Here is a 57,671-nt window from a genome sequence, read left to right on the forward strand (position 1 = left end):
GATAGTCACACTCCCGCCTGCCGGGACTGGATTGAGGGCCATGAGTCGGTTATCGGTCACGGCCCTAGCTGCTTAAAATGCCTGCCGTGATGAACCCTCCCTGTTCAACGGCTTGTTCCCCTGGAGCTGTTTCCTTTACTCATCCTGAGCAACCTAACCGAAACGCCCGTCGCCCCGTATCGTGTGTCAGCGTCGGCCGGGAAACGCGAAAGGGCCGTCATACGAAGGATAGACTTGCTGACACTCGCCATCGTGCAGACCCAGGCGCGCCAGATCTGATCTGCGCTACTTTGTTTGATACTGGCTCTTGGTGCTGATTGTCGAGGACTTTCTCGGTTGCTGGATAACGGTAACCGCCGCAGGGCACCAAGATCCCCTCTAACCCCTAACGAGTTAAATCAAGGACTAAGATCTGGAGGGTTAGCCGGCACTCAAATTCCGGGGCCCCAATAAACTTGATACATAACGACGTCGATCGTTAAGCCATTTATCAGCATGATTTATAAGGCCATACACTCCCCGTCTTTCCATGACAGAGCGTTGTGTGATGATCGAAAATGGCTAAATGGCGCATGCTCTGGATTAGAATCTCGCACTCCATAGAGCATGAGGGCAGAACTGCAGGTAAGAGCACTTATATCCAAGCCTATCGGCCATCTAGCCAATGGCATATAAACGCGGCGATAGCGGGAGGATGGTTCAGATCTAGTTGAGGCGTGGGGGTGTTTAAGGGCACATCGCTGGCGATCGCCAGAGTGTCGTCATCGATCAACGTAGCTATCTCATGGCCGGTTTCCTGACGGTACAGGACGATCTTGGGGATCTTCTCGTGGCGAAAGCCTTCTACCAACACCAGATCGAGCTTTGTATGATCCATTCTGCTAGCCAGCCATGCGAGTTCGGGGTTTGACTGATCCGGCGTTTCCGTCATTAATGCCCAGCGATTGTCGCTGGCGACCAGCGTCTGCTCGGCACCCGCTTTGCGAAGACGATAGCTATCTTTCCCCGGTGTATCGATATCCATCTCGTGGTGCGTATGTTTGATCATGCCGACACGGATGCCGGATGCTTTTAGCAAAGGGATCAACTGCGTTAACAACGTTGTTTTTCCGGTACCGCTGTATGCGGCGATCGCCAGAAGCGGCACGGGACTAGTCATGTTTTTGGCCCCCTTGCCATTCAGCCAGTTCTTCAGGCGTGTTCAGATTACGAAATGCCTGAGGCTGGTCGCTGAAAGATACGGGCTGAGCATGGATGTAATTGAGAAATAGCATCAGTTTGCGATCGCCCCTGGAGAGGAACTCTTCAAGCGCCGCAGTTTGGCTTTTATTAATGAGAAGCAATGTAGGATGGTGGTGTTCGTCATCGGTGGCATAAGCGGCGGGGTGGTGACCGATGTGTTGTTGTAAACGAGAGACGAGATTTAACGGTAACGCCGGCACGTCGCAGGGAGCGAAGAGCGCCCATTCGGTCTCCGTGGTGACCAACCCCGTATACATCCCCGCTAACGGACCCGCAAACTGGCGGTTGATATCACCGATCACCGGATACCCGCTTTGCTGGTAACGTTCATGATGACGGTTGGCATTGATCAGTACGCTATCTACCTGGCTCGCCAGCCGTGTTAAAACGTGTTGATACAGCGGTATGCCGTCCAATAGGAGGAGGCCTTTATCTTGGCCGCCCATCCGTGAGGATTGTCCGCCAGCCAGAATGATTCCCGTGATCATAATTGTTTGACCTGAAAATAAATGATGCCGACAGAGGGAAAACGATGGCGTAACGCCAAGCGCTTTCCTCATACTAAGTACATGACTATTTAAGCTGAGTATGGAGAACCGACCATGAAATGTCATCGCGTGAATGAGTTAGTTGAACTGTTGCATCCGGCCTGGCAGCAGGAGCCCGATTTGAATTTGATGGAATTTTTACAAAAACTTGCAAAGGAAGCTGGGTTCGAGGGTGCGCTTGGCGATCTGACAGATGATATCCTTATCTACCATTTAAAAATGCGTGGTTCCGAACAAGAGCAACCGATCCCAGGGTTGCAGAAAGATTATGAAGTTGACTTCAAAACGGCCCTCCTGCGGGCCCGTGGCGTCATCAAAGATTAATGAAAAGCTCGTTTTCCGCGTCGATGCGGGCGTACGCCTTTTGCTACAGGAACGTTAAACGCAATGCATGATGCTGTTTTCAATTTTCACACGCTCTCGCCAGACGTCATTATGGATGCGCTATGGTCTGCTGGCGTACGCGTAGACTCCGGATTAATCGCGCTTAATAGCTACGAAAACCGGGTATACCAACTCAGTGATGAAGATCGTCGGCGTTACGTGGTCAAATTTTATCGTCCACGGCGTTGGAGCAAGGATCAAATCGTCGAAGAGCATCTGTTTGCCGCTGAACTGGCGCAGGATGAAGTGCCGGTTGTCGCGCCTTTGGCTTTGCAGGGAAAGACCTTGCATGAGTATGACGGCTTTTTCTTTACCGTGTTTCCCAGCGTAGGGGGAAGGCAGTATGAAATGGATAACGATGATCAGCTGGAAGGCGTCGGTCGTTATTTAGGGCGCATTCATCAAACGGGCCGCAAACGCGATTTCGATGCCCGGCCGACTATCGGCCTGCAAGAGTATCTGTATGAACCATTTAATGCGTTATCCCAATGCGCTTTAATCCCCGCCTCGCTGCGGGAAACCTTCCTGAACGCGACCGATCGCCTGATTCAGGAAGTGAAGCGCTGCTGGCATGACGACTGGGCGTCAGCCCGCCTGCACGGGGATTGCCACCCCGGCAACATCCTGTGGCGTGACGGCCCCTTGTTCGTCGATCTGGATGATGCCCGTAACGGCCCCGCCATTCAGGATTTGTGGATGCTTTTGCATGGCGAGCGACGCGAGCAACGAATCCAACTGGATATTTTGTTGGAAGCTTACAGCGAGTTTTCTTCTTTCGATGAGAAGGAGCTGGCGCTCATCGAGCCGCTGCGGGCGATGAGAATGATTCACTATCTGGCCTGGGTTGCCCGACGTTGGCAGGACCCTGCGTTTCCAAGGAGTTTTCCCTGGATGCAGGATGCCGATTTTTGGGCGAAACAAGCCTCCACCTTTGTCGAGCAGGTTAAGCTGTTGCAGGAACCGCCTTTGCAGCTGACGCCGATGTACTAAAGTTAACGGAGAAAAGAGTGATATGAAGAAAGTATGGCTAACACTGATTGGTGTGATCATGGCGTTCAGTGCCTCTGCGGCTGATTTCAGCGAGGGGAAACAATTTGTCACGGTGGATAAGCCCGCAACGCAGGAGCCGCAGGTGCTGGAGTTTTTCTCTTTCTACTGCCCGCACTGCTATCAATTTTCCCAGATTTATCACATTCCCGACGCGATACAGAAGGCGTTGCCGGCTGGTACCAAAATGGTGAAGTATCACGTGGACTTCCTGGGACCTTTGGGCAAAAATTTGACGGAAGCGTGGGCCGTCGCTATTGCTCTGGGGATTGAAGATAAAATCAGTCCGCTGCTGTTTGATGCGGTACAGAAAACCCAGACGGTCCAGAAACCGGAAGATATTCGTAACGTCTTTATCTCCGCGGGCGTGAAAGGCGAAGACTACGACAGCGCTCTCAACAGCTTCGTTGTAAAATCACTGGTAGTGCAGCAGGAAAAAGCGGCGGCGGACTTGCAGCTGCGCGGTGTTCCATCCCTGTTTGTGAACGGCAAATATATGGTTAAGAATGACGGTCTCGATACCAGCTCCATGGACGCTTACGTCCAGCAATATGCTGATGTAGTGAAATTCCTGATTTCTAAAAAGTAATTTAAGGCAACGTCATGCGGTGTGAGCCGCGTGGCGTTGGTTTTCCCTCAAGCCATTCTTTCAGCGAAAATAACCTAGTGAAATTGAATGACATTTTCATAGGTATCCACAAATCTTATATTTTCCGTTAACGATAAGTGAATGTGTTTTTTTATTTTAGTTAACTGATTTTGCTTGATAATTTAATTACCCCTCGCGACATTTATTCCCCTGTTAATTATTTAAGTATTTCTATGCACAAAGTTATCCACAGGGGGTTCTGCGGTTCGTCAAGAAAGCATGGCCGTATTGGCGCGTTATTATTCGTCTCTTCCTGCCACCTATGGCATGCTTATACGATGGCTGGAAATAACAATTGAAACAGATTATGGCTCAAATAGCAGACAACCCTTTAATTCTCGTCGACGGTTCCTCTTACTTGTACCGTGCCTATCACGCTTTTCCTCCGCTGACGAACAGTGCGGGCGAACCTACCGGAGCGATGTACGGCGTACTGAACATGCTGCGCAGCCTGTTGCTTCAATATCATCCCAGCCACGTTGCGGTTGTGTTTGATGCAAAAGGAAAAACCTTCCGCGATGAGTTGTTTGAACATTACAAATCTCACCGACCGCCGATGCCGGAAGATCTGCGAGCTCAAATCGAGCCGTTGCATAAAATGGTCAGGGCGATGGGCCTGCCGTTGTTAGCGGTTACCGGCGTGGAAGCGGACGATGTCATCGGCACGCTGGCTCAACAGGCGGAGTTGAACTCGACGCCGGTGCTGATCAGCACCGGGGATAAAGATATGGCGCAGCTGGTGACGCCGAACGTCACCCTTATCAATACCATGAACAACGCTATCCTGGGTCCTCAGGAGGTATGCGACAAATATGGTATCCCACCGGAGCTGATCATCGACTTCCTCGCGCTGATGGGCGACGCCTCCGACAATATTCCCGGCGTGCCGGGCATTGGCGAGAAAACGGCACAGGCGCTGCTACAGGGATTGGGCGGTTTGGATACGCTGTACGCCAATCTGGATAAAATCGCCGATCTTTCCTTCCGTGGCGCGAAAACCATGGCGGCTAAACTGGAACAGCATAAAGAGGTCGCTTATCTCTCTTACCAGTTGGCTACCATCAAAACTGATGTCGAACTGGCGCTGAGCTGTGAACAGCTGGCGGTCACCGAGCCGCAGGTGGACGAGCTGAGTGAGCTGTTCAAGCATTATGAGTTCCGGCGTTGGCAGATTGAACTGGAATCGGGCGTCTGGTTGTCGGGTAAAAAGAGCCCGGTCGTGGCGAAAAGCAAACCCGCGGAGGAAGAAAAGAGCGCGCCTGCGGCTGAGCGCGCGCTATCGCAGGAAGGCTATGTCACCATACTGGATGAAAAGACGCTTGAGACGTGGATCGACCGTCTAAAGTCGGCCGACGTTTTCGCCTTCGATACGGAAACCGACAGTCTGGATACGTTGAGCGCTAATCTGGTCGGTATCTCGTTTTCCGATAAGCCGGGTGAGGCCGCCTATCTGCCGCTGGGCCACGACTATTTGGATGCCCCGGAACAGATGACGCGCGAAAGAGCGTTGGAACTGCTCAAGCCGCTGCTGGAAGATCCCGCCGTACTGAAAGTCGGTCAAAATCTGAAGTATGACCGCGGGGTGCTGGCCCGCTACCATATCGAGCTGCAAGGCATGGCGTTCGACACAATGCTGGAATCTTACGTGCTGGATAGCGTGGGCGGCCGTCATGATATGGACAGCATGGCATCACGCTACCTGCAGCATAAAACCATCTCGTTTGAAGAGATCGCCGGCAAAGGCAAAAAACAGCTTACCTTTAATCAAATCCCGCTGGAACAGGCGGCGGTGTATGCGGCGGAAGACGCCGATGTCACGCTGCATCTGCATCAGAAGCTATGGGAAAAGCTGGAAAAAGAGCCTGAGCTAAGAAACGTCTTCGACAATATAGATATGCCGCTGGTGCCAATTCTGTCGCGTATGGAACGCAATGGCGTATTGATTGACGCGGGCATTCTCGCCGAGCACTCCAAGGAGTTGACGACGCGGCTGGCGGAGCTTGAGATTGAAGTGCATGAACTGGCTGGCGAGCCTTTCAACCTCTCTTCTACCAAGCAGTTGCAGCACATTCTGTATGAAAAGCTGCAGCTCCCTGTCAGGAAAAAAACCCCGAAAGGGGCGCCGTCCACTAACGAAGAAGTGCTGGCGGAACTGGCGTTAGACTATCCGTTGCCGAAGTTGATTCTGGAATATCGTGGCTTGGCAAAGCTGAAATCCACCTATACGGATAAACTGCCGTTGATGATCAATCCGCTGACGGGAAGGGTGCATACGTCCTATCATCAGGCGGTGACGGCGACAGGTCGGTTGTCTTCCAGCGATCCTAACCTGCAAAACATACCGGTGCGTAACGAGGAAGGGCGGCGTATCCGCCAGGCGTTTATCGCTCGCGAAGGCTACAGCATCGTTGCGGCGGATTATTCACAAATTGAACTGCGCATTATGGCTCATCTTTCTCGAGATGCCGGGTTGTTGCGGGCTTTCTCCGAGGGATTGGATATTCACCGCGCCACGGCGGCGGAAGTCTTTGGTTCACCACTGGATAAGGTGACGTCTGAGCAGCGTCGCAGCGCCAAAGCGATCAACTTTGGTCTCATCTATGGCATGAGCGCATTTGGTTTGTCTCGGCAGCTCAATATTCCGCGCAATGAATCTCAGAAATACATGAATCTCTATTTTGAGCGTTATCCGGGCGTGCAAGAGTACATGGAGCGTACGCGTGAGCAGGCGGCCGAGCGCGGTTATGTTTCGACGCTGGATGGTCGACGCCTCTACCTGCCGGAGATCAACGCGCGAAATGCCATGAGCCGTAAGGCGGCGGAGCGTGCGGCTATCAATGCCCCGATGCAGGGGACGGCGGCGGATATCATCAAGAAAGCGATGATTGCCATTGACGGCTGGCTGCAGCAACAGGATGAACCGCTGGTGACCATGATTATGCAGGTTCACGATGAATTGGTCTTCGAAGTCCATGATTCCGTGCTGGAACAATCCAAGGCGAAAATCAAAGCGTTGATGGAAGGATGCATGAAGCTGGATGTGCCGCTGCGTGTCGACGTGGGAACTGGTATTAACTGGGATCAGGCACACTAAATCACGCCCTTTTCCTGCCTGAAACCGTCCTATTCTGCTTGCCCCTTTTATGACCTGGGGCAGGCAGAACCTGCACAATTAACGCCCGTATTTCATCATGTTATCTAGCCTGTGACTTGACAAACTTGAGTCAACTTCATCGGAAAATGGTCCTTTTTGTAATTAAGCTACAGGATCATGCAGCGATGCGTCCTTTTATGGCGATGCTTTATGCAATGTGTGAAAGTAAACAACAAAAAAATCTTTGTAGCGGCAAAAAAATAGGGTAGAGTTATTTCCGTAGGGTACAGAGGTAAGATGTTCTATCTTTCAGACCTTTTACTTCACGTAATCGGATTTGGCTGAATATTAGCCGCCCCGCTCAGAATCCTGAGCGGGGCGTTTTTTATTGTGGCGCTGAAATTTTTAAGGCAAGGCATGTCAATTTAGATGATTCACCAACCCTCGATATCGAGCATTATTCGCCCTGTTCGGGGAAGTCTTCGAAGGGGGTGCCGTTAAACCAGCTGTCCAATTTTTCGCGCAGCTTATCCACGCCGCTCTTTTTCAGAGATGAGAAGGTTTCCACCTGAACATCGCCCATCAACGGCAATATTGCTTCACGCACCATGTTCAGTTGCGCTTTGCGCGCCCCCTGGGCCAGCTTGTCCGCTTTGGTCAGCAATACGAGCACCGGCAGTTCCGCAGCAACTGCCCACTCCAACATCTGCTGGTCGAGATCTTTCAGCGGATGGCGAATGTCCATCAGCACCACTAATCCTTGCAGGCACTGACGTTTTTGCAGGTATTCGCCTAAGGCTCGCTGCCATTTTCGCTTCATTTCTTCCGGTACTTCCGCGTAGCCGTAGCCGGGCAAGTCCACCAGTCGTACGCCGTCGACCACTTCAAACAGGTTGATGAGCTGGGTGCGCCCTGGGGTTTTACTGGTTCTTGCCAGGCTTTTTTGATTGGTTAGCGTATTGAGCGCGCTGGACTTTCCGGCGTTCGAACGTCCAGCAAAGGCGACTTCAATACCGCTATCTGCGGGCAAATGGCGAATGTCCGGGGCACTGGTAACGAAATGGGTCACCTGGTAGTTGTATTGATGGGTCACAATCTTCGTCTCTGTCTGGATTAATAGTTACTCAGCGATTATACCTGTAACTTGCCGTGGCTGTGGTCTTTATCTGTATCGTCACTTTGACGACGTCAGCGTAATATTGTGAAAAAATAAAAGCCTCTTCCGTGAAGTTGGGTGCTTTTTTATTCGTACGCTTTCTGCTAGATTCCGCCGCAATTCCCTACATTCTTAATAATCTGAGAGCGATGCCATGAAACAACCATTCAAACGGCCGGGCGGTAAGGCCGCCAAACCTAAAATCAAAAGAAAAACCCGTGAAGAATTGGATACCGAAGCTCGTGCGCGTAAGCGTCAGAAAAAACGTCGTGGACTGGCTGCGGGAAGTCGCGCCCAGGGTGGAAACGATAACAAGACGGCCCCTGGGCTGGAAAAAGTTGTCGATCCGCGCATAGGCAGCAAGAAAAAGATCCCGCTGACCCCGGCTGACGCCGCGCCGGTTTCTTCTATTCCTGAGCCTGAACGGGAGAAAAAAGTGACGTTATCTCCAGAAGTCGAGCTGGAGATGCTGGAAAACGATCCGCGACTGGACGAGCTGCTCGATCTGCTGGAGAAAGGGGAAACGCTTTCAGTGAAAGACCAGTCCTGGGTTGATGAGAAGCTCGACCGCATCGATGCGCTGATGGAGTTGCTGGGCATAGAGCTGGGTGATGACGACGACGACGAAGAAGAACCTCAGGAAGATATGCTGCAGTTACTCAAGCGCAATAATCCCAAAGACGGTTATTGATGTTAAAAGGGCTCTTTCTGATATTAACCTTGCTGGTTATGTGTTTTTTGCTGAGTCTGTTGGCTAAACTGTGGTGTCTGTCGAACAGGAAGACGCGATTGCTGCGACGCAGTCTGTCTTCCCGACAGCAGCCAATACCGCAGAGACGGTCAGGCAATAAACGATACCGCAAGGAGTAAGCAGCAAAATGTCTGGAATGAGCATCGATTGGGATCTGGAGCTGATACAAAAGTATAACTATTCCGGGCCCCGCTATACGTCTTACCCTACCGCGCTGGAATTCACCGAAAGCTACGATGAATCCGCTTTTCTGCAAGCGGCCGCTCGTTACCCCGAGCGACCGCTTTCCCTGTATGTCCACATCCCGTTTTGCCATCGTCTGTGCTATTTCTGCGGGTGCAACAAGCTGGTAACGCGTCAACTGCACAAGGCGGACGAGTATCTGGATGTCCTTGAGCAGGAAATTCGTCAACGAGCGCCCCTGTTCGCCGGACGTACCGTGACTCAGATGCATTGGGGCGGCGGAACCCCGACGTTTCTGAATGCAAAACAGATCACCCGGTTAATGACGCTATTGCGTGATCATTTCGCGTTTGACGCGCACGCTGAAATGTCGCTGGAAATAGACCCGCGCGAAATCGAGTTGGATATCGTCGATCACCTGCATCAGGAAGGGTTCAACCGCCTGAGCATGGGGGTACAGGACTTCAATAAAGAGGTTCAGCGATTGGTCAATCGCGAACAGGATGAAGCGTTTATCTTTTCCCTCATCGAACGGGCGAAAGCGCTTGGGTTTACCTCCACCAATATCGATTTGATTTACGGCTTGCCGAAACAGACGCCGGAGAGTTTCGCTTATACGCTGCAACGAGTAGCCGAGCTGGGTCCGCACCGATTGAGCGTGTTCAACTACGCCCATCTTCCAACGTTATTTGCCGCGCAGCGGAAAATTAAGGAAGCGGATTTACCTTGTGCCGAGCAGAAGCTGGATATTTTACAGCAGACGATTCATGACCTGACCGCCTCGGGCTATCAGTTTATCGGTATGGACCATTTTGCGCGTCCCGACGATGAGCTGGCAGTGGCGCAGCGCGAAGGGAAGCTGCATCGTAATTTTCAGGGCTATACGACACAGGGCGAGACTGATTTGCTGGGGATGGGCGTCTCCGCGATTAGTATGATCGGTGATAGTTATGCTCAGAATCAGAAGGTCTTGAAGGACTACTACAAGCAGGTTCAGACCCAGGGCAATGCGCTGTGGCGGGGAGTGGAACTGACGCGTGACGACTGCCTCCGCCGAGATGTCATCAAAACGCTGATCTGCAATTTTCGGCTGAGCTATGCGGCGATTGAATCTGACTACCATATTGTTTTCGAAGATTATTTTTCTGAGGATCTGAAGTTGCTGGAGCCGATGTTGGCAGACGGTCTGATCGAGGTGGCGCCGCGGGAGCTGGTGGTGACGCCAAAAGGACGCTTATTAATCCGTAATATTTGCATGTGTTTCGACATCTACCTGCGGGGTAAGATGCGAAGTCGCCAATTCTCACGGGTGATATGAACTTTCGATAGAAATAAAAACAGCCGCAATGCGGCTGTTTTTATCTTTTCTGCCAGCGTGAATCCACGATGATATGCGGGTTCAGCTAAAAAAGTTAATCAAGGCGGCACACAAAACGGCTGCGATGGCGGTCTGCGGGGAGTGTCCCACCGCATTGCCCATTTCAGCGCCGTGTGACAGCGCCGAAAAAAGTGATTCCAGCATGGTTACGTTCTCCTGTCAGCGCAGTGATCATACTGCTAGTGATGATCATGTAAAGTATAAATTTGCGACAATAATACCTGCGCTGAGATGACTCTTTTCCGCTCCTCCGACAAGCGAAAAAACCGGTAAGAGGAGCGGCGATGGGACTACTCCATCCCCAACTCTTTCAGTTTGCGTGTGAGCGTATTACGCCCCCAGCCCAATAGACGAGCGGCTTCCTGTTTATGTCCCTGCGTGTGACGCAACGCGGTCGTCAGCAACGTTCTCTCCATCTCTGGCTGGGCTTCCGCCAATAGGTTTTGATGACCGGAACGTAGCGCCCGGTCAGCCCATTGCGCCAGCAGAGTTGCCCAACTGTCGGGCTGAACATGGACCGTAGCGTCAGGCGCGGTGGTTTCGAACAGCTCTGGCGGTAAATCCTGGATCAGCACTTCCTGACCGGCGGCCATAACGGTCAACCAGCGGCAGGTATTCTCCAGCTGGCGGACGTTGCCGGGCCACGGCAGACGCGTGAGCGCCGCTTCCGTTTCGGGATGCAGGTTCTTGGGTTCAACGCCCAGCTCCTTGGCGGTCGCTTGCAAAAAGTAGCGGGCGAGGCGAGGAATGTCTTCTCGACGTTCCCGCAGCGGCGGCAGATGAACGCGAATGACGTTCAGGCGGTGGAACAAATCTTCGCGAAACTTGCCTTCCTGAACTCGCAGCTCCAGATTCTGGTGGGTTGCCGCGATAATCCGGACATCGACCTTGACCGCCGCATATCCCCCAACGCGGTAGAACTGCCCATCGGACAGTACGCGCAACAGTCGAGTTTGCACATCCAACGGCATGTCGCCGATTTCATCCAGAAACAGCGTACCGCCATCGGCCTGTTCAAAGCGGCCCTGCCGAATCTGATTCGCGCCGGTGAAGGCGCCTTTCTCATGGCCGAACAGCTCTGATTCGATCAAATCCTTGGGAATGGCAGCCATGTTCAGCGCGATAAAGGGCGCTTTGGCGCGAGGGCTGTGGCGATGCAAAGCGTGTGCAACCAGCTCTTTACCCGTACCGGATTCCCCGTTGATCAAGACGCTGATGGAAGAGCGTGAAAGACGGCCGATGATCCGGAAAACGTCCTGCATCGCGGGCGCCTCCCCGATGATATCCGTCGTCGGTCCGCTGATAGGTTGATTACGGACCGGTTGCTGCTGCTCCATATAGTGGCTGATGGCGCGTTCGACCAGCGCCACGGCCTCATCAATATCAAATGGCTTGGGCAGGTAGTCGAAAGCACCTTGCTGATAGGCGCTGACGGCCGCGTCTAAATCGGAATGCGCCGTCATGATAATGACCGGCAGCATAGGGTGGCGCTGTTTTATCTGTTGCAGCAGAGCCAGCCCATCCATTCCGGGCATACGAATATCGGAAAGCAGCACGTCTGGCGTTTGCGTAGATAATGCGTTTAATGCCTGATTTCCGTTATCAAACGTCGCGCAGGTTAAGCCGGCTCCTGTGAGCGCGCGTTCCAGCACCCAGCGGATGGAGCTATCGTCGTCGACAATCCAGACTATCCCTCGTTGCATCATGGACCTCACTGGCGGATGGGCAGATAGACCGAAAATTCGGTGTGACCTGGCCAACTGTTAAATTCAATTTTACCGGAGTGTTGATCGATAAGATTACGGGCGATCGACAGTCCTAGTCCGGTGCCCCCTTCACGTCCGCTAACCATCGGGTAAAACAGGGTATCTTGCAAATGGGCGGGGACGCCTGGGCCATCATCTGCGATATCGATACGGGCCACTAAACGATAGCGGACGCCGTGCAGCGTCAGCTGGAAAGCTGTGCGAGTACGGATCGTAATGGAGCCGCCTTCTTCACCCAACGCCTGCAATGCATTGCGGGTGATATTCAGCAGGACTTGTTCAATCTGATCCGGGTCGTGCATCAGTTCCGGCAAGCTGGGGTCGTAATCTCTGACCAGCGTGACGTTATCGGCTTTTTCCAGCGAAACCAGCTGGAAGATGCGCTCCGCGACCTGATGGATACTTTGCGTGACGTGCAGCCCCGGTTGCTGCGGCCCTAACAGGCGATCGACCAGGTTACGCAGGCGGTCCGCCTGTTCGATGATGACTTTGGTATATTCCGTCAGCGACGGATCGGGCAGTGCTTTGGACAGTAGCTGCGCCGCGCCGCGCAGGCCTCCCAGCGGGTTTTTAATTTCATGAGCCAGACCGCGAACCAGATCTCGCGCCGCCAGCTGCTGCGCATGTTGCAATTGCTCCTGACTGAGTTTGCGCTGGTTATCCATCGGCGCCATTTCCATCAGAATATAATCATTCTGAATACGCTGTGCCGTCAGCGACATGATATGGGCTCTGCCATCCACCACGATGGTGACCTCGTTATCGGTAAACCCCTGTCCGGAGTTGAGGCTGTCCATCATCAGGTCAATATTTAGCGAAAAGTAGCCAAGCAGTTCAGGCAATGGCGTTCCCGACAGCTTACGCGAGCTTTGCGCCAGCAGTTGTTGCGCTGCGGGGTTCGAATAATGGATCGCCAGATTTTTATCCAGCAATAAGATACTGTTAATCAATGAATTGAGGATCTGCCCAGCATCGGGCAGCGTGCCTGTTGCCATAACGCAGACTCCTGCACCTTTTTAGTGCGTCACATTCTGGATTGATAAATATTGCTAAGCAACCGTGCGATGTTGCGCGGAGAAAAAAGCCCATCCGAAGATGGGCTGAAAAGTTTCCACGGCAACAAAATAAACAAGAAATTTTGTCGGCGACGGCAGCTTCAACATCGTTATTATTCAGGCTGCCGTCGTTGCGCGAATAATTACACGCTGTAGTACAGTTCGAACTCTACCGGGTGCGGAGTCATACGTACGCGGTCGTTTTCAGCACGACGCAGTTCGATGTAAGCATCGATGGAGTCTTCGGTGAATACGCCGCCGCGCGTCAGGAACTCACGGTCTTCGTTCAACGCATTCAGCGCTTCTTCCAGCGACCCTGCTACGGTCGGGATTTCACTCGCTTCTTCCGGCGGCAAATCGTACAAGTTCTTATCCATGGCATCGCCAGGGTGGATCTTATTGATGATACCGTCCAGGCCAGCCATCAGCAGTGCGGTGAAAGCCAGGTACGGGTTGGCTGCCGGATCCGGGAAGCGAACTTCGATACGACGCGCTTTCGGGCTCGCGACCACCGGGATACGGATGGAGGCAGAACGGTTGCGCGCAGAGTAAGCCAGCATGACGGGGGCTTCATAACCCGGAACCAGTCGTTTGTACGAGTTGGTCGCTGGGTTGGTCAGGGCGTTGATGGCTTTCGCATGTTTGATTACGCCGCCGATGTAGTACAGCGCCATTTCGGACAGACCGCCGTATTTATCGCCGGAGAACAGGTTCACGCCGTCTTTGGACAGAGACATGTGGCAGTGCATACCGGAGCCGTTGTCGCCGAACATCGGTTTCGGCATGAACGTTGCCGTTTTACCGAAAGCATGGGCGACGTTGTGGACAACGTATTTGTAAATCTGGATTTCGTCGGCTTTCTTGGTCATGGTGTTGAAGCGGGTGGCCACTTCATTCTGACCAGCTGTCGCCACTTCGTGGTGATGCGCCTCAACCACCAGACCCATCTGCTCCATGGTCAAACACATGGTGGAACGGATGTCCTGAGAAGAGTCGACCGGAGGAACCGGGAAATAACCGCCTTTGACGGACGGACGGTGGCCTTTGTTGCCGCCTTCATATTCTTTGCTGGAGTTCCAGGCACCCTCGATATCGTCGATAGTGACGTGGGAGCCTGAGATGCTGCTGCCGAAGCGAACGTCATCAAACAGGAAAAACTCGGGTTCTGGCCCGAACAGTACGGTATCCGCGATACCGGAAGAACGCAGAAAGTCTTCTGCGCGTTTGGCGATGGAGCGCGGATCGCGATCGTAGCCCTGCATCGTGCCGGGTTCGAGGATGTCACAACGGATGATCAGCGTTGACTCTTCGTAGAATGGGTCGAGAACGGCGGTCGTGACGTCAGGCATTAACACCATGTCTGATTCGTTGATTCCTTTCCATCCGCCGATAGAAGAACCATCGAACATTTTGCCGTCTTCGAAGAAATCTGCGTCTACCTGATGGGAAGGGATCGTGACGTGCTGTTCTTTACCTTTAGTATCGGTGAAACGAAGGTCGACGAATTTCACCTCATGTTCTTTCAGCAGCGTCAAAACGTGTTCAACTGACATACTTGGTTCTCCCGGGTTATATCATTTATCGTCGTGGAACGAATATCGTTGTGGAATGTTGTTGTGACCGTACGTAGACTATAGCTAAATCTGTGCCAACTTTAGTATTTGTGCCTGAGAGCCGGTTCTCTGGTTTTCTAAGTGGTCTTCGACTGCACCAATATAGTAATCTGCACCAAAATAGTGCTTTATTTTGCATTGTTAGCACCATGTTGGTGCTCTTCAATGTGTTTGCCGCGAAATTGCACCGTGAAAGGGATCACAACGCCTCAATGTGAGGTTGTTTGCAAGAGATGTTTGTGATCCTGTTTAGTCCCTCGATTAATCCGTGTACAATAGCGCGCTATTTCTAAATGCCTGAGGCAAAGCTGTGATCGAAAATTTGCGTAACATCGCTATTATTGCGCACGTTGACCATGGGAAAACCACCCTGGTCGACAAGCTGCTACAACAGTCCGGTACGTTCGATGAACGTAGTGAAGCCACCGAACGTGTTATGGACTCCAACGATTTGGAGAAAGAGCGCGGGATCACCATCCTCGCTAAAAATACCGCCATCAATTGGAAAGACTATCGCATCAACATCGTTGATACCCCAGGACACGCCGACTTCGGCGGTGAGGTAGAACGTGTTATGTCGATGGTCGACTCGGTGCTACTGGTCGTTGATGCAATGGATGGCCCGATGCCGCAGACCCGTTTCGTGACCAAAAAAGCTTTTGCCAATGGTCTGAAGCCGATCGTGGTCATCAACAAGGTTGACCGTCCGGGCGCACGCCCTGACTGGGTTGTCGATCAGGTGTTCGACCTGTTTGTAAACCTGGATGCTACTGATGAGCAGCTGGACTTCCCTATCGTTTACGCTTCCGCGTTGAACGGTATTGCTGGTCTGGATCACTCCGATATGGCCAGCGACATGACGCCGCTGTTTGAAGCGATCGTCGAACACGTTGACGCGCCGAAAGTTGACCGTGACGGTCCGCTGCAGATGCAGATCTCCCAGCTGGACTACAACAACTACGTGGGTGTTATCGGTATCGGCCGTATCAAGCGTGGTCTGGTTAAGCCTAACCAGCAGGTCACTATCATCGACAGCGAAGGCAAAACCCGTAACGGTAAAGTCGGTAAAGTCTTGGGCCACATGGGTCTGGAGCGTATCGAATCCACGCTGGCGGAAGCGGGTGACATCATCGCTATCACCGGTCTGGGCGAGCTGAACATTTCCGATACCATCTGCGATCCGACGAACGTTGAAGCGCTGCCTGCGCTGAGCGTCGACGAACCGACAGTGACCATGTTCTTCTGCGTCAACACGTCTCCTTTCTGCGGTAAAGAAGGTAAGTTCGTGACGTCGCGTCAGATCCTTGAGCGTCTGAACAAAGAGCTGATCCACAACGTTGCACTGCGCGTTGAAGAGACAGATGATGCGGATGCTTTCCGCGTATCTGGTCGTGGTGAGCTTCACCTGTCTGTCCTGATTGAAAACATGCGTCGCGAAGGCTTTGAAATGGCCGTTTCGCGTCCGAAAGTGATCAACCGCGTGATCGACGGTCGCAACCAAGAACCGTTTGAAAACGTGACGCTGGATATCGAAGAACAGCATCAGGGCTCCGTCATGCAGGCGATGGGCGAGCGTAAAGGCGACGTTAAAGACATGGTTCCAGATGGCAAGGGCCGTATTCGTCTCGACTACGTTATCCCAAGCCGCGGTCTGATCGGTTTCCGTACCGAGTTCATGACCATGACGTCTGGTACTGGTCTGCTGTACTCCACGTTCAGCCACTACGATGACGTGCGTCCGGGCGAGATCGGTCAGCGTCAGAACGGCGTGCTGATCTCCAACGGTCAGGGTAAAGCTGTTGCGTTTGCCCTGTACGGCCTGCAGGACCGCGGTAAGCTGTTCCTGGGACATGGCGCCGAAGTTTATGAAGGCCAGATCATCGGTATTCACTCACGCTCTAACGACTTGACCGTGAACTGTCTGACCGGTAAGAAACTGACCAACATGCGTGCTTCGGGTACGGATGAAGCGACGACACTGGTACCGCCGGTCAAGATGACTCTGGAGCAGGCTCTGGAATTTATCGATGACGACGAATTGGTTGAAGTTACGCCGACGTCTGTCCGTCTGCGTAAACGTCACCTGACCGAAAACGACCGCCGCCGCGCGGGTCGTTCGAGCAAAGAAGGCTAAGCGCCTTTTCTGTAACAACGGTCTCGTTTAGAAAGAGCCAGTCAGCGAAAGCTGACTGGCTCTTTTGTTTTATTTTCAGTTGATTATCGTCATTATACAGAGCAACCCCACACCGGCTGATGGTGTATTCGGGCTCCGATCTTCTCTGTTCAGTTCTCCCTTTTACCGTTACAGTGAAAGCCTACCGACTCATCAGGAGGACCTATGTTGTATATCTTTGATTTGGGCAACGTCGTCATTGATATCGATTTCAAACGGGTGCTGGGAGTATGGAGCAACCTTAGCGGTGTCCCCCTGGCAAGCCTAAGCGAACGCTTCGTTATGGGGCAGGCGTTTGAGCAGCACGAGCGCGGCGAGATCGATGATGAGGCATTTGCTTCTCAGTTGTGCCACGAAATGGGGATTGCCCTCAGCTTTGAGCAGTTTGCCGCGGGCTGGGAATCCATCTTTATCGGGGTGCGTCCTGAAGCGCTGGATATCATGAAGCAATTACGGCGAGACGGTCAGCGGGTTGTGGTGTTGTCCAATACCAACCGCCTGCATCATCAACAGTGGTCTGCGCTCTACCCCGAAATAGAACAGGCCGCCGACCGTCTGTATTTATCTCAGGAGCTGGGTATGCGTAAACCTGATGCGGCAATCTACGAGTATGTGCTGCAACAGGAAGGCTGCCGTGTCGAGGACGCCATCTTCTTCGATGATAATGCGGACAATATCACCGCGGCATCTGCGTTGGGCATCCATGCTATTCAGGTCAACGATCGTCAGGTTCTGACGGACTTCTTTTCTTCTCAGCCCGCCGTGGAGAGTGAATAGCGCCAAGCAGTTTCGATTCGGCATCAGACAGGAGCAGCAACGTTTTATGATTGGGTTAATTCAGCGTGTCTCCAGCGCCAGCGTCACCGTGGACAACGACATTATCGGGAAAATCGATGCGGGATTACTGGTTTTGTTGGGCGTTGAGCAGGGCGATGACGAAAAAAACGCCGCACGGTTGTGCGAACGGGTGATCGGGTACCGAATTTTTGGTGATGAGCAGGGGAAAATGAACCTTAACGTGCGTCAGGCGGGCGGCAGTCTGCTGGTGGTATCGCAGTTTACGCTAGCGGCCGACACACAAAGGGGGATGCGCCCCAGTTTTTCCCGCGGCGCGGCGCCTGCCGAGGCGGATCGGTTGTATCAATACTTTATCGGTCAATGCCGGGAGCAGGGCATTGTCACGGAAACCGGCCGTTTTGCCGCCGACATGAAGGTTGAGCTCGTCAATGACGGGCCGGTGACCTTCTGGCTACAGGCATAAAACGGATCGCTTCTCTTGGTTAACTGAGGCTGTGTATGTATCACTTGAGAGTGCCGGAAAGCGCCGAAGAGCTAGAAGCCTACTATCAGTTCCGCTGGGAGATGTTGCGTAAGCCGTTGCGACAGCCAATGGGATCGGAGCGCGACGCTTATGATTTGCTGGCGCACCATCAGACCGTTGTTGATGTGCAAGGGCGGCTGGTGGCCGTTGGGCGACTCTACATTAATGCCGATAATGAAGCCTCTATCCGTTTTCTGGCGGTTCACCCTGCCGTGAGACGTAAAGGGTTGGGTACTTTGCTGGCGATGGCGCTGGAGTCGGTGGCGCGCCAGGAGGGAGCCAAGCGCGTGGTGTGCAGCGCCCGCGAAGAGGCGATGCCCTTTTTTGCCAAATTAGGGTTTGAGGATCAGGGCGAGGTCACGACGCCGCAGACGACACCCATTCGACACTTCCTGATGATCAAACCTGTGGCGACGCTGGATGATATTTTGCATCGCCCGGACTGGTGCGGTCAGCTGCAGCAAGCCTGGCACGATCATATTCCGCTCAGCGAAAAGATGGGTGTGCGCATCAGCCAGTACACCGGCAAGAAATTTATCACCACGATGCCGGAAGCCGTCAATCAAAACCCCCATCACACCATCTTCGCCGGCAGCCTGTTTTCGCTGGCGACCTTGACAGGCTGGGGGCTTATTTGGCTATTGCTGCGGGAGCGTCAACTGGGAGGCACCATTGTTTTGGCGGATGCCCATATTCGTTACAGCTCGCCGGTTATTGGTCGTCCCAGTGCGGTAGCCAACCTTGGGTCGCTGAGCGGCGATCTGGACAAGTTGGCGCGTGGCCGTCGGGCGAGGGTTCATCTGAACGTCGAATTGTTTGGTGAAGGTCCAAAAGGGGCGTTGTTCGAAGGCGTATACATGGTCTTGCCGCCCGCGCAGGATGATCCTCTGGAGCCTGCTGGTTTGTCGGGAGACTAATTTAAGGCGCAGAAAGCGATGGCTGCGGGAATCGCTTCCCATGGATAACTGAAGGCCGGATGATGAGTCCGGCCTTCTTCTTGGCATCACTTCGTCCGCTCTAGGGCGTGGGCATTTGGTCCTGTAAGACACCTTGATGCAACGGCTGTTGAAGCGGTTGGCCCGCGCTGTCAGTCCCCTGCAAAATGCCATTCAACGTAGGTTTCAGCGGTGTGGCATTTTCCATCTTGCCATTCAGTCGTAGCTGAAAGTTGAGATTCCCCGACGGCATGTGCGTCGGCGTTGGCCAGCCCCAGTGCAACAACGTGTCGAACGACGTCGATTTACCCTTCATATCGAGCGTGAATTCACGCGCGGGAGTTTGATCGACACTCGCTGTTGCTTCCAACAGTCCCCCCTGCGTGAAGGCACTGAGGTCGGTAAAAGTGATCCGATCGTTGTTAGCCGTCAATGCCAGCGACGGACGTCGAATATCCACTTTATTGAACGTGGCATCGCTGGCGTTCAGGTTCAGCGAGCCCTGCCAAATACCCCACTGATGCTGGCGAGCTAGCAACAAGTCGCTGCCATAGCCGTCAAGTGCGGTCACCTGGGAGGGGAAGTCCGGGTTAATATCGATCAACAAGTTGCGATTGGCGGTCAATTTTTTGACGGATATCTCTTCCAGCCAGGAAGGCAGCGTTTGTTGCCAGCGTTGACGCCAGTCTCCCGGCAGGGTGTATTCCATTCCCGCGATAACCAGCTCATCTAGCGTCAGCCGGTGGCCGTTGCGCAGCCAGTTGCCACTGGCTCGCAGCAGCCCCTTCTCCCAACGGGTTGAGAACTGGCGAATGGCAACCCCTTGCGCGGACAGGTCCAGATTGATAATCGGGTCGATCAGATGCATATCGCCGTTAATGAGATCGGTTGCATTGAACGAGAGCGAGCCGTCCTCACTTTGCCAGTTATCCTGTCGGAAGGTGACATGCTGTAGTGTGGCGTCAAGATCGCTGGCGGCCCAGCCGGGTCCCTCAATACGCGCGTTTATCAGGTCAAAACGGTCGACGCTGACGGCGGGCAGCGCTGCGACGGGCTGCCAGAAATCAGAGAGGGAACGCGAGGTTTGCAGCCTCACGTGACTCAGTCTGAGCCGATGAATCTGCCAACCGCCATCCTCCGCACGCTGTGCACTGCCGGTCAGTTCTCCCCGGGCGACATTAGCGCCGACGTTGCTCAGCGTCAGGCGCCGATTCTCTAAAGTACCTTCCACTAATACCTGACTAGCGGGAATATCGTTCAGCGTCAGCGAGCGGGCGCTGAGCTGAAAACGCGCGTTATTTCCTAGCAAATTATCGGGTTGCGGCTCCCACGGCGTGATGCCGCCGTTGACCTGTTGCCCGTTGAGCCGCCAGTCGCCATCCTGCGCCTGTAGCGCCATATCCTTGAACTGCAACACGTCAGCCTTAAAAGGCAGGGCGTAGCCGGATTGACTTAGATTGAGCGTTCCCCCCTCTAGCCGCAGGCTGGCCAAGTGGGAAGGCGTGGTGATTTGGCGCACGCTAAGTCCCACGGAGACCTGTTTAGCGACCAGCGTGGGCGGCTGATTTTCTCGGCCGAAAGAGATCTCCTCGAGCTGGAAGACGCTGGGCGATGTCCAGCTGTGAGACACTTTTTTCAGTGCGAGTCGGTATTCGGTATGTTGACTGACCCAACGGCTGATCTCGTTGGCTCCCCATCCGGTCTGCAGCGCGAAATAAAGCGCCACCAGAGCCAGAAGGGTCAGTAACAGCAGTGAGATGAGTAGTTTCCCGATAAATTTCATCGTATCAGTCCATGCCTGTCGTCGAGGATTGAAATGTTATGCCGCAATGTCTGCCGCGGCTCAAGTCGGTCATCATACTCCTGACAAGAATCAGGGACCGATGTTGCATCATGGGGCCCTGATTAGCACGGTAAATACGAAATATCTGGAAGCAGGCTCCCTATTCTTTTTCTTCTTTCTCTTGCGGGAACACGAGATTCAAGACGATGGCGGTGATTCCGCCAGCGGCGATGCCGGAAGACAGGAGGGTTTTCAGCCAGTCAGGCGCGAACTGCAAGATCAGCGGCTGCTGAGCTACGCCCAGACCCACGGCCAGCGACAGGGCGATGATCATGATCGCCCGGCGGTCGAGCGGTTCTCGAGACACGATGCGCACGCCTGAGGCGGCGATTGTGCCGAACATCACGATGGTCGCGCCTCCCAGCACCGGTTCTGGAATATGTTGAACGAACCCGCTAACCGCCGGGAACAGGCCGAGGGCAATCAGCATCAGCGCGACGACGAAACCGACATGGCGGCTGGCGACGCCGGTCAGTTGGATCACGCCGTTGTTCTGGCCGAAGCAGGAGTTGGGAAAGGTATTGAATACCGCCGAAAGCATGGAGTTCAGGCCGTTGGCCAGTACGCCGCCTTTGAGGCGTTTCATATACAGCGGCCCGCGTACCGGCTGTTCAGAGACATCGGAGGTGGCAGTAATGTCGCCGATAGTTTCCAGCGATGTCACCATGAATACCAGCATCAGTGGCACGATCAGGCTCCAGTCAAAGCCCAGACCGTAATACAACGGCGTCGGCACCATGATGGCGGACTGCGCTGAGCTGGACATTTCCTTCGGCAGCATGCCCATCAGCCACGCTGCCAGGTACCCGACGGCCATGGCGATCACCAGAGAGGCGACGCGCAGATAGGGATTGCGTTGGCGATTCAGCAGGATGATAACCAGTAGGACCACGCCAGCCAGCAGCAGATTTTTAGGCGCGCCGAACGAGTGATCGTTGAGAGCCGCAAACCCGCCGCCGATCGAGGTCAGCCCGACTTGAATCAGCGACAGACCAATAATCATGACCACCACGCCGGATACCAGCGGGGTAATAATCCTGCGGGCCAGATGAAGAACGCGGGACAGCAGGATCTCGGTACAGGAGGCGACCATCAGTGTGCCGAACAGCGCGGCCATCATGGTCGGCACATCTGCGCCGCCGTTTTTCAACGCCAACCCGCCCATGATAAGCGGCGTCACGAAGTTAAAGCTGGTGCCCTGAATCGACAGCAGTCCGGAGCCAATGGGCCCCCAGGTTTTGATTTGCAGTATGGAGGCCAGACCGGAAGCAAACAGCGACATGCTGATGATGTGTTGCGTATCCTGCGCGGGGAGTCCGAGTGCCTGGCAGATCAGCAGCGCTGGCGTAATAACGGCGACGAACATCGCTAACAGGTGCTGAGCGGCGGCAAACAGCGTTTGCGGTAGCGGCGGGCGGTCTTCAAGACGGTAGATGAGTTCGCTGCGTGGATGGGCAGCTGCGGGTTCTTCCGGGCGCAAAGGTTCGGCAGAGGGAATACGCATGGCGGTTGGCACTCCAGAACGACAAAAAACGCATTTTAATGATCTGCCTAACAAAAGCAAACGGTTGCGTATTTCATCTTCCTGCATGACCGTGGGGGAGGTAATCGCTTCTGGCGTTTAGGCGTTGGTGTAGCGCGCGCTTTCCGGCAGCCAGCGTTCTATCAGGGCTTGCGCGTGTTCGGGATAGCGCTCATGGATATGGCGCGCAAGACGCTGGACCGGTGGGATCAGCGCCTGGTCTCGCAGAAGGTCGGCGACTTTGAATTCGGCACTGCCGGTTTGACGGGTGCCGAGCAACTCACCCGGTCCACGGATCTCGAGATCGCGTTGAGCGATCACAAAGCCGTCGTTGCTATCTCGTAAAACCTGCAGCCGCTTCTGCGCGGTTTTGCTGAGCGGTGATTTGTACAACAGCACGCAGTGGGAAGCGACAGAACCGCGGCCGACGCGTCCACGCAGCTGGTGCAGCTGCGCCAGACCGAGCCGTTCCGGGTTTTCGATAATCATCAGGCTGGCATTGGGGACGTCGACCCCGACTTCAATCACGGTGGTAGCGACGAGCAGCTGAATTTGGCCTGCCTTGAACGCTTCCATCACCTGTTGTTTTTCCTGCGCCTTCATTCGTCCGTGCACCAGCCCGATAGTGAGCGCCGGCAGCGCTTCGCGCAGTTCCTGACAGGTAGCTTCCGCTGCCTGCGCCTCCAGAAGGTCTGACTCCTCAATCAAGGTACACACCCAGTAGGCCTGACGCCCTTCCTGCTGACAGGCATTGTCGACGCGCTGGATGATATCGCTACGGCGAGTGTCGGGGATGGCGACGGTAGTGACGGGCGTTCTGCCCGGCGGTAGTTCGTCGATGACGGACGTTTCCAGGTCGGCGTATGCGGTCATCGCCAGCGTACGTGGGATCGGCGTTGCAGTCATAATCAGCTGGTGGGGGTGAAATCCTTGCTGCTCGCCTTTTTCCCACAGGGCAAGCCGCTGATGTACGCCGAACCGGTGCTGTTCATCGATGATGACCAGCGCCAGACCATTAAACTGGACCTGCTGCTGGAAAATGGCGTGAGTACCGACCACCATGCTTACATCGCCATTGGCGATCGCGTCCTGCTGAGTCTGACGAGCTTTGCCCTTCTGCTTTCCAGCCAGCCATCCGACGTTAATGCCGAGCGGCGCAAACCACTGACGGAAGTTGTGCGCATGTTGTTCCGCCAACAGTTCGGTCGGCGCCATGAGGGCCACCTGCTTGCCGTGAGCAATGGCGCGCAATGCGGCCAAAGCCGCCACCAGCGTTTTGCCGGAGCCGACGTCGCCTTGAACTAGCCGCATCATAGGATAAGGGTGATTCAAATCCTGTTCGATTTCGGCCACGACGCGCTCCTGCGCCCGAGTCGGCGAAAACGGCAGGGCGGCCAGCAACTGTTGTTTCAACGCATCGCGGGGAGGTAACGCCAGCGCATGGTGGCGCTGGGCGCCGGCACGTGCAGCCAGCATGCTCAGGTTGTGGGCCAATAGCTCTTCCATGATCAACCGTTGCTGAGCCGGATGTTTACCCTGCTCCAGTTCGCTCAATTGCATGTCGGGCGGAGGCCGATGAAGCGTATGCAGCGCCTCCGTCAGGCTCATCGTCGTGTGATTAAGCTCTTGCGGCAGCAGTTCATCAATCGGATGGCGGTCCAGCAGTTTTAGCGCCTGGTCGGTTAGCTTGCGTAGCGTGGCCTGACGGATTCCGTCGGTGGTGGGATAGACCGGCGTCAGCGTTTCCTGCAGCACCACATCGCTTTCTTCGCCTTGGACCCGATACTCCGGGTGGATAATTTCAGCCCCCAGCTTGCCGCGGCGGATTTCGCCATAGGCGATGACTCGCTGGCCCGGCGACAGGCTGTTTTTCATGGCGGCGTTGAAGTTGAAAAAGCGCAGCGTGAGCATACCGCTACCATCGCTGATCTGGCAGGTCAGCATACGACGGCGGCCGAAGGCGACGTCACAGCGCAAAATTTCACCCTCTACGGTTGCGTAGATGCCCGGAAGAAGATCGTTGATGGGATAAAGCTGAGTGCGGTCTTCGTAGCGCAGCGGTAGATGAAATAGCAGGTCTTCCACCGTTTCCAGACCGATGCGGGCCAATTTATTCGCCTGACTGGGCCCGACGCCGACAAGCGTGTTCAGCGGTTGGGTATTCAGCAGGCGCCCGCGCATTATTGTTCCGTGGACTGCATGGCGGCCCACCACGGGGTGTCGGCGACCACCTGACCCTGCTGGTCTATGCGCGGCCGTGGCAGTCCCTTACGTTTCGCGACGCGGGCGAGAACGGGATAACCGCCTTCGAACAACAGCCGCTGTTGCTCTTCTTCGTCCAACGGGCTGGTGTCACGTTGATACATCCCTGCCATCTGACGCTGGCGCTGCGCCTCATAAAGAATCAATGCGGAAGCGACGGAGACATTGAGGGACTGGACCATACCGGTCATCGGAATAATGATGTCTTGGTCTGCCAAAGCCAGCGCTTCGGCGGAGATGCCGGTTTTTTCCTGACCGAGAAGAATGCAGGTAGGGCGGGTGTAATCAATATCCCGAAAATCAACGGCTTTGTCAGAAAGGTGGGTGGCCAGAACTTGCATACCCTGCGTTTTCAGATGTCCAACGGCGTCGTTAATGGTGGCGTGGGTTTTGACTTTTACCCAGCTATTGCTGCCCGCGGCGGTAGAAACCAGCGTTCTCATATGGCCCGTCGGCCATATGGCGTGAACCTGGTGAACGCCTACGGCATCCGCCGTACGAATAACGGCGGAGACATTATGAGGCTTATGGACTTGCTCCATACACACCGTCAGGTCGGGCTGGCGGTGATTCAGCATCTCTCTGATGCGCGCATAGCGTTCTGGCGTCATAACGGATTAGTTTCGGTTACGGTTAACTTTAATCACATCCGGCATCACGCGGATCTTGCGCATAATATTCGCAAGATGGACACGGTCGCGTGCTGTCAGGCGTATGAAGGCACTGTATACCCTGCCGTCTTTTTCTTCCGTATTGATGCTTTGGATATTGGCATTAGCGGTGTTAATGGCGGCGGTCAGGTTGGCCAGTACGCCCTGATGGTTGAGCATGTCCACCTTGATTTCCGTCAGGAACTCCTGCTCAGTCACCTTGTCCCATTCCACCGCCATGAATTTTTCAGGTTCTTTTTGGTAACCGCGGATATTGCGGCAGGACTCATGGTGGATCACCAGACCTTTACCCGGGCTGACGTGCGCAATGATCGGGTCGCCCGGAATGGGGCGGCAGCATTTGGCGAAGGTCACCAACACGCCGTCGGCGCCTTTGATCGGGAGCTTACGGATGCCGGAGCTGTTCAATCCGGTATCTTCTTCCAGCAGATTTCTGGCCACCACGATGCTCATGGCGTTGCCAAGGCCGATTTCCGCCAGTAGATCGTCCAGCGAGGAGAGTTTCATACGGTCCAGCTCGCGCTGAATATTGGGCGCGGGAACTTCGGACAGCTTGCGGCCGTGGCCCAGCGCATGATTCAACAGACGACGTCCTAAGCTGACGGAATCGTCACGTTTTAGGTTTTTCAGTAGCTGACGGATTCTGGCGCGGGCTTTGGAGCTGACAACAAAATTCAGCCAGGCGGCGTTGGGCCGTGCGCCCGGCGCTGTGATGATCTCGACCGTCTGACCGTTTTTCAGCGCTTGAGACAGCGGATACGGCTGACGGTCGACACGTGCGCCCACGCAGGCGTGACCGATGTCGGTATGCACCGCATAGGCGAAGTCCACCGGTGTGGCGCCGGAGGGCAGTTCGACAATGCGGCCTTCCGGCGTGAAGACGTACATTTCGTCCGGAAACAAATCCGACTTCACGCTTTCGATAAATTCAAATGAACTGCCAGCGCTTTGCTGCAGTTCCATCAGGCTCTGCATCCAGCGGCGCGCGCGGACTTGTGCGGTCGTGCTGCTTTCACCTTCTTTATACGCCCAGTGTGCGGCTACGCCCATCTCAGCCATTTGATCCATATCTTCCGTACGGATCTGCACTTCGACCGGTACGCCGTGCGGGCCGATCAAAGAGGTATGCAACGATTGATAGCCGTTGGCTTTCGGGATGGCGATATAGTCTTTAACGCGACCGGGGCGGGGTTTGTATAGGCCGTGTACCTGGCCCAATACGCGATAGCAGGTATCCAAATCGCTGACGATCACCCGAAAGGCGTAAATATCCATAATGGAGTGAAAACGCTGTTCTTTCAGGTGCATCTTGCAGTAGATGGAGTAGAGGTGTTTTTCCCGGCCGCCAACGCGACAGGGGATGCCGGCTTCCAGCAAGCGCCCTTCGATTTCAGACAGGATCTTCTGAATCATCTCCTTGCGGTTGCCGCGTGCGGCTTTCACCACTTCTTTGATGACACGGTAACGGTTCGGATAGAGTGCTTCAAACCCCAGCTCTTCCAGCTCGGTTTTCAGATGATGAATACCAAGCCGATGGGCCAGCGGGCTGTAAATTTCTAATGTTTCCCGGGCGATGCGTCGGCGTTTATCCGGCCTTAGCGCTCCCAGCGTCCGCATATTGTGGGTACGGTCGGCAAGTTTGATCAGAATGACGCGGATGTCTTGCACCATCGCCATGATCATTTTGCGAAAATTTTCCGCCTGAGCTTCTTTCTTGTCGCGAAACTTAAGCTTATCCAGCTTGGAGACGCCTTCCACCAGCTCGGCAACGCTTTTGCCAAACAGCTGTTCCATATCCTGGTAGGTGGCGGGCGTGTCTTCGATCACGTCATGCAGTAGCGCCGCCATGAGCGTTTCATAATCGAGACGCATCTCGGCCAAAATGCAGGCTACGGCTACTGGATGGGTGATGTAAGGCTCGCCGCTGGAGCGAGTCTGACCCTCGTGAGCATCACGTGCGACAAGGTAAGCCTGCCGGAGACGTTTTATCTGGTCTTCGGGCAGGTAATTCTGAATCAGCAGATTAAGGCTTTCAAACAGATACAAGGGCGACTCTTGGTGTTATTAGCGGCGACCTTCAGCGATTGCGGTGACCGCCTGAATTTCTGCGGCTTCCTGCTCCTGCTGCTCCTGACGTTCACGGGCGTCGAGAATTTGCGAAGTGATCAGACCTTCTTCGATCTCACGCAGTGCGATAACCGTGTACTTGTCGTTTTCTTCAGGAACCAGAGCATCTTTGCCCCCAACCTGGATCTGACGGGCGCGACGGGCAGCGACCAACACCAGGTCAAAACGGTTACCAATTTTTTCTACAGCGTCTTGAACAGTTACGCGTGCCATAATGAGGGACTCCACAGGGAAATAAAAAAAGACTGGGCATGATACTGAATGTGCCGTCAGTCTGCCAATAGTTTGGTGATTAAACCGTCATGCCGCACTTTCTGGCGGGATAAACGCAGACGTTCGGCGCGAATAATGGTTTTCAAGTCCTGCAACGCCAAATTAAAGTCATCGTTGACGAGAAGATAATCGTATTCAGCATAGTGGCTCATTTCGGCAATCGCCTGCGCCATGCGTCGATCAATCACTTCCTCGCTATCCTGGCCACGGCCGCGCAAGCGACGTTCTAGCTCTTCTTTAGAAGGCGGCAGGATGAAAATACTCCGAGCGGAAGGCATCCGCTCGCGAATCTGCTTAGCGCCCTGCCAGTCTATGTCCAGGAATACATCTACGCCGGTAGACAGCACTTGCTCAATGGCGGTACGAGACGTTCCATAATAATTACCGAAAACCTCGGCATACTCCAGAAACTCATCGTTCCCAATCATGCGCTTGAACTCATCAACCGGCACGAAATAATAGTGCTCGCCGTGATTTTCTCCCGGCCGTTTGTCGCGAGTGGTATGAGAAATGGAAACCTGTGTGTCATACAGCGGCTGCGTTTTCAACAGCGCAGTAATCAAACTGGATTTTCCGGCACCGCTCGGTGCGGAAACAATATATAACGTGCCTTGAGCCATAGTGAATGTATCTGATTCAGTAGTTAGAATTGATGCAGCGGAACGTGCAGTTGTCTGCATTATACATGTCACGCCGCCGTCAGTCGCGCAGCGTAGGTATTGAACCCACCTTGTTTGACAAATTGGCTTATCTTTTTACCGCGATCAAATGCTTTTCTCTTCCTTGCCTATCCATTGTGTAGTGCGCCGCAATTTTTTATCCCCTTCCTGTAACGGCGCAAATTGTCTGCGGAACGGCTCGCAACTGTAATGCCTGGCGCTGGGTCCGTGGTTGGTCTCCGTGCTTTACTTTCGCTGCGCTGAACGGAGGAGGCTGGAGGAATTATGCGATACGGATATTGGTTGGGCATAGCGGCGATGTTGTTGACAGAGCTGGCTTTGGCTACCGAAGCTTGCCCGGAATGGGCTCCCCAGCGGGCCCGTCGGGAAATTCAGCGACTGGGGCAGCAGTTGGCGCAATGGGATAAGGCGTATCATGAAGAGGGCCTCAGCCCGGTTCCGGATGATACATACGACCAGATGCGCACCATGTTGGCAGGCTGGCAGCGCTGTTTTCCAACGCAGGACGCGGTGTTTGAGGTGCGTTTACCCGGTCAGGGAAAAAAGCTTCACCCGGTAGCGCAGACTGGCCTTAGAAAACTTTCCGACGAGGGCGAGCTACGGCAATGGATGGCGGCCCGGCGCCATCTTTGGGTTCAACCCAAGGTGGATGGTGTGGCTGTGACGCTGGTTTATCAGCAAGGCCGCCTGGTCTCTGCCGTCAGCAGAGGCAATGGGCGGCAAGGAGAAGACTGGACGGAGAAGGTTCGTCAGATCGTCGCTATCCCTCAGCAAATTCGGCTCATGCGGGGCCATAACACTGGAATATCTGAGCGTGTGGTTCTGCAGGGCGAGCTGTTTCTTCCGGTGGAGAATCATCGTCAGAATAAGCTCGGCGGCCTCAACGCCCGGGCGCTGGTCGCAGGAGAAATGCGGCGCAAACAACCTTCCCCGCGGTTGGCGAATATCGGGGTTTTTATCTGGGCGTGGCCCGACGGGCCCCGCAGCATGACGCAGCGGCTGGCGGCGTTGCGTGATATGGGGTTTGCGCTGACGGAGCGCTATTCCGAACCTATCGTCTCGCTGGCCGAGGCTGGACGCTGGCGTGAGCACTGGTATCAATCCCCATTGCCGTTTGTCACCGATGGCGTGGTGATCCGTCAGGAAGACGAGCCAGCAGGCCGCTACTGGCAGCCAGGAGCGTCTGAATGGGCGATAGCCTGGAAATATCCGTCGGTTCACCGCATCGCGGAGGTCGAGGGCGTTGAATTTCCGGTGGGGCGAACCGGAAAAATAGGGGCCGTTTTGGCGCTGGAGACGGTGACGCTGGATGATAAGCAGGTCAGCAGAGTGAATGTTGGCTCTGTGGCACGATGGCGGCGGTGGGATGTCATGCCTGGAGATCGCGTGACCGTGAGTCTCGCGGGGCGAGGCATACCCCGGCTCGATGGTGTCGTGTGGCGTGGCGTGGAGCGTTTGATGGTGGAGGCGCCTGACACAGCGCAGTTCGATGAGTTTTCCTGCTTCCGGTGGAGCAAAGCGTGCCAGCCGCAATTTCTGGCGCGTCTGGCCTGGTTAAGCAGCGATGCGGGGTTGGCGATATCGGGATTACGCGAAGGCCTGTGGAAACGATTGATACAGGCGCAGCAGCTGAAGGACTTGATTGGCTGGCTGGCTCTGGGGCGAGACCAGATCAGCGCCGCGGCGTCTGTCGGTGAAATGCGCGCGGGGCTGCTGCACCAACAGTTCCAATCGACGCGACATCTGCCGCTATCGCGTTGGCTGCTGGCCTTGGGGATGCCGTTGCCACCGTCAGCTCATGTCGCGCTGTCGGGACACTCTTTTTCACAGCTCCAGCAACGCAGCATTGCTGAGTGGCAGCAGTTACCCGGCGTTGGTCATCGGCGTGCGCGCAAGATAAGTCAGTTTTTACATCATCCGGAGGTGCTATCGATGATGCGGCAAATTGAGTCGTACGGTATTAAATAGCGGAAAAATTCAATTTTTCAGAAATATTCCGATGGCTGTAATGAAAAAAGCGAGTGTGATGACGAATAAATAATTTTATTAAAAGGAAATACTGCTGATAAAAGGTAAAAGAATTATTTATCGTTATATATAAACTAAGGCCACAGAGTTTATTCACGCATAAAAACTAATGGATTAGGCGACCATTTTACAGAATCAATGAATTAATCTAATCAGTTAGTGAGCCCAACCGTTGGTCGAGCGGTCAGGTATGGCTACTGGCAGGTCGAACGTTTGTACTGCGTCGAATTTATTACGTTTATATCTTAAAGATAATGAACTCAGCGGGGGGCTCCGGTGTCTGTTTACAGATGTGAGCCTCTGGAGCAGATTAATAAGAATGAAAGTGTCGATGTCGTTTTCCCAACCCAAAGTTTCCTGGATACTCGCTTTTTATATAGGCTTATTCCTGAATTGGTCCGTTTATTACCGCCGTTTCGATTCTCTGGCTATTTTCGACCTCAAGCATGCCACGCATTTTCTTTCTGCCGTGGCTGAACTGCTGGCTTGCATTCTGTTCACTTTTTTCCTGATGCGGCTTATTTCTTTAGGCGGAAAAAAATGCTTTCGTATTCTGGCATCGTTACTGACATTAATCTCAGTGGCGGCTAGCTATTACATGACCTTTTTTAATGTGGTTATCGGCTATGGCATCATCGCTTCCGTAATGACGACAGATATCGATCTCGCGCGCGAGGTGATCGGCGTCAATTTCGTGCTCTGGATGCTACTCGTCAGCCTGCCGCCGCTGGCGATCATCTGGACAAGCCGTCTGCAACACACGTTACTGGATCAGTTGAAAACGCCAGGAAAACGTCTGCGAGCCGCGCTGGGTTTGGCGGTTATCGTTGCGCTGGTCTGGTTGCCTATGGATTACATGGGCAAGGTCAATGCTGACGCTGAGAAAGCCTCCAATCAGGATTTACCTAGCTATGGCGGCGTGGTAGCCCACTCGTATCTGCCCTCTAACTGGTTGTCCTCCTTGGGATTGTTCGCTTACGCCCATTACGATGAGAATCAGGACGCGTCTTCCCTGTTCGATCCGAGCACACATTTCACCTATCAGGCTCCCAAAGATATCGATGATACCTACGTCGTATTCATCATCGGCGAGACGACGCGGTGGGATCATCTGGGACTGTTAGGCTACTCGCGGGACACGACGCCTCAGTTGGAGAAAGAGAAAAACTTGCTGGCGTTTCGCGGCCGTTCTTGCGATACCGCGACCAAACTCTCCATGCGCTGTATGTTCGTACGCGAAGGTGGGACGGAAGATAATCCTCAGCGGACGTTAAAAGAGCATAATATTTTTTCCGTGATGAAAGGATTGGGGTTCTCGTCGGAGCTGTTCGCCATGCAAAGCGAAGTCTGGTTCTACAACAACATCCGGGCTGATAACTACTCTATCCGTGAAATGATCGCCTCTGAAAAACGCAACGATGGGAAATCAGTGGATGACATGCTGTTGGTGGACGAGATGAAGGCCTCATTGGCGCGTTATACCAAAGGTAAACATCTGATCGTCTTGCATACTAAAGGGTCGCACTACCAGTATTCGATGCGTTACCCGCGCAGCTTCGCCCGCTATCAGCCGGAATGCATGAGCGTGGATGCCTCCTGTACCCGGGAACAGCTTATCAACTCTTTCGACAACAGCATTCTTTACACGGATGCATTCATCGAACAGGTCATCGATCAGATGAGGGATAAGAAAGCGTTGGTGTTCTATTCCTCCGATCATGGCGAATCAATCGATGAGAACTCGCACCTGCACGGCACTCCGCGTCATGTCGCGCCGCCGGAGCAGTTTCGTTCGCCGATAATGATGTGGGCGTCCGACAAGTTTCTGGCTGAGCCAGAACATCAGCAGGCTTTCGCTCATCTCAAGGCCAGAAAGGATGCCGGTGAAATTCTGCGCCATGAGGAGATCTTCGACTCGGTGTTGGGATGCCTGGGGTACACCTCGCCCAATGGCGGCATTAATCAGCAAAACAACTGGTGTTCGAAGCCGATTCATTGATTAAAATCAATAAGATGCTTGCTCCATCTGTTCTCGAAAACAGCGTTGTATGCTTTGTCACCAACGCCAAAGCCGTTTGTTAAAAAGGGATTGACGCGTTATCAGGGGCGCAGTAATATGCGCCCCGCATTCGGTGAGTGGCGCAGCTTGGTAGCGCACTTCGTTCGGGACGAAGGGGTCGGAGGTTCGAATCCTCTCTCACCGACCAATTCCAAGGAGACAATACCCGGTTGTCTTCATCAAGAAACCCGCTTACTACAGCGGGTTTTTTTGTTTTTATCTCTTCTGAACATAGATTTTTCCTGTCTCATTTCACCGTCCCCGTCGATTTTAGTGCAATACCGGCACAGGCTCAGGGGAGGCAATAGGCAACCCCCGCGATTTCTGCCAAAATGCCAGCCGTCTTTTTTAACCGAGAATGTCCGACGTTTTTATGAGCCAGATAAAAGACGCGCTAGAAAACCGGCAAACGGAAATTTATTTTTTGACCATGATCGCAGCGGCGGTCGTGGCTGTCTGCTGGCCGACGGTGTCGGGCGTGGTAGCGGTTCTCAATCCGGCCCTGGCGTTCATGTTGTTTGTCACGTTTTTATCGCTGCCGCTGCGGGAGATGCTTCGCGCATTTCGCCATGTGCGTTTCCTGTTGGCCCTGTTTATCGCCAATTTTGTCGCGATACCTGCGCTAGTGGCGTGGTTGTTGATGCTCTTTCCCCTGCCGCCGGTGGTGGCCTATGGCGTCGCTATGGTGTTGTTGTGTCCCTGCATCGACTATGTCGTGACGTTTTGTCAGCAGGGACAGGCGGATTCCCGTTTGCTGCTAGCCGCGACGCCGCTGTTGCTGCTCTTGCAAATGCTGCTGTTGCCGCTTTATTTAAGCCAGTTATTCGATACGGCGCAGGTGGTTAACTTCGAGCCTTTCCTGCATGCTTTTATCACCATGATTGCGATCCCGCTGCTGTTGGCTTTGGTTTTTCAACGTTGGAGTGAGACGACATCTGCAGGGCAGGTTATGACGAACTGGCTCGGATGTCTTCCCGTGCCGGCGACGGCGCTGGTGCTGGCGGTGATCACGGCGTTTATTGCACCGCAGCTAGCCCAGTCGCGAGGTACAGCGCTGGCGGTGTTGCCTGTTTATCTTTTGTTTTCTGTGCTCGCACCTCTGGCGGGCTGGTGCGTTGCGCGGCTTTTGAAGCTGGATGCGGCGGCGGGAAGGGGCGTAATGTTTAGCGCGGCGACGCGAAATTCGCTGGTGATTTTGCCGCTGGCGCTGGCGGTTCCAGGGGCGTTACCGCTGATGCCTGTCGTGGTGGTGACGCAGACGCTGGTCGAGCTGATTGCCGAATTGATTTACGTTCGTTGGGCCCCGCGCCTGCGCTTTCACGCAGGCAAGTAAGACGTTATTTGCCCAGTGCCTGAGCGCAAGCCCAGGCCGAGCTCCAGGCCCATTGGAAGTTGTAACCGCCGAGCCAGCCAGTGACGTCCACGACTTCGCCGATAAAGTACAGTCCAGGCACCTTGCTAGCTTCCAGCGTCTTTGATGAAAGCTCGTGGGTATCGACTCCGCCCAGCGTCACTTCTGCCGTGCGGTAGCCTTCGGTGCCGTTAGGCTGTACCCGCCATTGCTGTAACGTGTTCTCTACCTGAGTTTGCTGTGGTTTTTGCATCTGTTTAAGCGTGACATCCGGTAACTGTCCCAGCGCCTGGAGACACTCCACTAGACGCTTGGGCAACCACTGCGCCAGCGTATTTTTCAGACTTTGATTGGGATGGGCGAGGCGTTCTGCATCGAGCAGTGCGGTCAGATCCTGGTCGGGCAGCAGATTAATGGTGACGAATTCGCCCGGCTGCCAGTAGCTGGAAAGCTGAAGTACTGCCGGGCCGGACAGGCCGCGATGGGTGAATAGGATATTCTCGCGGAAGGTTAAGCCGTTTTCCGCTTCGATCAGCGACGGCACAGAGACGCCGGACAGCGTCTGCAACTGTTCCAGCAGCGGTTTGTGCAAGGTGAAGGGCACCAGCGCAGCGCGGGTGGGCAGTACGTTGATGGAAAACTGCTGGGCAAGCTGATAACCGAAGGGCGTGGCGCCAAGTCCGGGCATCGACAGGCCACCTGTCGCTATCACCAGCTCCGGGCTCTGAATCACACCGTTATTCAAGCGGATCGTAAACACATCGCCTTTTTCCACCTCCAGCACTTCGCTGCGCAAACGTAGCGTGACCTGGCCTTGCTCACACTCTTTTAGCAGCATATCCGTGATTTGCTGGGCGGAGTCGTCGCAGAACAATTGCCCGAGTGTCTTTTCGTGATAGGCGATGCCGTGGCGGTTAACCAGATCGATAAAGTCCCATTGGGTGTAGCGCGCCAGAGCGGACTTGCAGAAATGCGGATTTTGAGACAGGTAAGCGCCGGGTTCTGCGTAGAGATTGGTGAAATTGCAGCGACCGCCGCCGGACATCAAAATCTTGCGGCCCGGCTTTTTACCATTGTCCAACAGCAGTACCCGTAGGCCTCTCTGTCCTGCCTGCGCCGCGCAGAAAAGTCCTGCCGCGCCTGCGCCAATTACAACCACATCATACTGTTCCACTTGTTTTGCTCCCACGCAATTCGTCAGGTTTCGGCCTGCGGCCGAATTGCCGTTCAGGGCGGCAGATTGTAGTGAACGCCCTGTGATCTGACCAGTGTTACAAATTGCAGAATTTCGTAATAAGGTCCAATTGTCTGATTTTTATTGAATAAATTATTATCCGAAGGATGATTGGGTTAAAATAAGTCAAAATAATGTCAGATTTTCCTTTTCCCAAGCCCCGCTTGTCGCCGATAATGCGCCGCGTTGATGACCACGATATGGCCTAACGCTTATGCTACATTTATTTGCCGGAATTGATTTCCACACCGGTCTGATGTTGATTTTGGCTTTGCTGTTTGTATTGTTTTACGAAGCCATTAACGGCTTTCACGATACTGCCAATGCTGTTGCTACCGTTATTTATACTCGTGCCATGCGCGCCCAGCTCGCTGTGGTGATGGCGGGAATATTTAACTTCCTTGGGGTACTTCTGGGCGGATTAAGTGTGGCTTACGCCATCGTCCACCTGCTGCCTACCGATCTGTTGCTGAACGTCAGCTCCGCTCACGGCCTGGCTATGGTCTTTTCCATGCTGTTGGCTGCGATCATCTGGAACTTGGGTACCTGGTACTTCGGGTTGCCAGCGTCTAGTTCTCATACCCTGATCGGCTCTATTATCGGTATCGGTTTGACCAACGCACTGCTGACGAATACGTCGGTCGTGGATGCGCTCAATATCCCGAAGATGGTCAGCATTTTTCTGTCGCTGATCCTGTCTCCGATAGTGGGCATGATCATCGCCGGAGTCATGGTGTTCCTGCTGCGTCGTTACTGGAGCAACACCAAGAAAAGAAAACGGGTTCATCTCACGCCGGCTGAGCGCGAGAAACAGGATGGCAAGCGCAAACCGCCGTTCTGGACGCGTACGGCCTTGATCCTGTCCGCCGTCGGCGTCAGCTTTTCTCACGGCGCCAACGATGGTCAGAAAGGTATCGGTCTGATTATGTTGGTGTTGATTGGCGTCGCGCCCGCAGGCTTCGTGCTGAACATGAATGCGTCGGGTTATGACATCAGTCGAACTCGTGATGCGATAGTCAATCTGCAGGGGTACTACCATTCTCACGGCGAAGCGCTGAAGCATGTAGTTGATTTGTCCCCGCCGATGCTACCCGCGCCGGAAAAAACCATTCCTGTCGAGGGTAAGCCGGACTTCCATTGCGATAGCTCGCGCGTCATGCTGGCCATCGACCACTCTTTAGGCCTGCTGAACAACCTGAAAGACTACAGCGAGTTGTCCAGCGACGACCGTGGTCAGGTTCGCCGTCTGCTGATGTGTATTTCCGACACCATGGACCGCGTCATCAAGCTGCCGGAAACGAACAGCGAAGACAAACGTCTGCTGACCAATCTGCGTACCGATTTGCTGCATACCGTAGAGTATGCGCCGCTGTGGATCATCGTAGCCGTGGCGTTGGCTCTGTCTCTCGGAACCATGGTGGGGTGGAAGCGTGTTGCCGTCACTATCGGTGAGAAGATCGGTAAGAAAGGGATGACCTATGCTCAGGGGGTCTCGGCTCAGGTCACGGCCGCGCTCTCGATTGGGGTCGCCAGCTATACCGGTATGCCGGTGTCCACCACGCATGTGCTCTCCTCCGCGGTAGCGGGGACGATGATCGTAGATGGCGGCGGCGTGCAGAGTAAAACGGTGAAAAGCATCCTGCTGGCCTGGATCTTTACGCTGCCGGTATCGCTGGTACTGTCCGGCGTATTGTACTGGTTGACGCTGAAGCTGATTTAAGGCCGCGCGACGACAGCAAGACGTACGATAAAAAGGCGACCTCAGGTCGCCTTTTTTATGGACGCAGTTCGAGAAAATCTCGTTCGCCGTGGCCCTGAATCGGTAGCGTCTTTAGTGCCAGACGAGCATGGCGATAAGGCTTACCACGACTAATCCGCACAACGCGGAAGTCAGCAGGAACTGTCCACGAACACGTTCGCAGCGACGGATGAACTCGGGGTCGTGATGATCCAGATAGCGCTGGCTGTATATGTAACGCACGAGTCTTAGTTGCTTGCTGGGTTGGCCGTGAGCGGTGAAGAAGCCGCGTCCGTCCACGTACTGGTACAGCAGCGGATCGCAGTCTCGCAATACCAGCAGCAGCACTCGCAAAGAAGAGTAATAACGCGCCATATTGATGACGCAAATGATGCATAAAGCCCAGAAAAGCGCAAACGTGCTAATAACCATGCTCCCCTCCCGCTTAGCTATCCGGCAGGTGTTTATACGTCACGAATCTCCGTCGTTTACACCTGTGGATAGTCATCCCAAATATCATGTATGCGATGTTTCCGTGCGGCCCGAACGTTGCGTATCAAGGCGCGGTCTGCGGATAATGTCTACTGCTGGCGGCATTCTTCTTCTCCGCGCGGGGTCAACGACGCGGGATTATTTTCATTGTAGAAGACCGTTTCATTTTTTTACTATAACGCCGTTAAGGTCTCTTAGACATGCTAATGTGATGAAAAATTGGCAGGATCCCCCGGTCATCCCCGCCAGTCCTATAAGCCTTATCGCGTGCGATCTTTAGCTATACTTATGCGTTCACGCGATTTTTCGTCGGCGAAGCGGCTTATCGGCGTACACTGACGTTAACTTCAAAATAGGGAGGCGTGGTGATGGGTTCCGTGACTACAGCTAACCGCCACTCTACGGCGTTGTGATCTGCTAAACATCTCCCTTTCGATGGCGAGTGTTATGATGCAGATCGCCAGTAAGTATCAGTTTGGCAGGAGAAAACACTGCTGACCCATTCATTAGTCTTTATGGAAGGAGCTTATTATGGCTTACAAACACATTCTTATTGCCGTCGATCTGTCGCCAGAAAGCAAAATGCTGGTCGACAAGGCTGTCTCAATGGCCAAGCCGTATAATGCCAAGGTTTCCCTGATTCATGTCGACGTCAACTACTCCGATCTCTACACCGGGTTGATTGATGTCAACCTCGGCGATATGCAGCAGCGTATCTCTGAAGAGACGCAAAATGCCTTGAAAGACCTGTCGCAAAACGCGGGATATCCGATTGCGGAAACGCTGAGCGGGAGCGGCGATTTGGGCCAGGTGCTGTTGGATGCTATTCATAAGTACGATGTCGATTTGGTCATGTGCGGACACCATCAGGACTTCTGGAGCAAGCTGATGTCCTCCGCGCGTCAGCTGATCAATACCATCCATGTCGATATGCTGATTGTCCCGCTGCAGGATGACGACGAAGTTTAACGTGGGGCCGCCCGCCGCTTAAGAAACAGGGTGGCGGGTGCGGCCTGAAGTCTTTCCTAACCTTGTGCTTTCCGCTTTGCTGCTCCTCTTTTCTCCCCTACTGTCGTTGGACGAATCAACGCTGTTGCGTGGTATTCGCAGCCTTAGGCGGGACCGTTTCATTAATCATTACCTCATCACGTATCGCAGCCTGAAACACGGCGAACCGCTCGCACAGCAAGGGATACCATTTCCGGTACGATCTTCAGGCAGCCAATGAAATTCCCAGCTTATTGACGTCAGCCTAGAATAAAGTTGAGCGAAATTAAGTGATGCAAAAATTCGTCTGGGTGAAAGGGTGACTGCTGAGACTTATTCAAAGGGATCTTTTCGTCATAAACGCGAGTTAATGCGGATGGAAGAAAAAATAAAAAAGCGGAGAGTGCGTCCGTTATTTTATTCGCCGTGGCGTTAGTTGGTCTGGCTTATTATCTTTATTGTCATGGCATAACATGATCAATGTCACATTTTTAAAAAGCAATCTACAGCAATTCCGCGACTGATTAGGGAAAGCTCGTCCTTGTTCTATATTCACTGGCATCGCTGCATAAAGGCGCGTTAGCATACAAATTATTACTTCGACACCGGTACGAATTATGACAATCAAACTTATTGCGATCGACATGGACGGCACGCTGCTGAACCCACAAAACGTCGTCTCTCCGGCGGTAAAAGCGGCGATCGCCGCCGCACGGGATAAAGGCGTGCACGTCGTTCTCGCGACCGGAAGGCCTTATATTGGCGTGAAGCGTTATCTGGAAGAATTGGGTTTATATCAGGACGATCATTTCTGCATCACCAACAATGGCGCGCTGGTTCAGAAAGCCGCCAGCGGCGAGTGCGTTGCAGAAACTACGCTGAATTTTGATGATTACCTCTATTGCGAAAAGTTGGCGCGCGATCTGAACGTTCATTTTCACGCGTTGGATTTTAATTATGTCTATACCGCCAATAAGGATATCGGTCGTTATACGGTGCATGAGGCTTTTCTCACTGGTATGCCTCTGCGGTACAGGGCCGTTGAAGAGATGGACCGTAGCCTGCATTTCCCTAAGCTCATGATGATCGATGAACCTTCGTTGTTAGATGAGGCCATTAAAAAAGTGCCGGCGGAGGTTTTCGAACGCTACACCATAATGAAAAGTGCTGATTTTTATCTGGAAATTCTGAATAAACGCGTCAATAAGGGCACTGGCGTCAAGATGCTGGCGGAACACCTGAATCTTGGGCGTGATGAAATCATGTCGCTGGGCGACCAGGAAAATGATCTCGCGATGCTGGATTATGCGGGGCTTGGCGTAGCAATGGGTAACGCAATTGAAAAGGTGAAAGCAGCCAGTCAGTTCGTCACCAAAACCAATCAGGAAGACGGTGTGGCTTATGCCATCGAGAAGTTTGTCTTGAAGGGATAATGCGAGGCGGCTTAGTTTCGTCACGGCCCCGATTTATCCGGCTGAGACGGATAAACCGGGCATGAAGTTCAGCTGCGGGCCTATTTATAGAAGTTTGCAGTTCCGTGCAACACCTGGTCGCCGGTGGTTTTGGTGATGGTGTAAGCCTTCGCACCGGCTTTATCAGCTTTGGCCGAGAGTTTGTGCTGAAGCGTCGTTAAGTCTTTGCCGGTATCAGAGGCTTCGCCGATTTTTTCCATATTTTGCGCCTGTAGCACGCTGATATATTGGGCCGCATACGAGCCAAAAGAGAGGGTGGAAAGTACGACAGCTGCAACGATAATTTTAACGTTTTTCATAGTCTTATACCTTCTATATCAATAACGAAAAGAAATGGCGCATTCTTCTGTGGCAAAACGCCCGCTTTGTTGGTACGACAATAAACCGTCATCAGTGCGACTATCTTCCTCCGGTTTTAACGAGAAGAAAGTCAGGTACTGTAAATAACGATTTGTTTTATCTATTTAATTTTTATTTTCCGGATAGATTTTTATTATAGGTTAATAATCGATACACCTTGTGGAATTTTACGATGAATGAAGAATTTCAATTAACCTCGGGTTCCGTTTCTCATCAGCTCACGAACGTCAATATTTGGACATGCGATGGTCGATGGGTGCTGTACGACGTCAGACCAACGGGTTCTTCATTTACCGGCCGTCGGGTTATGCGTGTGAACATTGAAACCCGACAGACGGAAGTCGTGTATGAGGCGAGAGAAAATGCGTGTGTCGGTGTGATCACCGGTAGCCCCGCATTACCTCAACGCTATGTCTTTATCCACGGTCCGGAACGTCCGGATGACGATTGGCACTATGATTTCCATCATCGTCGCGGTGTTATCGTCGCCGACGACAAACGTGATCAGGCCGTTACGCTGGATGCATTGTCGATCACGCCCCCCTATGTTGCTGGCGCGCTGCGCGGCGGGACACATGTCCACGTCTTCAGCCCTGATGGAACGCGTTTGAGCTTCACCTACAACGATCACGTCCTGCACGAGCGGGATCCGTCTCTCGACCTGCGCAACGTCGGGGTGGGTGTGCCGCTGCGCCCGGTCATCGTGCCGAAACATCACCCAAGAGAATATGACGGCAGCCATTACTGTGTTCTGGTCAGCCGTACCACGCCATATCCTCGCCCAGGCAGTGATGAAATTAACCGGGCCTATGAGGAGGGCTGGATCGGTGAAAGGGGGTATCTCCGGCCGGAAGGCTGTCGCCAGCGTTGGGCGTTGGCATTTATCGGCGATACGGTATCGACAACAGGAACGCGGGTGCCGGAGGTATTCATCGTCGATCTGCCGGAGGCGCTCGAAGCCTATGCGCGGCCAGGATCTGAACCGCTTGCCGGGACCGCCGATACGCTGCCTTCGCCTCCGGCGGGCGTCACTCAACGACGTTTGACATTTAGCGGCGACAGACGATATCCCGGCGTGGTAAATCAGCCGCGTCATTGGTTGAGATCCTCGCCGGATGGCAGCCAAATTGCGTTTTTGATGCGGGATGATGACGGTATTGTTCAGCTGTGGACGGTGTCGCCGAATGGCGGGGCTCCTAGTCAGGCGACGAATGGGTCCGATTCCATACAATCGGCCTTTACCTGGCATCCCAACGGACAATATCTGACTTTTGTCTGTGACAACAGCATTATGGTGTGTGACCTTTCTACGGGGCAATTATTCCGGCAAACGCCACGAAGTGCGGTGCCGCCGTCAGGGGATGCCGTCGTCTTTTCTCCCAGCGGCGAAGAGATTGCGTATTTGCGGGAGGTGGGTGGCGTGAATCAGATTTTCAAAGTCAGAGTGCAGCTTGAGGAAGCGGACTGAACGGAGCGCGCAGCCCCGGACGCAGTAGCCGAACTGAGCGTTCCCGCCTAACTTGCGACCTCAGCGTCGCGTTTGACTGGCAATCGCGGGCGTAGCAGGCGCTGTGCTGAAAGGGGCGTCGCTCTCACTGTCGCTGACTCTGTCGTGCAAGGATTTGTCGGATTTATCATCGGAATGATAATAGTCGTAGGGCAGCAGCAGCGTGTCCAACGCGGCAGAGAAGGGGATATCAATCGCGACCAGGGGCATCATCGCCCAGCTGGTGTGGTCGTCTTCCAGCATGTCGATGCCCGCGCGGGTACCCGAGTAATAGCCCTGGTCGCCTCCCGTTCGTGTCATCACACTGGAGCATCCGCTTAGGGCAACGACGATGCCAACGGCCAGAACGAAAGCAGATAAGACACTTTTCAATATGGTCATAACGTTATCCACAGGGAGACCGCTCCGCAAATTCTCTTGGGCCTGCATACCCACCAATTGTTATCGCGTTTGTGCTGTTATCGAAGTGCACAAATGATTGTACTGATTTTGGCAAAATGTGCCTCGTTTAGTGTAGGCGATAACCGTTTCATCCGGGAGATCTTATTGGGTTAATTTCCACTCTTTCCGGCGAAAATCTTCATCGTCCCTCTTGAAAAAAAACGCGTGGCCGCCATATGAATAGCAGAGCCGCAGAGAGACGTATGCCGACAGGGTATTTCTTTCCGGCAAGAGGCCTGTCCTGATGGAAGGCTGTCATAAATACCTCGCTGAAGCTTAGGAGGCTATAATGCGTAACCCTGATTTTTCTCCGCTGTACCGTTCCGCTATTGGTTTTGATCGTCTGTTAAATTTGCTGGAAGCTGGCCAAAGCCAGGGTAACGGCGGTTATCCCCCCTACAACGTCGAGCTTGTCGACGAGAATCAGTACCGCATCGCGATTGCCGTTGCCGGCTTTGCTGAAGACGAACTGGATATCACCGCGCACGATAACGTGCTGATCGTGAAAGGCGCCCACGGCGGCGAGGCTACCCCAGCCCCTCGCAATTACCTCTATCAGGGTATCGCCGAACGTAACTTCGAGCGCAAATTCCAGTTGGCCGAGCATATTCAGATTAAAGGCGCACACCTGGAAAACGGGCTGTTGTATATCGATCTGGAACGAATCATCCCTGAGACGTTGAAACCGCGTCGTATCGAAATCAAGTAATAAACGGGTTAACCGTTGTTAGCACCGGCGAGAGATAATAACGTCTCGCCGTGACATGTGGCGCCTGCCGAATGGGGGCGCGCCGGAATGTTTGACGCTCCGGACGAATTTCTCGCTTCAAAGAAGGAGTCATGACTATGCGTAACTATGATTTATCCCCGCTGCTGCGTCAGTGGATTGGCTTCGATAAGCTGGCTAGCGCTATGGGCAGTCAGGAAACGGCCGAGTTTCCTCCTTACAACATCGAAAAACAGGATGATGACCGCTATCGCATCACGCTGGCGCTGGCTGGATTCCGTCAGGAGGATCTGGCTATCGAGATCGAAGGGCCGCGCCTGACGATCAAAGGTTCGCCCGTTCCGGCGGACAAGGCTGTGAAGTATGTCCATCAGGGGCTTGTGTTTAAACCGTTTACCCTGAGCTTCACGCTAGCTGAACACATTCGCGTGGCGGAAGCGAAATTCGAACACGGATTGCTGCACATCGACCTTGTCCGCGAAGTGCCCAAAGAGCTGCAGCCACAGCGTATCGCCATCGGCACGTCGCGCGCTGGGCAGCTGGATAAACCCTCTGAAGAGGTGATTGACGCTTAACCCCCGCGTCTAAAATCGTTGATGAACGCCCATGGCTTCTCGCCGTGGGCTTTTTTTTTGCTTGAGGATTTGTTGTTTGGTTTGTGAGAAGGAAACTTGGCAATGATTGTTGGGAACGCCGTTTTTTTCGTCAATGCATCTCATGTTTTATGTGCAGTTCTTAATATTGTCTCTGCCGCATTCCCTGTCATTGGATATCGTTGCTGCATATCGCAGCAGAAATATTAAATTAACGTATGGCCAATATTACGGGCTATGAAGTGTTTAATTGATAAATAGATAACTATCGGTTATTGCGTTAATTTTATGTTCTATTGTTGTGAGAACTTTGCTTGTCGTGAACTAACTGTTTTTATTTGTTAATACCCAAATTATTAAATTATAATTAAATTATTAAATACATTTAGTAACTAAAGTAAAGGGTTCGGTAACGCCATTTATAATACTATTTGGACCGTTGAACATTCATCGAATTTATGGGGCAAGAGGATCGCTGAAACGCTATTATTTTCTTGCCTTTTTTACTGTCGTTGTACCCGTTGTATTTATTAATGGGGAAATAAAAGAGAATAACGACCCCCCACTCATGACAGGGTACACCCGGTAAAAGCGTCAGATTTCGTTTTAATATGAGTGGTGTATGTATGTCTGCGAATAATAGCAGGTTAGTTAAACTTCTGTTCATCCTCGGCATTGCCGTCGGATTATGGTTTGTTCCCGTCCCCGAGGGCGTTAGCCCCTCAGCCTGGCACTTGATGGCCATCTTCATTGCGACCGTCGTGGGTTTGATTCTTTCTCCTTATCCGTTGGGTGCCATCGCGATATTCAGCATCACGGCGGTTGCCGCCATGGGGCTGCTGAGCGTCAAAGACGTGCTGGCGGGTTTCAGCGACCCGACCATCTGGATGATCGCCTGCGCCTTCTTCATCTCGCGAGGTTTTATCAAAACCGGCTTTGGCCGCCGTATCGGTTTGCTGTTTATCAGCAAGCTGGGCAACAGTAGTCTGGGTCTGGCCTATGGTCTGGTCTTCACCGATCTACTGTTTGCTCCGGCGATGCCTTCTACCTCAGCGCGCTGCGGCGGTATTATCACTCCGCTGTTTCGTTCTATCGCTGAAGCCTACGGCTCGACGCCGGCCCAGGGAACGCAGAAACGTATTGGCGCCTTCCTGGTGCAAACCATCTTTCAGTGTAACTCTGTAACATCCGCGATGTTTATGACGTCCATGGCCGGTAACCCGATGATCAGCAAACTGGCTGGGCAGTTCGGCGTGCACATCAGCTGGACCCAGTGGGCGATGGCGACATTGCTGCCGGGGATTGTTTCTCTGATTGTTATCCCGCTGGTGATGTATCGCTTTTATCCTCCCGAGCTGAAGAAAACGAGCGAAATGCGCGCGATGGCCGTCGAAAAACTGCGTGAAATGGGTTCGATGAGCCGCGATGAGTGGGTCGTGCTTGGCGTATTCCTGGGACTGGTCACCTTCTGGGTTCTAGGGGCGACGCTGCATATCGACGCAACGCTGACGGCGTTGGCGGGTTTAAGCGTGCTGCTATTGACTCGTGCTTTAACGTGGGACGACGTGGTGAGCGAGAAAGAAGCCTGGCACACCGTGGTGTGGTTCGCGGTGCTGATCATGCTGGCGACGCAGTTGAATAAATTGGGCCTGATCGGCTGGCTGGGCAACATGGCAGGGGATTCCGTCAAAGGGATGCACTGGCTGCCAATGCTGGGACTGCTGCTGCTGGTCTACTACTACAGCCATTACCTGATGGCGAGCGCTGTGGCGCACATCAGCGCCATGTATGCGATTTTCGTCTCCATCGCTATCGCCGCAGGTGCTCCTCCTATGCTGACGGTTCTGGCCTTTGCCGCCTTCAGTAACCTGTTCATGTCTACCACGCACTACTCCGGCGGTCCGGCGCCCATCCTGTTCGGCTGTGGCTATATGTCACTGTCTACTTGGTGGAAGATAGGTTTCCTGACCGGGCTGGTCGTCATCCCCATCTGGTTGATTGTCGGTAGCTTCTGGTGGAAAGTTCTGGGCCTGTGGTAACAGGCAGTCAGCACCCACAAGTGAAATAAACCGCCGCCGCCGCTTTATGGCGGCGGTATGTTATATGAACTGCGCGAAATCGGCTTAAACGGTATAAGATAGTGGGTTACGACAATCTTTCGGAGCGAGCCATGAGTAAGAAGAAGACTCCGCTGAAGCTGAGTACGTCCATCATCCTTATGGTGTCGGCGGTGATTGGTTCTGTACTGCTGGTGGTGTATGCCCTACTGTTTTTCCGTATCAGTGAGCTGACGGAAAACCACCTTAGAGAGAAGGCCTTCGCCATCGCTCGCACCGTCGCCTACGCCCCTGTAGTCATCCATGAGTTGAGTAATGTCGGCAATCCGGAAGAGGTACAGCGCTTTTCGGAAGAAGTAAAATGGCGTAACCACTTACTGTTCGTCATCGTGACCGATATGAAAGGGATTCGTCATTCGCATCCCGAGTCCGACCAGATTGGCCGCCACTTCATCGGCAACGACCTCTACCCGGCTCTAATGGGCCTTGAGAATTCGGCGGTGAACCGAGGGGTGCTGGAACCTGCGCTGCGGGTATTTGTCCCGGTCTTCGACCAGAGCGGCAAACAGTTGGGCGCGGTCGCGGTGGGGATCTCGTTGACCAGCGTGCAGTCGCTGATCAATGAAAACCGCTGGGTTATTCCTTGGACTATCCTTTTTGGAGCGCTGGTCGGATTGTTGGGCACGTATTTTCTGGTGAAAGCCCTGAAACGAATCATGCTTGGCTTCGAACCCTTCGAGATTTCAAATCTGTTTGAGCAGCGTAACGCCATGCTGAAGCAGATTAAGGAAGGCGTTATTGCGGTCGATACTGAATTACGCGTGACGATAGTCAACGATGAAGCCCAGCGCTTGTTCAGCCAGCACTCCGCCAGCAATGAACTCACTATCGGCAGTACGATCAGTCGCTGGCCCGCTCTGATGAGTCTGGAAAAAGTCGTGAAATCCGGAAAACCACAGCGAGACGAAGAGATCAATTTCAACGGCAACCCGCTGCTGACCAACACGGTGCCGGTCGTGGTGAATGGGGAAACGATAGGCGCCATCGCCACGCTGCGGGATAAAACCGAAATCAGCCAACTGGTGCAACGGTTGACCGGGATGTCGTATTACGCCGACGCATTGCGCGCGCAGTCTCATGAATTCATGAACAAACTGCACGTCATTCTGGGTATGCTGCATTTGAAATATTACCCGCAGCTTGAAGAGTACATTCTCAAAACGGCGAATCATTATCAGGCGGAAATCGGCGCCATTATTCGTAAGATCAAATCTCCCGTGATAGCAGGGTTTTTGCTCGGGAAGATTAACCGGGCGCGGGATTTGGGTATCAACCTGTCGATTAGCGAAGACAGTCTGCTGCCGGATACCGATGATGTGGAAGCAACAAACGAATTGATTACGGTTCTGGGGAACCTGATCGAAAATGCGTTAGACGCGATGACCGGCCTCGAAAACCGCGAGATCCGCGTCACGTTCCATCATAAAAAAGGGCATCTGCACTGTATGGTCAGCGACGATGGCCCGGGTATACCGCTAGATATTCAGCAAAAGATTTACCAGGAAGGATTCTCGACCAAAGGCAGTGGACGCGGCATTGGCTTGTATTTGACTAAACAAAGTCTGGAAAAAATTGGCGGCACCATCGATCTTGACTCTGAACCCGAGGTGTATACCCAGTTTTTCGTGAATATTCCTTATAAAGCAAGGCAGATTGACCATGATTAATGTACTGATCGTTGACGACGATGCCATGGTGGCTGAGTTGAATAAGTGTTACCTGAATCAGGTTTCCGGATTCAACTGTTACGCTACTGTCTCCACGTTGCAGCAGGCCAGAAATCTGCTGATGCAGCCAGATTGCGAAATCGATCTGGTGCTGCTGGATATTTACATGCAGCAGGATAATGGGCTGGACCTGTTGCCGGCTATCCGCGAATTCAGCGAGCATACTGACGTGATCATTATCTCGTCAGCCAGCGACGTCTACACCATCAAAAAAGCCCTGCACTACGGTGTGGTGGACTACCTGATCAAACCTTTCCAGTTTGCTCGTTTCGAGCAGGCGCTGACCGCTTACCGCGAAGAGGCAAACCTGCTTAAGCATCGTGAATTCGTGGCGCAAACGGATATCGACAACTTGATTAGACGCACCAGCGGGAACCCTGTCGCTGAGCGTAAGAAGCTGCCAAAAGGGCTGACGAGCCTGACGCTGCGCACCGTATGCGAGTGGATTGAAGGTAATCAAGGGGCGGAGTTCTCCACTGAAATGCTGGCCAATGCGATTGGCATCTCGCGCGTTTCCTGTCGTAAGTACCTCATCTACCTGGCGGATACCGGCATTCTCGCCACCAATATCCTGTATGGTTCGACGGGGCGTCCGGTTTATCTCTACCGTCTACTGCCTGAAAAGCAGGATGCATTGCGCCAATATTGCGAATAATCCAGATAAATTGGCCTGCAGAGCATGCTCTCAGGGCGAATGATGGTGAGTGGTAAGGTCTGAACTGAAAAACGGCTCCACCGACTGAATGAAAACCCGCGACCTCTTGGAGGTGGTGGGTTTTTTTTATCGTTCTTCTTTCTCGACTCCTTCAAAAACGGCTTTTTTTGGATGCAGGCAAAAAAACCACCGCTCAGTGGCGGTGGTTTTCCGGAGCTGATTTCGACTAGACGAACAATCTCAGCAACAGCGTGGCGCCGATGACCGTAGATGCACCGCCAATACGTGTTGCGATTTGCGCGAACGGCATCAGCGACATGCGGTTGGAGGCGGAAAGGATAGCGACGTCGCCGGTGCCGCCAAGGCCGCTGTGACAGGTCGTGACAATGGATGACTCAATAGGATACATATTGAGATAAGGCGCGATGAAGAAGCTGACCAGCGCCATAGAGATCACCACAGAACCACATACCAGTACGTAACCGACAGAGAAGACCGCGACAACGCTTTCCAACGGGACATACAGCATGCCGAGCCCAATCATTAGTGGCCACACCAGAGAGCTGGAAACGAATTTGTAAAAGCTGCTGGCTCCGGTTTCCATGCTGGAAGGGATGACGCGAGCATATTTACAGATGACGGCGATCAGGATCATCAGAACAGGGCCGGGGATGTGCACGATTTTCTCCGCCAGACCGCCAACGATGAAGAAGGTGCAGATAAGCAGCAGCCCGCCGCCCATCAGCGTGAAGTCCACCGGCTTTGGCGCTTCTTTCACATTGAAGATTTCATTGTCTTTATCGCTGCGAATCAGTCGCCCTTGGCCGTTGAGATCTTTACGGGCCATGCCCAGTCGCGCCAGCATACCTGCGCAGATGATAGCGAAAATGTTGCCCACAACGGCAGCGGGCGCCAACTGGGCCACATAGACGTCGGGAGACTGACCCAGAATGGCGGAGTAGGCCAGGGAAAGCGGCAGAATGCCTTCGCCGATACCGCCGCCGATGATGGGAACGATGATGAAAAAGAAGGTATGGTAGAAGGTATAACCGCACAATTTACCCACCAGCAGGCCGGTAGACACGGCAGTAACAGTACCGATGACCAGCGGAACGAACATTCGCACCATGCCCTGAATCAAAATGATGCGGTTCATGCCGAGAATACTACCCACCACCAAACTGGCGATGACGAAATAGAGGAAGTTGGCCTCTTTCATCAGCAGGGTCACGGTATCCAGCGTGGTGTCATTAAAGAACTCGTAATAGACCAGTACCGACGGCACGATCAGGCACAGAATTGCGGGTCCGCCAATCTCTTTTAACACCGGAATATTGCGGCCGATATGCGCCAATAAAAATCCCATCGACATGATTACGGCGAAACCGCCGATCATATTTCTGGGCAAAACACCGGTATAGGCGGCGACAAAAACAATGGCGGAAATGACGATAAAGAGAACTAAAGGAACGGATCCAATCGTGGTTTTATTCAAGCTACCCATCAAGCCAGGAGGCGGAGTATTTACGAGGGTATCCTCATGGAGGATATCAGCATCAATTTTTTTCATTATATTCACCTTGTTGTGGTGGTAGGGCATACAAAGGAAAAATGTAAGATTATGAATATTAAATCGTTATTTTATTTTTGCTCACACGCGTAATGTGAATGGGTGTGGTATTTCGGGTACTGCTATTGAATATCAGGCAATTTATCATGGCTTATTGTTAAAAATAATAGCCATTAATTGAGTGCGTGATGTAATTGTGAACTGAACGGCACTTCCATTTTAAATAATTTAATTCTTAGTTTTGTAATTAAAATTAATTCAGGGTTAGGGAGTAGCGTTATTGAAGCGGGGAATTTGTTTTTTATCTTGATAGAATTGCATGGTAAAAATAACCCATGGTGCTCAAATAATAAAATTTTAAAACTAATGTAAATCTTTCGGGGGAAATATGAGATCACGCCAGTCATTATTCACATCTTAGTTTTTAATATTTGCAGTAGTTTGTCTAAGAGATCACATAATTACCTCCATTTCAGCCCACTTCCTCGTTTTTATTCCCCTTTATTTTGTGACAACAGTCACGCCGCACCGTTTCTTTTCACGGATAAACGGGGCTCTAAGGCCTCTGCATCTATTTGCTGCGGGAGTATTGCCTGTGTTAAGTCGGTCGCTCATGTCACCACTTTTTTCACCTCACGCAGATAGTCATTTTAAACCTCATGAAATGAAAACCTGTCGATCACAACACGCCATCTTTTGTGACCCAAATATCATTATTACAAGAAGATGCCGAAAAGGTGGGGTTAAAAATCAGAAAGGTAAGATGAAATTCATATAGTTATTTTTTATCTTTAAATTACTCTATTTGGTTTTTTCTGTAATTTTAGGCCTGTTTTTTTATGTATATCGGATTTTAAATCTGAATTCAGAATGTTTTTTCTTTTTTTTAGTTCGTACCCGCGCACTCGATAGCGTTGTAAATCCATATTAGGCGTATTGACCTGAATGTGAACAGTTGACAAATTGATGACACGACAGGAAAGAGCTTCGTCCGTGTGGGGGCTTTCCCTTTCTTTATTCGGCAAGCAGGGGGCATCGCACGGCTTATTTTCCTGATGCCTGTCGCAGTAACGCTGCAGTATGCGGACCACGAAATAAAAACAACGGTCCGTCTGCTATCACACAACATCCACACCATGAGGCATACATAAATGGCTAAATCCATGATGACATCAAGGATGCTAAGGCTTGGCCTTGGACTGCTGGCGCTCTCGGTTGCAGCGGGCGTGCAGGCGAAAACGTTAGTGTATTGCTTGGAAGGTTCTCCGGAAGGTTTCAATCCGCAGTTATACACGTCGGGCACGACGTTTGATGCCAGTTCGTCTCCCATTTATAACCGGCTGATTGAATTCAAAAGTGGCACAACGGAGATCGAACCTGGCCTGGCGGAAAAGTGGGACATCAGTGACGACGGTAAAACGTACACCTTCCATCTGCGCACCGACGTAAAGTGGCAAAGCAGCAAAGATTTCAAGCCGACGCGCGGCTTTAATGCCGACGACGTGCCCAACGTCAGCTGGATGTGAATCACCCTTATCACAAAGTCTCAGGCGGCAACTATGAGTACTTTGAAGGCATGGGAATGCGAGACCTGATTGAGAAGGTGGAAAAAGTTGACGACCACACGGTGCGTTTCCATCTAACCCGCGCTGAGGCCCCCTTTGCCGCCGATCTGGCGATGGATTTCGCCTCCATGTTATCCGCTGAATATGCCGATGCGATGATGAAGGCCGGAACGCCTGAAAAAGTCGATCTGAATCCGCTCGGCACCGGTCCGTTCCAGTTGCAGCAATATCAAAAAGACTCCCGTATTTTGTATAAGGCGTTCGACGGCTTCTGGGGACAGAAACCGGGCATAGACCGCCTGGTGTTCTCCATCACGCCGGACGCCTCTGTGCGTTACGCCAAGCTACAGAAAAACGAATGCCAGATCATGCCTTATCCCAATCCGGCGGACTTGGCCAGCATGCGGAAGGATAAGAACCTGATTCTGCTAGAAAAGCCGGGGCTGAACGTTGGCTATCTCTCTTATAACGTCGAGAAAAAGCCGCTGGATAACCTCAAAGTACGCCAGGCGTTGAACTATGCCGTCAACAAACAGGCCATTATCGAGGCCGTCTATCAGGGCGCCGGTCAGGCGGCCAAAAACCTGATCCCGCCCACCATGTGGGGTTACAACGATGCGGTGCAGGATTACACCTATGATCCGCAAAAAGCGAAGGCGCTCTTACAGGAAGCCGGGCTAGGCGATGGTTTTACTATTGACCTGTGGGCCATGCCGGTTCAGCGACCGTATAACCCGAATGCGCGCCGCATGGCGGAGATGATTCAGTCGGACTGGGCCAAAATCGGCGTGAACGCCAAGATTGTGACCTACGAATGGGGCGAATATTTGAAACGTTCTAAAGACGGGGAGCATCAGACCGTCCTGTTTGGCTGGACTGGCGACAACGGGGATCCGGATAACTTTTTCGCGACGCTGTTTAGCTGCGATGCCGCTCGCAAAGGCTCTAACTACTCCCGCTGGTGTTACAAGGCTTTTGAGGATGTCATCCAGCCAGCTCGGGCCATCTCCGATGAGGCCAAGCGCATCGAGCTGTATAAGCAGGCGCAGGTCATCATGCACGATCAGGCCCCGGCGCTGATCATCGCTCACTCGACGGTGTACGAGCCGATTCGCAGCAACGTCAAAGGTTACGTCATCGAACCGCGCGGCGTGCATAACTTCAATCACGTTTCCCTGGATTAATTCCTGACCCCGATGCGGATGTCGCTGTGTGCTTGCGGGCGCGCAGCGGCGATGAATGCTACAGGTCGCGACCCTGATCGAGCCGCCGACGGGTCGGTCATACACAGAGAGTGCGGATATGTTTCAGTTCATACTCCGGCGTTTGGGGCTGGTTATCCCTACGTTTATCGGTATCACCCTACTGACCTTTGCCTTTGTGCATCTGATCCCCGGCGATCCTGTCATGATCATGGCTGGCGAACGGGGGATCACCCCGGAACGTCATGCCCAACTGATGGCGGAAATGGGGCTGGATAAGCCAATGTGGCAACAGTATCTCCACTATATCGGCGGCGTTCTGCATGGCGATTTAGGCACCTCGCTCAAAAGCCGCACTGCCGTATGGGAAGAGTTTGTTCCGCGTTTCAAAGCCACATTGGAACTTGGCGTGTGCGCCATGCTTTTCGCCATCGCGGTGGGTATTCCGGTGGGCGTGTTAGCGGCAGTCAAGCGGGGCTCTTTCTTCGATCATGCGGCGGTGAGCGCAGCCTTGGCGGGTTATTCCATGCCGATCTTCTGGTGGGGAATGATGCTGATCATGCTGGTTTCCGTTCATCTCAATCTGACGCCGGTGTCCGGCCGGGTGGGGGATACCCTGTTTCTGGATGAGTCGCTGCCGCTGACCGGCTTCATGCTCATCGATACCTTTATCTGGGGGGAACAGGGCGATTTCGCCGATGCGGTGATGCATATCATTTTACCCGCCATCGTGCTTGGCACCATTCCTCTGGCGGTCATTGTGCGCATGACCCGTTCTTCCATGCTGGAAGTGCTGGGTGAAGATTATATCCGCACGGCGCGCGCCAAAGGGTTAAGCCGTCAGCGTGTCGTTGTGGTGCATGCGCTGCGTAATGCCATGCTGCCGGTGGTCACGGTGATTGGGCTCCAAGTCGGCACTTTGCTGGCGGGCGCCATTCTGACGGAAACCATTTTCTCTTGGCCGGGGTTGGGACGCTGGCTGATGGATGCCTTGCAACGGCGTGATTATCCGGTCGTGCAGGGCGGCGTTCTGCTGGTGGCGTCGCTGATCATACTGGTCAATGTACTGGTGGACCTGCTGTACGGCGTGGTGAATCCGCGTATCCGGCATGGCAAATAGGAGGCCGCAATGACGCAACTGACTCAACCCGCGATGAAGTCGGCGCCGCTGCCGTTGACGCCGCTTCAGGCATTCTGGCACGACTTTCGTCGTAATAAAGGCGCCGTCGTGGGCCTGGTCTACATCATGATCATGCTGTTGATCGCGATCGGGGCGGGAGTGTTGGCCCCGCATTCGCCGTCCGAGCAGTTTCGAGAAGCTTTACTTGCGCCGCCGGTGTGGCAGGACGGCGGCAGTTGGAAATTTCTTCTCGGCACGGATGATGTGGGGCGCGATATGTTGTCCCGCCTGATGTACGGCGCGCGCCTGTCGCTGCTGGTCGGGTGTATGGTCGTGACGATCTCTTTATTGTTCGGAACCGTATTAGGGTTGATCTCCGGCTACTTCGGCGGTCTGGTGGATGCTGCCATCATGCGGCTGGTGGACATCATGCTGGCCTTGCCGAGCCTGCTGTTTGCGCTGGTGCTGGTCGCGATTTTCGGCCCGTCGATCGTGAATGCGGCTATTGCGTTGGTATTCGTCGCGCTGCCGCACTACGTGCGCCTGACGCGCGCCGCGGTGCTGTTGGAGGCCAACCGAGACTACGTCACCGCTTCCCGCGTCGCGGGGGCAGGCGCCATGCGGCAGATGTTCATCAACATCTTTCCCAACTGTCTGGCTCCGTTGATTGTTCAAGCGTCCATGGGGTTCTCCAACGCAATTCTGGACATGGCGGCGTTAGGGTTCCTGGGGATGGGCGCGCAGCCGCCCACACCTGAATGGGGGACCATGCTGTCGGACGTGCTGCAGTATGCGCAAAGCGCGTGGTGGGTCGTAACGTTTCCGGGGCTGCTGATTCTGTTGACGGTGCTGGCATTCAATTTGGTGGGGGACGGCTTGCGCGATGCTCTCGACCCCAAATTTAAGCAGTCGTAGAGGAAGAGCGATGGCCTTACTTAACGTAGAACACCTGTCGGTCAGTTTCGGCGAGGGCACGCAGCCGTTCAAGGCGGTCGACCGTGTCAGCTATCAGGTAGAACGCGGTCAGGTGGTAGGGATTGTCGGCGAATCCGGTTCCGGTAAATCGGTCAGCTCGCTGGCCATTATGGGATTGATTGATTCCGGTCAGGTTGCGGCCGACAGTCTGGCGTTCGACGGTCGTGATTTGATCGCCATGCCGGAGAAAGCGCGCCGTCAGCTGGTAGGCGCGGAAATCGCGATGATCTTTCAGGACCCGATGACCAGCCTCAACCCTTGCTACACCGTGGGATTTCAGATTATGGAGGCCGTCAAGGTGCATCAGGGCGGCAACCGCCGGACCCGACGCCAGCGAGCCATCGACCTGCTGACGATGGTAGGCATCCCCGATCCGGCCTCGCGGCTGGCCGTTTATCCTCATCAGCTATCGGGCGGCATGAGCCAGCGGGTCATGATTGCGATGGCGATTGCCTGCCGTCCGCAGCTGTTGATCGCCGATGAGCCCACAACCGCGCTGGATGTCACGATTCAGGCGCAGATTGTCGAACTGCTGCTATCGCTGCAACGGCAGGAGAATATGGCGCTGATACTGATTACCCACGATCTGGCGCTGGTCGCCGAAGCCGCGCATCAGATCATCGTCATGTATGCCGGGCAGGTGGTGGAGTCTGGGCGTGCCGGCGAAATATTCAAGGCGCCGCGCCATCCCTATACGCAGGCGCTGCTGCGGGCTTTGCCGGAGTTCGCCGTGGATAAATCGCGGCTGGCCTCGCTGCCGGGCGTCGTCCCCGGCAAGTACGACCGTCCCTTGGGCTGCCTGCTGAACCCGCGCTGCCCGTATGTGACGGATCACTGCCGCCAGCGAGAGCCGGAGCTGCAACCCTGGGGCGATCGCCGGGTGAAATGCCATACGCCGTTGGATGACTCGGGGAGGCCCAGTTTATGAGTCACGATAAAGACGTGCGACAGAACGTGCTGCTGGAAGCGCGAGCGTTGAAAAAATATTACCCGGTGAAGTCCGGGATATTTCAGCCTGAGCGGGTGGTGAAAGCACTGGATGGCGTCTCGTTTACCCTCGAAAGAGGCAAAACGCTGGCCGTGGTCGGCGAATCCGGCTGCGGTAAATCCACGCTGGGCCGTCTGTTGACGTTGATTGAAACCCCGTCCTACGGCGAACTGTATTATCAGGGGCAGGATCTGCTGAAGGCGGACCCCGCGGCTGAAAAATTACGTCGGCAGAAAATCCAGATCGTGTTTCAAAATCCGTACGCGTCGTTAAACCCCCGCAAGAAAATTGGTCAGATTCTGGAAGAGCCACTGGTGATCAATACGACGCTAAGTCGCGCAGAGCGTCGGGAAAAGGCGCAGGCGATGATGGCGAAGGTTGGCCTGAGAACGGAGTTTTACGACCGTTACCCGCACATGTTTTCCGGCGGGCAGCGTCAGCGCATCGCCATCGCGCGGGGGTTGATGCTGGACCCGGAGGTGCTGATCGCGGACGAACCGGTTTCAGCGCTGGATGTGTCCGTCAGGGCGCAGGTGCTGAATTTGATGATGGACTTGCAGCAGGAGTTAGGCCTGTCTTACGTCTTTATTTCTCACGATTTATCGGTGGTCGAGCATATCGCCGATGAAGTGATGGTGATGTATCTGGGACGCTGCGTCGAGCAGGGCAGCAAGGCGGCGATTTTTGACCGTCCACGCCATCCCTACACGCAAGCGCTGCTTTCCGCGACGCCGCGCCTGAACCCTGATTTACGCCGGGAGCGCATCAAGCTGAGCGGGGAACTGCCCAGCCCGCTTAATCCGCCGCCGGGGTGCGCGTTCAACACCCGCTGTCGACGCCGGTTCGACGCCTGTGCGGCACGACAGCCGCAGCTTATCGCTTATGGTGGACGGAAGGTGGCGTGCTTTGCCGTCGATGAGGAAGAGGCGCTATCCCCGTCCGTATCGCAATAAGAACCGGTTATAAGCCCGTCAGACAACTATTCAGGCGTTTGGCGGGCTTCCTGTTTCTGTGCTGTAACGCCACGTCTGCCTGCTTATCCCATTGGACAACCGTATTGGTTTCATAGCGAAAAGAGGGAAAAGTCAGAGAGGTAACTTGCTGTTTTTTTGGTAGGAAAGGAAAAGGTTATGAGGACTTTATTGTGTCGGATAAACCTATTTCCCACCGCAACAACGCCCGCGTATTGGTAATTGAATATAACGTTTTTTTATTATAAAAACTTCAATTATTAACACCTGAAAAGAGTGGGGATAATTTTCACTACGCTGTCTTTTAGCGGCGAAAACGATAGAAGCGAAATGCATATCGTTTTAATTATTTGATTTTCACGGCTGCTGCCAATCTATTTTGTAATAATCCGTGAAGATATTTTGATTAAGTGTTCGTTCAATAATGTTATATTGACGGCCATTCATGTGGAGATTAGAGAGTCTTATGAGAAGCTATGACGATCTGAAGCATTTCAAAGAAAAGACCCAGTCGGAAGACATTAATTTCAAGGAAATGTCGGCTCACTCTTTGCATGATGAAGGTTCGCGCTGGGCCATTGTGAAGCAAGTGATTAATGAAGAGAAAGACGGTGCGCAATCTTCACTGGGCGCTGGTGTACAGCCCTCTCTGAGGCCTGTCGCGAAAAATGAATTTGCGGCGCCGGCTTCCGCCGTCAAGTCAGTCAGGTTGGATGATTCGAATACCCGTCCGCGTCATGACGAGTCCGCAGGACAGCGATCGCTTCTTGATTCCGTCGCCGCCGCGTCGAAGACGTCGCGATCGCTGGAGCCTACGACGTCATCACGGCCGCCAGAGCCGGCGTCCTCTTCCCCTGCGGCCCGCCCGGAACCGATCGCTGCCGTGGGCACGGAGCCGCTGGAGCCGCGCTATAAGCAGATGTTCAGCACGCGGGGTCGGCAAACCGCACAGGCGCCGAATAAAGACACGCTGTTGAAACCGCTACTGGAGAAAATTGCCTCATGTCGTTAGTTTGTGTTTGTTCTCCGAAAGGCGGGGTTGGAAAAACCACGATGGTGGCCAATCTGGCCTATGCCTTAGCGCGCGGCGGCAGTAAGGTACTGGCGATCGATTTTGAC

Annotated in this window: 48 protein-coding genes, 1 tRNA gene and 1 pseudogene (1 of these 50 running past the window's edge); 31 read left to right on the forward strand and 19 right to left on the reverse strand. The window is 53.5% G+C overall.

The genetic code is table 11. The features are described from left to right. Positions 1–646: 646 nt before the first annotated feature. Together mobB and mobA are read right to left on the reverse strand one after the other, a co-directional pair. Positions 647–1,159, reverse strand: a complete 513-nt coding sequence (mobB, locus tag AU511_RS02120; RefSeq protein WP_094108623.1) for a molybdopterin-guanine dinucleotide biosynthesis protein MobB — start codon at positions 1,157–1,159, stop codon at positions 647–649. After that, positions 1,152–1,730, reverse strand: a complete 579-nt coding sequence (gene mobA, locus AU511_RS02125) for a molybdenum cofactor guanylyltransferase MobA (protein ID WP_094108624.1) — start codon at positions 1,728–1,730, stop codon at positions 1,152–1,154. The genes mobB and mobA overlap by 8 nt, the downstream gene beginning before the upstream one ends. 114 nt (positions 1,731–1,844) lie before the next feature. On the opposite strand from mobA, the gene AU511_RS02130 reads away from it, so the two are divergent. From AU511_RS02130 to spfP, 5 genes are all read left to right on the forward strand, one after another. After that, a complete protein-coding gene (locus AU511_RS02130; protein WP_094100294.1) occupies positions 1,845–2,114 on the forward strand; it encodes a YihD family protein in 270 nt (89 codons plus the stop codon). Positions 2,115–2,177: 63 nt separating this feature from the next. Beyond that, positions 2,178–3,164 (forward strand): serine/threonine protein kinase, encoded by a 987-nt coding sequence (locus AU511_RS02135; protein WP_094108625.1) that lies wholly within the window; start codon positions 2,178–2,180, stop codon positions 3,162–3,164. A gap of 22 nt (positions 3,165–3,186) precedes the next feature. Further along, positions 3,187–3,810 (forward strand): thiol:disulfide interchange protein DsbA, encoded by a 624-nt coding sequence (gene dsbA, locus AU511_RS02140; RefSeq protein WP_094108626.1) that lies wholly within the window; start codon positions 3,187–3,189, stop codon positions 3,808–3,810. A 367-nt stretch (positions 3,811–4,177) separates the two neighbouring features. Then, positions 4,178–6,964: a DNA polymerase I gene (gene polA, locus AU511_RS02145; RefSeq protein ID WP_094108688.1), complete on the forward strand. Its 2,787-nt coding sequence runs from the start codon at positions 4,178–4,180 to the stop codon at positions 6,962–6,964. A 297-nt stretch (positions 6,965–7,261) separates the two neighbouring features. Next, the gene (gene spfP, locus AU511_RS18050) at positions 7,262–7,309 is read left to right on the forward strand and encodes a small protein SpfP (protein WP_071892919.1); all 48 of its coding nucleotides are present in this window, start codon (positions 7,262–7,264) and stop codon (positions 7,307–7,309) included. Between the two features lie 112 nt (positions 7,310–7,421). Here the strand turns inward: spfP and yihA are convergent, their stop codons facing one another. Next, positions 7,422–8,060 carry a ribosome biogenesis GTP-binding protein YihA/YsxC gene (yihA, locus tag AU511_RS02150; RefSeq protein WP_094100296.1) on the reverse strand — a complete coding sequence of 213 codons (639 nt, stop codon included), beginning with the start codon at positions 8,058–8,060 and terminating at the stop codon, positions 7,422–7,424. Positions 8,061–8,274: 214 nt separating this feature from the next. On the opposite strand from yihA, the gene yihI reads away from it, so the two are divergent. Then, entirely contained in the window at positions 8,275–8,811 is a 537-nt protein-coding gene (gene yihI / locus AU511_RS02155; RefSeq protein ID WP_094108627.1) for a Der GTPase-activating protein YihI, read from the forward strand. Positions 8,812–8,998: 187 nt separating this feature from the next. After that, complete coding sequence (hemN, locus tag AU511_RS02160; protein WP_094108628.1) at positions 8,999–10,372, forward strand: oxygen-independent coproporphyrinogen III oxidase; 1,374 nt, start codon at positions 8,999–9,001, stop codon at positions 10,370–10,372. 81 nt (positions 10,373–10,453) lie between these two features. On the opposite strand, the gene AU511_RS17175 is transcribed toward hemN, so the two are convergent. The 4 genes from AU511_RS17175 to glnA form a co-directional block, all read right to left on the reverse strand. Continuing rightward, positions 10,454–10,576, reverse strand: coding sequence for a YshB family small membrane protein (locus AU511_RS17175; RefSeq protein WP_139171511.1), 123 nt, complete (start codon positions 10,574–10,576; stop codon positions 10,454–10,456). A 146-nt stretch (positions 10,577–10,722) separates the two neighbouring features. After that, positions 10,723–12,135: a nitrogen regulation protein NR(I) gene (glnG, locus tag AU511_RS02165; protein ID WP_094108629.1), complete on the reverse strand. Its 1,413-nt coding sequence runs from the start codon at positions 12,133–12,135 to the stop codon at positions 10,723–10,725. Between the two features lie 8 nt (positions 12,136–12,143). Then, positions 12,144–13,193 carry a nitrogen regulation protein NR(II) gene (gene glnL / locus AU511_RS02170; RefSeq protein ID WP_094100299.1) on the reverse strand — a complete coding sequence of 350 codons (1,050 nt, stop codon included), beginning with the start codon at positions 13,191–13,193 and terminating at the stop codon, positions 12,144–12,146. A gap of 203 nt (positions 13,194–13,396) precedes the next feature. Then, the gene (gene glnA / locus AU511_RS02175) at positions 13,397–14,806 is read right to left on the reverse strand and encodes a glutamate--ammonia ligase (protein WP_094100300.1); all 1,410 of its coding nucleotides are present in this window, start codon (positions 14,804–14,806) and stop codon (positions 13,397–13,399) included. A gap of 370 nt (positions 14,807–15,176) precedes the next feature. Between glnA and typA the strand changes: the two genes are divergently transcribed. The 4 genes from typA (at position 15,177) to fabY (ending at position 19,277) form a co-directional block, all read left to right on the forward strand. Next, a complete protein-coding gene (typA, locus tag AU511_RS02180) occupies positions 15,177–17,000 on the forward strand; it encodes a ribosome-dependent GTPase TypA (protein WP_094108630.1) in 1,824 nt (607 codons plus the stop codon). Positions 17,001–17,204: 204 nt separating this feature from the next. Continuing rightward, complete coding sequence (gene yihX / locus AU511_RS02185) at positions 17,205–17,816, forward strand: glucose-1-phosphatase (RefSeq protein WP_094100302.1); 612 nt, start codon at positions 17,205–17,207, stop codon at positions 17,814–17,816. A 46-nt stretch (positions 17,817–17,862) separates the two neighbouring features. Continuing rightward, positions 17,863–18,300 (forward strand): D-aminoacyl-tRNA deacylase, encoded by a 438-nt coding sequence (gene dtd, locus AU511_RS02190; protein WP_094100363.1) that lies wholly within the window; start codon positions 17,863–17,865, stop codon positions 18,298–18,300. Positions 18,301–18,335: 35 nt separating this feature from the next. Then, positions 18,336–19,277, forward strand: a complete 942-nt coding sequence (gene fabY / locus AU511_RS02195) for a fatty acid biosynthesis protein FabY (RefSeq protein WP_094108631.1) — start codon at positions 18,336–18,338, stop codon at positions 19,275–19,277. A gap of 100 nt (positions 19,278–19,377) precedes the next feature. Here the strand turns inward: fabY and AU511_RS02200 are convergent, their stop codons facing one another. The 7 genes from AU511_RS02200 to gmk form a co-directional block, all read right to left on the reverse strand. Continuing rightward, positions 19,378–21,078: an AsmA family protein gene (locus tag AU511_RS02200; RefSeq protein WP_094108632.1), complete on the reverse strand. Its 1,701-nt coding sequence runs from the start codon at positions 21,076–21,078 to the stop codon at positions 19,378–19,380. Positions 21,079–21,238: 160 nt separating this feature from the next. After that, positions 21,239–22,642 (reverse strand): nucleobase:cation symporter-2 family protein, encoded by a 1,404-nt coding sequence (locus AU511_RS02205; protein ID WP_094108633.1) that lies wholly within the window; start codon positions 22,640–22,642, stop codon positions 21,239–21,241. Between the two features lie 117 nt (positions 22,643–22,759). Then, complete coding sequence (gene recG, locus AU511_RS02210) at positions 22,760–24,841, reverse strand: ATP-dependent DNA helicase RecG (RefSeq protein ID WP_094108634.1); 2,082 nt, start codon at positions 24,839–24,841, stop codon at positions 22,760–22,762. Then, positions 24,841–25,533, reverse strand: coding sequence for a tRNA (guanosine(18)-2'-O)-methyltransferase TrmH (gene trmH / locus AU511_RS02215; protein ID WP_094100306.1), 693 nt, complete (start codon positions 25,531–25,533; stop codon positions 24,841–24,843). The genes recG and trmH overlap by 1 nt, the downstream gene beginning before the upstream one ends. A gap of 6 nt (positions 25,534–25,539) precedes the next feature. After that, positions 25,540–27,639, reverse strand: a complete 2,100-nt coding sequence (gene spoT, locus AU511_RS02220; RefSeq protein WP_094100307.1) for a bifunctional GTP diphosphokinase/guanosine-3',5'-bis pyrophosphate 3'-pyrophosphohydrolase — start codon at positions 27,637–27,639, stop codon at positions 25,540–25,542. 18 nt (positions 27,640–27,657) lie between these two features. Then, positions 27,658–27,933, reverse strand: coding sequence for a DNA-directed RNA polymerase subunit omega (gene rpoZ, locus AU511_RS02225; RefSeq protein WP_026740808.1), 276 nt, complete (start codon positions 27,931–27,933; stop codon positions 27,658–27,660). A 56-nt stretch (positions 27,934–27,989) separates the two neighbouring features. Beyond that, positions 27,990–28,613: a guanylate kinase gene (gmk, locus tag AU511_RS02230; RefSeq protein WP_094108635.1), complete on the reverse strand. Its 624-nt coding sequence runs from the start codon at positions 28,611–28,613 to the stop codon at positions 27,990–27,992. A gap of 324 nt (positions 28,614–28,937) precedes the next feature. Here gmk and ligB point away from each other — a divergent pair, with 324 nt between their 5' ends. The 4 genes from ligB to AU511_RS02250 all read left to right on the forward strand — a co-directional run bounded on the left by ligB (position 28,938) and on the right by AU511_RS02250 (position 34,093). Further along, positions 28,938–30,641: an NAD-dependent DNA ligase LigB gene (gene ligB, locus AU511_RS02235; RefSeq protein ID WP_094108636.1), complete on the forward strand. Its 1,704-nt coding sequence runs from the start codon at positions 28,938–28,940 to the stop codon at positions 30,639–30,641. Between the two features lie 379 nt (positions 30,642–31,020). Next, the gene (gene eptB, locus AU511_RS02240) at positions 31,021–32,700 is read left to right on the forward strand and encodes a kdo(2)-lipid A phosphoethanolamine 7''-transferase (protein ID WP_094108637.1); all 1,680 of its coding nucleotides are present in this window, start codon (positions 31,021–31,023) and stop codon (positions 32,698–32,700) included. 131 nt (positions 32,701–32,831) lie between these two features. Beyond that, a tRNA-Pro gene (locus AU511_RS02245) sits at positions 32,832–32,908 on the forward strand. Between the two features lie 282 nt (positions 32,909–33,190). Then, positions 33,191–34,093, forward strand: a complete 903-nt coding sequence (locus AU511_RS02250; RefSeq protein ID WP_240503749.1) for an arsenic resistance protein — start codon at positions 33,191–33,193, stop codon at positions 34,091–34,093. 4 nt (positions 34,094–34,097) lie between these two features. Here the strand turns inward: AU511_RS02250 and AU511_RS02255 are convergent, their stop codons facing one another. Continuing rightward, positions 34,098–35,285: a BaiN/RdsA family NAD(P)/FAD-dependent oxidoreductase gene (locus tag AU511_RS02255; RefSeq protein ID WP_094108638.1), complete on the reverse strand. Its 1,188-nt coding sequence runs from the start codon at positions 35,283–35,285 to the stop codon at positions 34,098–34,100. Positions 35,286–35,559: 274 nt separating this feature from the next. On the opposite strand from AU511_RS02255, the gene pitA reads away from it, so the two are divergent. After that, a complete protein-coding gene (pitA, locus tag AU511_RS02260) occupies positions 35,560–37,065 on the forward strand; it encodes an inorganic phosphate transporter PitA (RefSeq protein WP_094108639.1) in 1,506 nt (501 codons plus the stop codon). Between the two features lie 111 nt (positions 37,066–37,176). On the opposite strand, the gene uspB is transcribed toward pitA, so the two are convergent. Next, complete coding sequence (uspB, locus tag AU511_RS02265; protein ID WP_026740815.1) at positions 37,177–37,515, reverse strand: universal stress protein UspB; 339 nt, start codon at positions 37,513–37,515, stop codon at positions 37,177–37,179. Between the two features lie 591 nt (positions 37,516–38,106). Here uspB and uspA point away from each other — a divergent pair. Next, complete coding sequence (uspA, locus tag AU511_RS02270; protein ID WP_094100314.1) at positions 38,107–38,544, forward strand: universal stress protein UspA; 438 nt, start codon at positions 38,107–38,109, stop codon at positions 38,542–38,544. A gap of 635 nt (positions 38,545–39,179) precedes the next feature. Beyond that, on the forward strand, positions 39,180–39,995 hold the full coding sequence (gene yidA / locus AU511_RS02275) for a sugar-phosphatase (protein WP_094108640.1): 816 nt from the start codon (positions 39,180–39,182) through the stop codon (positions 39,993–39,995). A gap of 80 nt (positions 39,996–40,075) precedes the next feature. On the opposite strand, the gene bhsA is transcribed toward yidA, so the two are convergent. Next, positions 40,076–40,333, reverse strand: coding sequence for a multiple stress resistance protein BhsA (gene bhsA / locus AU511_RS02280; RefSeq protein WP_094100317.1), 258 nt, complete (start codon positions 40,331–40,333; stop codon positions 40,076–40,078). Positions 40,334–40,566: 233 nt separating this feature from the next. Between bhsA and AU511_RS02285 the strand changes: the two genes are divergently transcribed. Further along, on the forward strand, positions 40,567–41,862 hold the full coding sequence (locus AU511_RS02285; protein ID WP_094108641.1) for a YidR family protein: 1,296 nt from the start codon (positions 40,567–40,569) through the stop codon (positions 41,860–41,862). Positions 41,863–41,922: 60 nt separating this feature from the next. Here AU511_RS02285 and AU511_RS02290 read toward each other — a convergent pair whose 3' ends face one another. Further along, complete coding sequence (locus AU511_RS02290) at positions 41,923–42,282, reverse strand: YceK/YidQ family lipoprotein (protein WP_094108642.1); 360 nt, start codon at positions 42,280–42,282, stop codon at positions 41,923–41,925. Between the two features lie 349 nt (positions 42,283–42,631). On the opposite strand from AU511_RS02290, the gene ibpA reads away from it, so the two are divergent. From ibpA to dcuR, 5 genes are all read left to right on the forward strand, one after another. Beyond that, positions 42,632–43,051, forward strand: a complete 420-nt coding sequence (gene ibpA, locus AU511_RS02295; RefSeq protein ID WP_094100320.1) for a small heat shock chaperone IbpA — start codon at positions 42,632–42,634, stop codon at positions 43,049–43,051. Between the two features lie 137 nt (positions 43,052–43,188). Continuing rightward, on the forward strand, positions 43,189–43,644 hold the full coding sequence (gene ibpB / locus AU511_RS02300; RefSeq protein ID WP_094108643.1) for a small heat shock chaperone IbpB: 456 nt from the start codon (positions 43,189–43,191) through the stop codon (positions 43,642–43,644). A 644-nt stretch (positions 43,645–44,288) separates the two neighbouring features. Then, on the forward strand, positions 44,289–45,701 hold the full coding sequence (locus tag AU511_RS02305; RefSeq protein ID WP_094100322.1) for an anion permease: 1,413 nt from the start codon (positions 44,289–44,291) through the stop codon (positions 45,699–45,701). A 131-nt stretch (positions 45,702–45,832) separates the two neighbouring features. Next, on the forward strand, positions 45,833–47,446 hold the full coding sequence (locus AU511_RS02310) for a sensor histidine kinase (RefSeq protein WP_094108644.1): 1,614 nt from the start codon (positions 45,833–45,835) through the stop codon (positions 47,444–47,446). Then, positions 47,439–48,161: a two-component system response regulator DcuR gene (gene dcuR / locus AU511_RS02315; protein WP_026740825.1), complete on the forward strand. Its 723-nt coding sequence runs from the start codon at positions 47,439–47,441 to the stop codon at positions 48,159–48,161. The genes AU511_RS02310 and dcuR overlap by 8 nt, the downstream gene beginning before the upstream one ends. 226 nt (positions 48,162–48,387) lie before the next feature. Here dcuR and AU511_RS02320 read toward each other — a convergent pair whose 3' ends face one another. Further along, positions 48,388–49,731, reverse strand: coding sequence for a 2-hydroxycarboxylate transporter family protein (locus AU511_RS02320; protein WP_094100324.1), 1,344 nt, complete (start codon positions 49,729–49,731; stop codon positions 48,388–48,390). A gap of 1,151 nt (positions 49,732–50,882) precedes the next feature. On the opposite strand from AU511_RS02320, the pseudogene dppA reads away from it, so the two are divergent. The 7 genes and pseudogenes from dppA to bcsQ form a co-directional block, all read left to right on the forward strand. Next, a pseudogene (gene dppA, locus AU511_RS02325) lies at positions 50,883–52,480 on the forward strand (dipeptide ABC transporter periplasmic-binding protein DppA). Positions 52,481–52,598: 118 nt separating this feature from the next. Beyond that, positions 52,599–53,618, forward strand: coding sequence for a dipeptide ABC transporter permease DppB (dppB, locus tag AU511_RS02330; RefSeq protein ID WP_094108690.1), 1,020 nt, complete (start codon positions 52,599–52,601; stop codon positions 53,616–53,618). 9 nt (positions 53,619–53,627) lie between these two features. After that, positions 53,628–54,533, forward strand: a complete 906-nt coding sequence (gene dppC / locus AU511_RS02335) for a dipeptide ABC transporter permease DppC (protein ID WP_094108645.1) — start codon at positions 53,628–53,630, stop codon at positions 54,531–54,533. Between the two features lie 10 nt (positions 54,534–54,543). Then, a complete protein-coding gene (dppD, locus tag AU511_RS02340; protein WP_094108646.1) occupies positions 54,544–55,521 on the forward strand; it encodes a dipeptide ABC transporter ATP-binding protein in 978 nt (325 codons plus the stop codon). Beyond that, positions 55,518–56,534 carry a dipeptide ABC transporter ATP-binding subunit DppF gene (gene dppF / locus AU511_RS02345; RefSeq protein ID WP_094108647.1) on the forward strand — a complete coding sequence of 339 codons (1,017 nt, stop codon included), beginning with the start codon at positions 55,518–55,520 and terminating at the stop codon, positions 56,532–56,534. The genes dppD and dppF overlap by 4 nt, the downstream gene beginning before the upstream one ends. A gap of 484 nt (positions 56,535–57,018) precedes the next feature. Beyond that, entirely contained in the window at positions 57,019–57,564 is a 546-nt protein-coding gene (gene bcsO / locus AU511_RS02350) for a cellulose biosynthesis protein BcsO (protein WP_167371986.1), read from the forward strand. Beyond that, positions 57,555–57,671, forward strand: the 5' portion of a protein-coding gene (bcsQ, locus tag AU511_RS02355) for a cellulose biosynthesis protein BcsQ (protein ID WP_094100329.1). 684 nt of this gene lie beyond the right edge of the window; only the first 117 of its 801 coding nucleotides appear in the window; it begins with the start codon at positions 57,555–57,557; its stop codon lies beyond the right edge, outside the window. The genes bcsO and bcsQ overlap by 10 nt, the downstream gene beginning before the upstream one ends.

Origin of the sequence: Lonsdalea iberica (assembly GCF_002111585.1) — a bacterium.
GTDB lineage: Bacteria > Pseudomonadota > Gammaproteobacteria > Enterobacterales > Enterobacteriaceae > Lonsdalea > Lonsdalea iberica.

Coding starts and splice junctions, on each gene's coding strand:
- mobB (WP_094108623.1), bottom strand. CDS start 1,159: ATGACTAGTCCCGTGCCGCTTCTGGCGATCGCCGCATACAGCGGTACC.
- mobA (WP_094108624.1), bottom strand. CDS start 1,730: ATGATCACGGGAATCATTCTGGCTGGCGGACAATCCTCACGGATGGGC.
- AU511_RS02130 (WP_094100294.1), top strand. CDS start 1,845: ATGAAATGTCATCGCGTGAATGAGTTAGTTGAACTGTTGCATCCGGCC.
- AU511_RS02135 (WP_094108625.1), top strand. CDS start 2,178: ATGCATGATGCTGTTTTCAATTTTCACACGCTCTCGCCAGACGTCATT.
- dsbA (WP_094108626.1), top strand. CDS start 3,187: ATGAAGAAAGTATGGCTAACACTGATTGGTGTGATCATGGCGTTCAGT.
- polA (WP_094108688.1), top strand. CDS start 4,178: ATGGCTCAAATAGCAGACAACCCTTTAATTCTCGTCGACGGTTCCTCT.
- yihI (WP_094108627.1), top strand. CDS start 8,275: ATGAAACAACCATTCAAACGGCCGGGCGGTAAGGCCGCCAAACCTAAA.
- hemN (WP_094108628.1), top strand. CDS start 8,999: ATGTCTGGAATGAGCATCGATTGGGATCTGGAGCTGATACAAAAGTAT.
- AU511_RS17175 (WP_139171511.1), bottom strand. CDS start 10,576: ATGCTGGAATCACTTTTTTCGGCGCTGTCACACGGCGCTGAAATGGGC.
- glnG (WP_094108629.1), bottom strand. CDS start 12,135: ATGCAACGAGGGATAGTCTGGATTGTCGACGACGATAGCTCCATCCGC.
- glnL (WP_094100299.1), bottom strand. CDS start 13,193: ATGGCAACAGGCACGCTGCCCGATGCTGGGCAGATCCTCAATTCATTG.
- glnA (WP_094100300.1), bottom strand. CDS start 14,806: ATGTCAGTTGAACACGTTTTGACGCTGCTGAAAGAACATGAGGTGAAA.
- yihX (WP_094100302.1), top strand. CDS start 17,205: ATGTTGTATATCTTTGATTTGGGCAACGTCGTCATTGATATCGATTTC.
- dtd (WP_094100363.1), top strand. CDS start 17,863: ATGATTGGGTTAATTCAGCGTGTCTCCAGCGCCAGCGTCACCGTGGAC.
- fabY (WP_094108631.1), top strand. CDS start 18,336: ATGTATCACTTGAGAGTGCCGGAAAGCGCCGAAGAGCTAGAAGCCTAC.
- AU511_RS02200 (WP_094108632.1), bottom strand. CDS start 21,078: ATGAAATTTATCGGGAAACTACTCATCTCACTGCTGTTACTGACCCTT.
- AU511_RS02205 (WP_094108633.1), bottom strand. CDS start 22,642: ATGCGTATTCCCTCTGCCGAACCTTTGCGCCCGGAAGAACCCGCAGCT.
- recG (WP_094108634.1), bottom strand. CDS start 24,841: ATGCGCGGGCGCCTGCTGAATACCCAACCGCTGAACACGCTTGTCGGC.
- trmH (WP_094100306.1), bottom strand. CDS start 25,533: ATGACGCCAGAACGCTATGCGCGCATCAGAGAGATGCTGAATCACCGC.
- rpoZ (WP_026740808.1), bottom strand. CDS start 27,933: ATGGCACGCGTAACTGTTCAAGACGCTGTAGAAAAAATTGGTAACCGT.
- gmk (WP_094108635.1), bottom strand. CDS start 28,613: ATGGCTCAAGGCACGTTATATATTGTTTCCGCACCGAGCGGTGCCGGA.
- ligB (WP_094108636.1), top strand. CDS start 28,938: ATGCGATACGGATATTGGTTGGGCATAGCGGCGATGTTGTTGACAGAG.
- eptB (WP_094108637.1), top strand. CDS start 31,021: ATGAAAGTGTCGATGTCGTTTTCCCAACCCAAAGTTTCCTGGATACTC.
- AU511_RS02250 (WP_240503749.1), top strand. CDS start 33,191: ATGATCGCAGCGGCGGTCGTGGCTGTCTGCTGGCCGACGGTGTCGGGC.
- pitA (WP_094108639.1), top strand. CDS start 35,560: ATGCTACATTTATTTGCCGGAATTGATTTCCACACCGGTCTGATGTTG.
- uspB (WP_026740815.1), bottom strand. CDS start 37,515: ATGGTTATTAGCACGTTTGCGCTTTTCTGGGCTTTATGCATCATTTGC.
- uspA (WP_094100314.1), top strand. CDS start 38,107: ATGGCTTACAAACACATTCTTATTGCCGTCGATCTGTCGCCAGAAAGC.
- yidA (WP_094108640.1), top strand. CDS start 39,180: ATGACAATCAAACTTATTGCGATCGACATGGACGGCACGCTGCTGAAC.
- bhsA (WP_094100317.1), bottom strand. CDS start 40,333: ATGAAAAACGTTAAAATTATCGTTGCAGCTGTCGTACTTTCCACCCTC.
- AU511_RS02285 (WP_094108641.1), top strand. CDS start 40,567: ATGAATGAAGAATTTCAATTAACCTCGGGTTCCGTTTCTCATCAGCTC.
- AU511_RS02290 (WP_094108642.1), bottom strand. CDS start 42,282: ATGACCATATTGAAAAGTGTCTTATCTGCTTTCGTTCTGGCCGTTGGC.
- ibpA (WP_094100320.1), top strand. CDS start 42,632: ATGCGTAACCCTGATTTTTCTCCGCTGTACCGTTCCGCTATTGGTTTT.
- ibpB (WP_094108643.1), top strand. CDS start 43,189: ATGCGTAACTATGATTTATCCCCGCTGCTGCGTCAGTGGATTGGCTTC.
- AU511_RS02305 (WP_094100322.1), top strand. CDS start 44,289: ATGTCTGCGAATAATAGCAGGTTAGTTAAACTTCTGTTCATCCTCGGC.
- AU511_RS02310 (WP_094108644.1), top strand. CDS start 45,833: ATGAGTAAGAAGAAGACTCCGCTGAAGCTGAGTACGTCCATCATCCTT.
- dcuR (WP_026740825.1), top strand. CDS start 47,439: ATGATTAATGTACTGATCGTTGACGACGATGCCATGGTGGCTGAGTTG.
- AU511_RS02320 (WP_094100324.1), bottom strand. CDS start 49,731: ATGAAAAAAATTGATGCTGATATCCTCCATGAGGATACCCTCGTAAAT.
- dppB (WP_094108690.1), top strand. CDS start 52,599: ATGTTTCAGTTCATACTCCGGCGTTTGGGGCTGGTTATCCCTACGTTT.
- dppC (WP_094108645.1), top strand. CDS start 53,628: ATGACGCAACTGACTCAACCCGCGATGAAGTCGGCGCCGCTGCCGTTG.
- dppD (WP_094108646.1), top strand. CDS start 54,544: ATGGCCTTACTTAACGTAGAACACCTGTCGGTCAGTTTCGGCGAGGGC.
- dppF (WP_094108647.1), top strand. CDS start 55,518: ATGAGTCACGATAAAGACGTGCGACAGAACGTGCTGCTGGAAGCGCGA.
- bcsO (WP_167371986.1), top strand. CDS start 57,019: ATGAGAAGCTATGACGATCTGAAGCATTTCAAAGAAAAGACCCAGTCG.